This is a genomic window from Pseudomonas duriflava (assembly GCF_007830155.1).
In the GTDB taxonomy this organism is placed as follows: Bacteria; Pseudomonadota; Gammaproteobacteria; order Pseudomonadales; family Pseudomonadaceae; genus Chryseomonas; species Chryseomonas duriflava.
In genome coordinates this window covers 288,358-346,028 of sequence record NZ_VLKY01000003.1, presented here as the reverse complement: position 1 = coordinate 346,028, position 57,671 = coordinate 288,358, and the positions used below count along the sequence as shown (strand labels likewise).

At 57.4% G+C, this 57,671-nt stretch carries 51 protein-coding genes and 2 pseudogenes (2 of these 53 only partly in view); 30 read left to right on the top strand and 23 right to left on the bottom strand.

Going from position 1 to position 57,671, the window contains the following annotated elements; translation table 11 throughout:
• The 9 genes from aldA to IQ22_RS06015 form a co-directional block, all read right to left on the bottom strand.
• Window positions 1-165, bottom strand: partial view of an aldehyde dehydrogenase gene (gene aldA, locus IQ22_RS06055; RefSeq protein ID WP_145139565.1) — the 5' end (the start) only. 1,263 nt of this gene lie to the left of the window's left edge; only the first 165 of its 1,428 coding nucleotides appear in the window; the start codon lies at window positions 163-165; its stop codon lies off the left edge, out of view.
• A gap of 17 nt (window positions 166-182) precedes the next feature.
• Window positions 183-983 (bottom strand): HpcH/HpaI aldolase family protein, encoded by an 801-nt coding sequence (locus tag IQ22_RS06050; protein WP_145139563.1) that lies wholly within the window; start codon window positions 981-983, stop codon window positions 183-185.
• A 30-nt stretch (window positions 984-1,013) separates the two neighbouring features.
• Window positions 1,014-2,369, bottom strand: a complete 1,356-nt coding sequence (locus tag IQ22_RS06045; RefSeq protein WP_244308971.1) for an MFS transporter — start codon at window positions 2,367-2,369, stop codon at window positions 1,014-1,016.
• Between the two features lie 47 nt (window positions 2,370-2,416).
• Complete coding sequence (gene lra1, locus IQ22_RS06040; RefSeq protein WP_145139560.1) at window positions 2,417-3,187, bottom strand: L-rhamnose 1-dehydrogenase Lra1; 771 nt, start codon at window positions 3,185-3,187, stop codon at window positions 2,417-2,419.
• A 45-nt stretch (window positions 3,188-3,232) separates the two neighbouring features.
• Window positions 3,233-4,291: an L-rhamnose/proton symporter RhaT gene (gene rhaT / locus IQ22_RS06035; protein WP_145139557.1), complete on the bottom strand. Its 1,059-nt coding sequence runs from the start codon at window positions 4,289-4,291 to the stop codon at window positions 3,233-3,235.
• Complete coding sequence (gene rhaM / locus IQ22_RS06030; RefSeq protein WP_208733605.1) at window positions 4,291-4,617, bottom strand: L-rhamnose mutarotase; 327 nt, start codon at window positions 4,615-4,617, stop codon at window positions 4,291-4,293. Before rhaM ends, rhaT begins: the two co-directional genes overlap by 1 nt.
• A 51-nt stretch (window positions 4,618-4,668) precedes the next feature.
• Window positions 4,669-5,853, bottom strand: a complete 1,185-nt coding sequence (gene rhmD, locus IQ22_RS06025; protein ID WP_145139554.1) for an L-rhamnonate dehydratase — start codon at window positions 5,851-5,853, stop codon at window positions 4,669-4,671.
• Window positions 5,834-7,174, bottom strand: a complete 1,341-nt coding sequence (locus IQ22_RS06020; RefSeq protein ID WP_145139552.1) for an MFS transporter — start codon at window positions 7,172-7,174, stop codon at window positions 5,834-5,836. The genes rhmD and IQ22_RS06020 overlap by 20 nt, the downstream gene beginning before the upstream one ends.
• 312 nt (window positions 7,175-7,486) lie before the next feature.
• Window positions 7,487-8,407, bottom strand: a complete 921-nt coding sequence (locus tag IQ22_RS06015) for an amidohydrolase family protein (protein ID WP_145139549.1) — start codon at window positions 8,405-8,407, stop codon at window positions 7,487-7,489.
• A gap of 206 nt (window positions 8,408-8,613) precedes the next feature.
• Between IQ22_RS06015 and IQ22_RS06010 the strand changes: the two genes are divergently transcribed.
• The 3 genes and pseudogenes from IQ22_RS06010 (at window position 8,614) to ubiA (ending at window position 10,871) form a co-directional block, all read left to right on the top strand.
• Window positions 8,614-9,567, top strand: a complete 954-nt coding sequence (locus IQ22_RS06010; RefSeq protein WP_145139546.1) for a LysR family transcriptional regulator — start codon at window positions 8,614-8,616, stop codon at window positions 9,565-9,567.
• 68 nt (window positions 9,568-9,635) lie between these two features.
• Window positions 9,636-9,866, top strand: a pseudogene (locus IQ22_RS06005) (chorismate--pyruvate lyase family protein); the annotation flags it as partial.
• A gap of 57 nt (window positions 9,867-9,923) precedes the next feature.
• Window positions 9,924-10,871, top strand: coding sequence for a 4-hydroxybenzoate octaprenyltransferase (ubiA, locus tag IQ22_RS06000; protein WP_244308969.1), 948 nt, complete (start codon window positions 9,924-9,926; stop codon window positions 10,869-10,871).
• Window positions 10,872-10,986: 115 nt separating this feature from the next.
• Here the strand turns inward: ubiA and IQ22_RS23525 are convergent, their stop codons facing one another.
• Together IQ22_RS23525 and IQ22_RS05995 are read right to left on the bottom strand one after the other, a co-directional pair.
• The gene (locus tag IQ22_RS23525; protein ID WP_167654157.1) at window positions 10,987-11,268 is read right to left on the bottom strand and encodes a DUF2218 domain-containing protein; all 282 of its coding nucleotides are present in this window, start codon (window positions 11,266-11,268) and stop codon (window positions 10,987-10,989) included.
• Window positions 11,269-11,304: 36 nt separating this feature from the next.
• Window positions 11,305-12,180: pseudogene (locus IQ22_RS05995) on the bottom strand (DMT family transporter); the annotation flags it as partial.
• Between the two features lie 437 nt (window positions 12,181-12,617).
• Between IQ22_RS05995 and IQ22_RS05990 the strand changes: the two are divergent.
• The 11 genes from IQ22_RS05990 (at window position 12,618) to IQ22_RS05940 (ending at window position 22,548) form a co-directional block, all read left to right on the top strand.
• A complete protein-coding gene (locus IQ22_RS05990) occupies window positions 12,618-13,775 on the top strand; it encodes an ABC transporter substrate-binding protein (RefSeq protein WP_145139541.1) in 1,158 nt (385 codons plus the stop codon).
• Between the two features lie 2 nt (window positions 13,776-13,777).
• On the top strand, window positions 13,778-14,650 hold the full coding sequence (locus IQ22_RS05985) for a branched-chain amino acid ABC transporter permease (RefSeq protein ID WP_145139538.1): 873 nt from the start codon (window positions 13,778-13,780) through the stop codon (window positions 14,648-14,650).
• Between the two features lies 1 nt (window position 14,651).
• Complete coding sequence (locus IQ22_RS05980) at window positions 14,652-15,647, top strand: branched-chain amino acid ABC transporter permease (RefSeq protein ID WP_145139536.1); 996 nt, start codon at window positions 14,652-14,654, stop codon at window positions 15,645-15,647.
• Window positions 15,644-16,435 (top strand): ABC transporter ATP-binding protein, encoded by a 792-nt coding sequence (locus tag IQ22_RS05975; protein ID WP_145139533.1) that lies wholly within the window; start codon window positions 15,644-15,646, stop codon window positions 16,433-16,435. Before IQ22_RS05980 ends, IQ22_RS05975 begins: the two co-directional genes overlap by 4 nt.
• Window positions 16,432-17,154: an ABC transporter ATP-binding protein gene (locus tag IQ22_RS05970; protein WP_145139531.1), complete on the top strand. Its 723-nt coding sequence runs from the start codon at window positions 16,432-16,434 to the stop codon at window positions 17,152-17,154. Before IQ22_RS05975 ends, IQ22_RS05970 begins: the two co-directional genes overlap by 4 nt.
• Window positions 17,155-17,232: 78 nt before the next feature.
• Window positions 17,233-18,462, top strand: a complete 1,230-nt coding sequence (locus IQ22_RS05965; protein ID WP_145139528.1) for an FAD-dependent monooxygenase — start codon at window positions 17,233-17,235, stop codon at window positions 18,460-18,462.
• Between the two features lie 23 nt (window positions 18,463-18,485).
• Window positions 18,486-19,238 carry a maleate cis-trans isomerase family protein gene (locus IQ22_RS05960; RefSeq protein WP_145139525.1) on the top strand — a complete coding sequence of 251 codons (753 nt, stop codon included), beginning with the start codon at window positions 18,486-18,488 and terminating at the stop codon, window positions 19,236-19,238.
• 10 nt (window positions 19,239-19,248) lie between these two features.
• Window positions 19,249-20,055, top strand: a complete 807-nt coding sequence (locus IQ22_RS05955) for an alpha/beta hydrolase (RefSeq protein ID WP_145139522.1) — start codon at window positions 19,249-19,251, stop codon at window positions 20,053-20,055.
• A gap of 12 nt (window positions 20,056-20,067) precedes the next feature.
• A complete protein-coding gene (locus tag IQ22_RS05950) occupies window positions 20,068-21,111 on the top strand; it encodes a 2,5-dihydroxypyridine 5,6-dioxygenase NicX family protein (protein ID WP_145139519.1) in 1,044 nt (347 codons plus the stop codon).
• An 11-nt stretch (window positions 21,112-21,122) separates the two neighbouring features.
• Window positions 21,123-21,743: an N-carbamoylsarcosine amidohydrolase gene (locus IQ22_RS05945; protein WP_145139517.1), complete on the top strand. Its 621-nt coding sequence runs from the start codon at window positions 21,123-21,125 to the stop codon at window positions 21,741-21,743.
• Window positions 21,744-21,831: 88 nt separating this feature from the next.
• Complete coding sequence (locus tag IQ22_RS05940) at window positions 21,832-22,548, top strand: TetR/AcrR family transcriptional regulator (protein ID WP_145139514.1); 717 nt, start codon at window positions 21,832-21,834, stop codon at window positions 22,546-22,548.
• Here the strand turns inward: IQ22_RS05940 and IQ22_RS05935 are convergent.
• A complete protein-coding gene (locus IQ22_RS05935; protein WP_145139511.1) occupies window positions 22,545-23,519 on the bottom strand; it encodes a LysR family transcriptional regulator in 975 nt (324 codons plus the stop codon). The genes IQ22_RS05940 and IQ22_RS05935 overlap by 4 nt on opposite strands.
• Before the next feature lie 168 nt (window positions 23,520-23,687).
• On the opposite strand from IQ22_RS05935, the gene IQ22_RS05930 reads away from it, so the two are divergent.
• From IQ22_RS05930 to IQ22_RS05915, 4 genes are read left to right on the top strand one after another with little or no spacing between them, the layout of a single operon-like run.
• A complete protein-coding gene (locus IQ22_RS05930) occupies window positions 23,688-25,196 on the top strand; it encodes an efflux transporter outer membrane subunit (RefSeq protein WP_145139508.1) in 1,509 nt (502 codons plus the stop codon).
• Entirely contained in the window at window positions 25,193-27,379 is a 2,187-nt protein-coding gene (locus tag IQ22_RS05925) for an FUSC family protein (RefSeq protein ID WP_244308967.1), read from the top strand. Before IQ22_RS05930 ends, IQ22_RS05925 begins: the two co-directional genes overlap by 4 nt.
• Window positions 27,369-27,569 carry a DUF1656 domain-containing protein gene (locus IQ22_RS05920; RefSeq protein ID WP_145139504.1) on the top strand — a complete coding sequence of 67 codons (201 nt, stop codon included), beginning with the start codon at window positions 27,369-27,371 and terminating at the stop codon, window positions 27,567-27,569. Before IQ22_RS05925 ends, IQ22_RS05920 begins: the two co-directional genes overlap by 11 nt.
• A 13-nt stretch (window positions 27,570-27,582) precedes the next feature.
• Complete coding sequence (locus IQ22_RS05915; RefSeq protein WP_145139502.1) at window positions 27,583-28,482, top strand: efflux RND transporter periplasmic adaptor subunit; 900 nt, start codon at window positions 27,583-27,585, stop codon at window positions 28,480-28,482.
• A gap of 134 nt (window positions 28,483-28,616) precedes the next feature.
• Here IQ22_RS05915 and IQ22_RS05910 read toward each other — a convergent pair whose 3' ends face one another.
• The 7 genes from IQ22_RS05910 to bioB all read right to left on the bottom strand — a co-directional run bounded on the left by IQ22_RS05910 (window position 28,617) and on the right by bioB (window position 35,511).
• Window positions 28,617-30,422, bottom strand: a complete 1,806-nt coding sequence (locus tag IQ22_RS05910) for a phenylacyl-CoA dehydrogenase (RefSeq protein WP_145139499.1) — start codon at window positions 30,420-30,422, stop codon at window positions 28,617-28,619.
• Between the two features lie 203 nt (window positions 30,423-30,625).
• Window positions 30,626-30,910: a hypothetical protein gene (locus IQ22_RS05905; protein ID WP_145139496.1), complete on the bottom strand. Its 285-nt coding sequence runs from the start codon at window positions 30,908-30,910 to the stop codon at window positions 30,626-30,628.
• Between the two features lie 93 nt (window positions 30,911-31,003).
• Window positions 31,004-31,684 (bottom strand): dethiobiotin synthase, encoded by a 681-nt coding sequence (gene bioD / locus IQ22_RS05900; RefSeq protein ID WP_145139493.1) that lies wholly within the window; start codon window positions 31,682-31,684, stop codon window positions 31,004-31,006.
• Between the two features lie 5 nt (window positions 31,685-31,689).
• Window positions 31,690-32,505, bottom strand: coding sequence for a malonyl-ACP O-methyltransferase BioC (gene bioC, locus IQ22_RS05895; RefSeq protein ID WP_145139490.1), 816 nt, complete (start codon window positions 32,503-32,505; stop codon window positions 31,690-31,692).
• Window positions 32,498-33,223: an alpha/beta fold hydrolase gene (locus IQ22_RS05890; RefSeq protein WP_145139487.1), complete on the bottom strand. Its 726-nt coding sequence runs from the start codon at window positions 33,221-33,223 to the stop codon at window positions 32,498-32,500. The genes bioC and IQ22_RS05890 overlap by 8 nt, the downstream gene beginning before the upstream one ends.
• Window positions 33,216-34,391 (bottom strand): 8-amino-7-oxononanoate synthase, encoded by a 1,176-nt coding sequence (gene bioF, locus IQ22_RS05885; RefSeq protein ID WP_145139484.1) that lies wholly within the window; start codon window positions 34,389-34,391, stop codon window positions 33,216-33,218. The genes IQ22_RS05890 and bioF overlap by 8 nt, the downstream gene beginning before the upstream one ends.
• Window positions 34,392-34,461: 70 nt before the next feature.
• Window positions 34,462-35,511, bottom strand: a complete 1,050-nt coding sequence (gene bioB / locus IQ22_RS05880) for a biotin synthase BioB (RefSeq protein ID WP_145139481.1) — start codon at window positions 35,509-35,511, stop codon at window positions 34,462-34,464.
• A 288-nt stretch (window positions 35,512-35,799) separates the two neighbouring features.
• On the opposite strand from bioB, the gene IQ22_RS05875 reads away from it, so the two are divergent.
• The 8 genes from IQ22_RS05875 to IQ22_RS05840 all read left to right on the top strand — a co-directional run bounded on the left by IQ22_RS05875 (window position 35,800) and on the right by IQ22_RS05840 (window position 44,616).
• Complete coding sequence (locus tag IQ22_RS05875) at window positions 35,800-36,093, top strand: hypothetical protein (protein ID WP_145139479.1); 294 nt, start codon at window positions 35,800-35,802, stop codon at window positions 36,091-36,093.
• 105 nt (window positions 36,094-36,198) lie between these two features.
• Window positions 36,199-36,936 carry a ComFC family protein gene (locus tag IQ22_RS05870; RefSeq protein WP_145139476.1) on the top strand — a complete coding sequence of 246 codons (738 nt, stop codon included), beginning with the start codon at window positions 36,199-36,201 and terminating at the stop codon, window positions 36,934-36,936.
• Window positions 36,937-37,025: 89 nt separating this feature from the next.
• Window positions 37,026-37,772: a TOBE domain-containing protein gene (locus tag IQ22_RS05865; protein ID WP_145139472.1), complete on the top strand. Its 747-nt coding sequence runs from the start codon at window positions 37,026-37,028 to the stop codon at window positions 37,770-37,772.
• Window positions 37,773-37,785: 13 nt separating this feature from the next.
• A complete protein-coding gene (modA, locus tag IQ22_RS05860; RefSeq protein WP_145139469.1) occupies window positions 37,786-38,532 on the top strand; it encodes a molybdate ABC transporter substrate-binding protein in 747 nt (248 codons plus the stop codon).
• A complete protein-coding gene (gene modB / locus IQ22_RS05855) occupies window positions 38,519-39,223 on the top strand; it encodes a molybdate ABC transporter permease subunit (protein WP_145139466.1) in 705 nt (234 codons plus the stop codon). Before modA ends, modB begins: the two co-directional genes overlap by 14 nt.
• Before the next feature lie 264 nt (window positions 39,224-39,487).
• Complete coding sequence (locus tag IQ22_RS05850) at window positions 39,488-41,440, top strand: PhoX family protein (protein WP_145139463.1); 1,953 nt, start codon at window positions 39,488-39,490, stop codon at window positions 41,438-41,440.
• Window positions 41,441-41,581: 141 nt separating this feature from the next.
• Window positions 41,582-43,477, top strand: a complete 1,896-nt coding sequence (locus tag IQ22_RS05845) for a PhoX family protein (RefSeq protein WP_145139460.1) — start codon at window positions 41,582-41,584, stop codon at window positions 43,475-43,477.
• Between the two features lie 164 nt (window positions 43,478-43,641).
• Window positions 43,642-44,616, top strand: coding sequence for a serine/threonine protein kinase (locus tag IQ22_RS05840; RefSeq protein ID WP_145139457.1), 975 nt, complete (start codon window positions 43,642-43,644; stop codon window positions 44,614-44,616).
• A 56-nt stretch (window positions 44,617-44,672) separates the two neighbouring features.
• Here the strand turns inward: IQ22_RS05840 and IQ22_RS05835 are convergent, their stop codons facing one another.
• Window positions 44,673-46,700, bottom strand: coding sequence for a methyl-accepting chemotaxis protein (locus IQ22_RS05835; protein ID WP_145139455.1), 2,028 nt, complete (start codon window positions 46,698-46,700; stop codon window positions 44,673-44,675).
• A gap of 253 nt (window positions 46,701-46,953) precedes the next feature.
• Here IQ22_RS05835 and rarD point away from each other — a divergent pair, with 253 nt between their 5' ends.
• Complete coding sequence (rarD, locus tag IQ22_RS05830; protein ID WP_145139453.1) at window positions 46,954-47,859, top strand: EamA family transporter RarD; 906 nt, start codon at window positions 46,954-46,956, stop codon at window positions 47,857-47,859.
• Between the two features lie 67 nt (window positions 47,860-47,926).
• On the opposite strand, the gene pcsA is transcribed toward rarD, so the two are convergent.
• Entirely contained in the window at window positions 47,927-48,646 is a 720-nt protein-coding gene (pcsA, locus tag IQ22_RS05825; RefSeq protein ID WP_145139450.1) for a phosphatidylcholine synthase, read from the bottom strand.
• A gap of 248 nt (window positions 48,647-48,894) precedes the next feature.
• Window positions 48,895-49,440, bottom strand: a complete 546-nt coding sequence (locus IQ22_RS05820; RefSeq protein WP_145139448.1) for a glycine cleavage system transcriptional repressor — start codon at window positions 49,438-49,440, stop codon at window positions 48,895-48,897.
• 114 nt (window positions 49,441-49,554) lie between these two features.
• On the opposite strand from IQ22_RS05820, the gene IQ22_RS05815 reads away from it, so the two are divergent.
• The 3 genes from IQ22_RS05815 (at window position 49,555) to IQ22_RS05805 (ending at window position 56,422) form a co-directional block, all read left to right on the top strand.
• Complete coding sequence (locus IQ22_RS05815) at window positions 49,555-51,720, top strand: malate synthase G (RefSeq protein ID WP_145139445.1); 2,166 nt, start codon at window positions 49,555-49,557, stop codon at window positions 51,718-51,720.
• A 37-nt stretch (window positions 51,721-51,757) separates the two neighbouring features.
• Window positions 51,758-53,068 carry a PQQ-dependent sugar dehydrogenase gene (locus IQ22_RS05810; protein ID WP_145139442.1) on the top strand — a complete coding sequence of 437 codons (1,311 nt, stop codon included), beginning with the start codon at window positions 51,758-51,760 and terminating at the stop codon, window positions 53,066-53,068.
• 939 nt (window positions 53,069-54,007) lie between these two features.
• Window positions 54,008-56,422 (top strand): sensor domain-containing diguanylate cyclase, encoded by a 2,415-nt coding sequence (locus tag IQ22_RS05805; RefSeq protein ID WP_145139438.1) that lies wholly within the window; start codon window positions 54,008-54,010, stop codon window positions 56,420-56,422.
• Between the two features lie 179 nt (window positions 56,423-56,601).
• Here the strand turns inward: IQ22_RS05805 and IQ22_RS05800 are convergent, their stop codons facing one another.
• Window positions 56,602-57,671 carry the 3' end of a glucan 1,4-alpha-glucosidase gene (locus IQ22_RS05800; protein ID WP_145139433.1) on the bottom strand. Its footprint extends 1,420 nt past the window's final position, so the window shows 1,070 of its 2,490 coding nt (coding positions 1,421-2,490); its start codon lies beyond the right edge, outside the window; it ends in the stop codon at window positions 56,602-56,604.

Sequence of the window (57,671 nt, the reverse complement as noted above, 5' to 3'; positions counted from 1 at the left end):
GCCTTTTTGAGCGGCACGTGCAGCCTCGATGGCGCGGTTTACATCATCGCCATTGGACGCAGGCACGTCGGTCAGTCGCGCACCGGTGGCCGGGTTGAAAACGCCAAGGTGCTCGCTGCTGGGTTGAAACGCACCGTTGATAAAGTTCTGATACGGTTGGGTCATGGCCGATTCCTCTTGTTTTAATAGGTTCGCGAAGGCGCGCTGGCGGCCGGGCCTTCCTTGTAGCGACGCAGGTTATCCAGGGCTGCCTGACGCATCAGGCTGATGTCGATACCCACGGCAATGAACTGGCAGCCCCAGCCCTGGTAGCGGCGAGCGTCATCCTCTTGCGGAGCGAGAATGCCACTGACCTTGCCGGCAGCACGGGTGGCGTCGATAGCATGGCGAATCTTTGTCTGCACCTCAGGGTGGCGGGGATTTCCTGGATAGCCCAGGCCGGAGGAAAGGTCTGCTGGGCCAACAAAGACTGCATCGACGCCCTCTACCGCAGCGATGGCTTCTACGTTTTCAACGCCCCTGGCCGATTCTACCTGCACAATCAGGCACAACTCTTCATGCGCCGTTGCAAGGTAATCCGGTACACCGTCCCAACGGGTCGCGCGCGCCAGCCCGCCACCCACGCCACGAATACCATGAGGTGGGTAGCGCATGGCTCTGACCAGATCACGGGCCTGCTCGGCCGTTTCTACCATAGGCACCATCAGCGTCTGGGCGCCGATATCAAGCAGTTGCTTGATCAGCACACTGTCCCCCGTCACGGCTCGCACCACGGGCTGGGTGGCATAGGGCGCAACAGCCTGGAGCTGGGCCAGGATCGTCGGGATGGTATTGGGAGCATGCTCGCCATCAATCAATATCCAGTCATAGCCGAGGGTAGCAACGATTTCCGCCGCGTAGCCTGTGGCAAAACCGGCCCAGATACCATAGGTAGTCTGGTCTTTCTTGAGGGCTGCCTTGAAGGCGTTGTGAGGAATCTGCATAAGAAGTCCTATCGCATGGAAGTTAAAGGATCAGTGAGAAGCCAGATGGCCTCCTTTCTCAGGAAGCTTGAAGATAAAGAAGTAGCTAGCGGCGCCGAGTAACGCGACCAGAGCGGCGATAACCAAGGCAAGTGTGAAAGAGCCGGTCTGCTGCACAACCATGCCGGTCACGACAGGGGCAAAGGCTCCACCAAAGTAGCCGCCGAAATTTTGAATGCTGGCCAGCGAGGCGACCATGCGTGAAGGAACGGCCACACTAACCAGGGACCATGTGCCGGCCACTGCAACGTTCAGGCAGAACAACGCTGCACTAAACAAGGCCATCACTGGGACGACGCCTTGGGCATAGGCGCCAAGGACTGTGAAAAATCCTGCACCGATCAAGCCACCACAAATTGGCCATTTGCGGCTACGGCTGACGCTGGCACCACCACGAATCACCCGATCGACCAGCAGACCGCCGCTAATCACGCCTGCGGCACCGGCCAGGAAGGGAATACTGGCAACCCAGCCGGCGCTGGCCAGAGATAAATGATGCGTTCGCTCCAGATATGCAGGGAGCCAGGTTAGATACAACGACAGCATGTAGATAATACCGACGTAGCCAAACACGATGCCCCAGGTCACACGCAACCTGAATAGTCCACGCCACTCAGCAAAGGTCATGCGTCCGCCACTCTCGCCCTTGGCCATACCTTCATCCAGGTAGTGCTGCTCCTGGGCGGTAAGACTGACTTCATCCCGGTTGCGGTAAACGGCGTACCAGATGATCGCCACGCCCACGCCCATCACGCCCATGGCTATGAACATCGCCCGCCAGCCCAGGCCCAGAAGCAGCGCGGCGAGAATGGGCTGGGCAATAGCTGGTCCCAGTGAGGAAGCCATGTTGAAGATGCCAGAAGGCAGTCCTCGCTCCCTGATGTTGAACCACTCGCTGACAACCTTGGCCCCCGCAGGAAATTGCGGCGCCTCGCCGACACCCAAGCCGATACGCGCCAGGATCATGTGGTTGAGTGTACTGAAGACGCCAAGCAGCCCCTGGGCGATGGACCATAGGCAGATTCCCAGGCCCAGTGTTAGGCGCGCACCAAAACGATCAAGGATGCCGCCAATGGGCAATTGCGCCACGGCATACGCCCAGGAAAACACCGAGAGCAAAAGTCCCATTTCGGTAGGTGTGAAAGACAATTCTCGACTGATCGTCTGGTTGGCAATGGCCAAGGTGCTACGGTCGAGGTAGTTGACGAAACCCGCCAGCACCAACAGCGTCAGTGCTACACACTGAATGCGCTTGAGCCGTGCGCTTTTGACCGAGATGGCCGCTTCCCTTGTGGGAGCCGAATCCGCTGCTGTACCCACTGCTGCCTGCATGTTGTTGTTATTCATCAAGGCACTCCAAAGATCGAAGCGAAGCGGTACTCCGCCTGGAATGGCTATTGCAGATTCACGAACATCCCTCCATCTACCAGTAGGGATGCGCCGGTGACGTACTTGGCCATGTCCGAAGCCAAGAACACGACCGGGCCAGCTAGGTCGTCCGGCTCGCCCAGGCGCCCTAGAGGAGTACGCTTGATCATGTAGTCACGTTTGGCCTGATCGGCCAGGTCGTCCTTGTTGATGTCGGTCTCGATGGTGCCCGGCAATACGGCATTGCAGCGGATACCGTATGGGCCTAGAGCGATGGCGCAAGACTGCATGAGCGAGAGCAACCCGGCCTTGGTCGGCGTGTAGTGTGTTTGCATTGCTCCGCCCACCAGCGCGCTGATCGAGCTGACGGCAATGATCGAGCCGCCCCGCCCCTGCTCCTTCATCTGATTGGCTGCGGCCTGCACAGCGAAATAAGCACCATTGAGGTTGGTATCAACTGTCTTGTAGTAGACCTCGCGCGGCATATTGAGAAAGGCATGAAATGGACATATACCGGCGTTATTGACGAACACATCCACACTACCGAATGCCTCTACGGCTGCCTTAACCAGCTTATCGCCGGTATCCGGATCGGCAGCATCAGCCCCTACGTCCACTGCACGGCTACCGGCCTGCTCAATCGCCTGAATCAGCGAGGCCACGTGCTGCTTGCTGGACTCGCTACCACTATGTCCAATGATGACCTTGCCACTCTGGCGCGCACATTCCACTGCAATGGCACGGCCGATGCCGCGGGAGGCTCCGGTAATGATCACTGTCTTGTCTTTAAGCAGCATGAATGTCTCCTCTGATTATCGATAAACCCTAGTTCCGGTTGGTATTTACGCCAGGTAATTGCCATAACCCACCATGGCAATGGACGCCAGGATGACCACGATGCCCGCTAGCAGAATGCGCTTGTTGCGAGCCGAGGTGCCCTGCCACTCGCGGAAGTACAGCCCCCACAGGTTCGAGACAACGATGATGAAGGACATGTGCAGCACCCAGGAACTGGCATCATTGTTCAGCCGACTCTCGCCCATGCCATAGAAGAAAAACTGTAGAAACCAGATCGTGCCGGCACTGGCTGCCAACAGGTAATTACGCAGCAGCGGCGTACGCTGGTCTGTATAGTTGTGGAAGGACCGGTTCCGGCTGTTCAGCAGCAGGCACCAGATCGCATTGGTAGTCAGGCCGCCCCACATGATCAACATAAAGGTGATGTTGTTCTGGAACAGACTGTTACTCCCCTGAGCTACAGCCGCTTCCGCCAAGGGCTGACCGGCAGCGATGCCATAACTGAAACAGGCACTGAGCACACCGGAGATGATGGCAACGATCCAGCCTTTGGCCAGGGAGAACTCCGCCACGCTGGCCTGCTTGGTCGCCTCGGACACCTCATGTTCCTTGATCACACCTGCCCGTCCACAGATGACAATGCCCACAAGCGAAATGGCTACGCCCGCCAGCACCCAATGCCCGCCCGCGCTAGCGACCAACTCGGTAAACGAGCCATGGGTATCATCAGTAAAGAGGTCCTTGTAGAGCGCAGGCATCAACGCCCCGAGGGCAGAGGTCAGCCCCATGATGATGGACATGCCCAGCGACAGCCCCAGGTAGCGCATGGTCAGGCCAAAGGTGAGGCCGCCGATCCCCCACAGCACACCGAAGATATACGTCCAGAGCAATGTTGACGTATCAGCCTCGGCAATGATGCGCGTAAAGTCGGGGACAGTCAGTGCGGCCGCAACCAAAGGTACGAATAGCCAGGAGAACAGGCCGCCGATGACCCAATAACTCTCCCAGGCCCAGCCCTGCACCTTTTTGTAAGGGATGTAAAAGCTGCCGGAGGCAAAGCCGCCGATAAAATGCAGGAGCACTCCAAGCAGGATAACCTCCATCAGGCGTCTCCTGCTGTTAGAGCAAAGACAGGCTCCAGCGGTACGCTAACGGGCGATTCATCAGGATTTACGGCCATGATGTCTGCCATGTAATGCCACCAGCGCTTCATCACCGACAAACGAGGCAGCTCATCCAACAGATGTTCATCGTGGTGCGTCAGCACGGCGTAGAGTGCATGCGTTTCGGCATCCAGAAAGATGCGGTAATCCTGAACACCCGCAGCAAGCAGCGCGTCGACAAGCTCGGGCCAGATCTCGTCGTGCCGGCGCTTGTACTCCTCAGACTGGCCGGGATTTAAGGTCATGCGGAACGCTTTTGTTGGCATTATGGCGTTTCCTTGTCGGGCGGCGCGGTTCCTCCGCGCCGCGTTCCTTTATCAGTGATCGTACGGCCGATGCAGCTGGCACTCGGGGTTGAGGCGCACGCCAAAGCCGGGCTTGTCCAGCACGGACGCCTTCATACGGCCGTTGATGGGAATCGGCTCATCCAGGAGCTGCGGATTGAACATCGGTACGACCTGATCCGCCTTGGGTGCCATCATCAGGAATTCCGAGAACGGGCTGTTAGTGCGGGTAATGACAAAGTGATAGCTGTAGACAGAGGAGCCATGCGGCACGACCAGCGCGTTATGCGCATCGGCCAGCGCTGAAATCTTGATCAGCTCGGTAATACCGCCACACCAGCCCACGTCCGGCTGGATGATGTCGCAGCAGCCCATCTCCAGGAGCATACGAAAGCCCCAGCGGGTCGCCTCGTGTTCGCCGGTGGTCACCAGCATGCCGCTAGGTACTTGTTGTCGTAAGGCGGCGTAGCCCCAGTAATCATCTGGCGGCAGTGCTTCTTCGATCCATTTGAGACCGAATTCGCTCGCAGCATTGGCCAAGCGGGTCGCGTAGTTAAGGTCAAGGCTCATCCAGCAGTCGAACATCAGCCAGAAGTCGTCCCCTACCCGTTCACGCATGGTGGCCAGTGTCTCGATATTCTTGCGCAGCCCCTCCTCGCCCTCGGCTGGGCCATGTTGAAGCGCCAGCTTGCCGCCGATAAAGCCCATCTCCTTGGCCAGATCAGGCCGCGCGCCGGTGGCGTAGAACTGAAGTTCGTCCCGTACAGGCCCACCCAGAAGTTGATGAACCGGCTCCTGACGAACCTTGCCGAGCAGATCCCACAGGGCCAGGTCCACTCCGGAAATGGTGTTGAGCACGATACCCTTACGCCCGTAGTAGAGCGTGGCGTTGAACATCTGATCCCAGATCTTCTCGATGTCCGTTACCTTGGCGCCTTCGATGAAGCGGGCCAGGTGTTTTTCGACGATAAAAGCCCCCAACTCGCCGCCTGTGGTGACCGCAAAGCCTACTGTACCGTCACTGGCCTCCACCTCTACCACCAGCGTACCGAGCACGTTGATACCAAAGCTGCGACGGCTCTGCCGGTATTCCGGGTACTTCGCCATAGGCGTGGAAATGTGGTCATCGATCCAGTGGCCGTCACCTTGATCGTGGTAATCCGCACCGCCGCCTCGGAGGGTGAACGCACGGACGTGTTTAATGGTGGGCATGCTCATGGGCGTCTCCTGGCAACGTATCGAGAGGCGTAGCGGCGCGTGTGACAGGCGCCGAAGGACTGAATCGGTGAACAGCAAGAATCAGCAAACCGGCTAACAGGCTGGCACCGGCAAGGAAATACAGACCGGCAGCCGTCGAGTCGAAGGCCGTCTCGGCCCAGCGCTTAAGGTTGGGTGCCATAAAACCGCCCAAAGCGCCTACGGAGTTAATCAGGGCGATACTGCCAGCGGCTGCACTACCGGCAAGGTAGGCTGACGGGAAGGTCCAGAAGATTGGCTGGACAGCGATAAAACCGGAGGCTGCAAAGCACAAGGCAATCAGCGCCAGCATGGGTGAGCCAAAGGCTACCGAGGCAGCGATACCCAATCCTCCTACAGCAACCGTAAGCGCTGCGGTCACACGACGGTTGCCGGTGCGGTCGGAATAGGCCGGAATCAGGTAAGCCGCCGCCACTGCACACACCCAGGGAATCGCCGTCACAAGACCGACCATAAAGCCGACTTTCTGCCCTAGCAGCCCTGCAACCTGCGTAGGCAGGTAGAACACCACGCCATAGACGCTGGTCTGGATCAGCATATAGATCAGGCACAGGTACAGGACGCCGGGATGCGTCAGCACCTTGAGCAGGCTTTTACCATGAGCCATTTTCTCGCGGTCTTCCTGGTCGAGAGTGTCTTGCAGGGACTGCCGCTCTTCCTGAGTCAGCCATTTGGCATTTACCGGACGATTGTCCAAGTACCAGTAGGCCCAAACGCCTACCACAGCCGCGAGCAACCCCTCGACCAGAAACAGCCACTGCCACCCGTGTAGCCCGGCCATGCCGTCAAATTCAAGCAGCAGACCTGAAAGAGGGCTACCAAAGATGAACGCCAGCGGTGCGCCAAAATAAAAGAAGCCCATGGCCCTGGCGCGGGCCTGATGAGGAAACCAGTACGTCAGGTAGAGAATGACGCCTGGGAAGAATCCGGCCTCGGCCACGCCGAGTAAAAAGCGCAGCACATAAAAGGTCATTTCGTTGTGGGCAAACATCATCGCCGCCGAGATCAAGCCCCAGGTCACCATGATCCGGCACATCCACAACCGGGCACCGACCTTATACATGATCAGGTTGCTGGGCACTTCCAGAAAGGCGTAACCGAGAAAGAAAATCCCGGCGCCAAAGGCAAAGGCTGCATCGGAGATCCCGGTATCTGCCTGAAAGGCCGCCTTGGCAAAGCCCACGTTGGCACGGTCCAGGAACGCGAGCACATACATGAGCAACAGGAAAGGCAGGAGCCGCCATGAGACTTTCTTAATGATGTACGGAGATATGGTGTTCACGTCAGTTTCCTTTTGGAATTGTTGTCACTGCGTGGACATGCCGGTTTAAGGCCCGGCATGGAAAAGCTAACAGCCAAGCTCAGCCGGAAGTAGAAAAACATCGAAAGGGGGGTGATAGTGCGAGTGACCGACCAGAGCCCATTCGCAAGGCAACCTGCTGCATACGGTTCATATTGACCGTCCTGATTGTTGTTATTAGTAAAACCGAATCTAACCCCACTATCGATGCATCGCTAATCGAAATAAACTTACATGTGATACCTTTTTTGCATCAGACATTAATGTATCTTGAGAACAACAGGTTCAGGTTGTTCATGCCTGCTCCATCCGGCGCGGCACCCAGCGATAGGCCTGTTGTGAGGTGTGATGGAGCACCTTGGCCTGTGCCTTTAAGGACTTGGTTGCAAGATAGGCCCGGGTTAATGACAGCGTGTTCTCAAAAGAACCTAGCAACTCGCTGTTGGGCCAGTCGCTGCCGAATAAGATGCGGTCCTCCCCAAACAATTGCCAGAGGCGGTCAAGATGCTCCTGGTAGTACGCTACGTCGAAACACACCGCTGCGCCGTAGCGCTGGGGGATCTCGGACAGTTTCATATAGACCTGCTCGTGTGAAGCCAAGGACTCAAGTGCTTGCCAGTAAACATCATGTTGAAAAGTCTCGACCTGGGCATTCGGCAGGTGATCCACCACGACACGCAGCGTAGGCACTTTTTCGCCTACATGGCACAGCGCCTGAATCAAGGTAAAATCTGGATTAGCGCTATCGAGTACTCGGTTACTCTCCGCCAACAGTCTTAGCCCCGCTAGAAACCCGGAACGATTTAGGTCCTGGGCTAGATCTCTTCCCCATAGATTTCCATAGCGCACCCCCAGAAATAGTGGCTCGCGGGAAAGCAGATCCAGGTCACCGGCAAACGAGGTTTCGTCAGGCACAATGTTACCGACGAAACCCACCATGCCTTCGTGTGCCCGAACGGCTTCTAGCAGCCAGAAATTGTCTTGCCGCCAAGGACTCGCCTCGACCGCAATTGCGCCTACAATCGAAGAAGTTGCTGGCTGGGCAAAATAATCAGCCGGCAGCACGCGACGATAAATCGGATCGCTTTTTTCTGGCCAGGGGACACTCTCAGGGCGGGTAGGGTCGAACAGATGAATATGCGTATCAATAATGGGCCCGTCATACACCGCAGACACGTGTCCAGAAGCAGCACCCCGCAGGATAGAAAGCGGCATGGCAGCTATTCCTTACAAGCAGAGGGCGATGGTGCAAAAGGGTACATCTGAACAGCGGGCAGGACCGGAGCGGCATAAATGCATATTCATAAAAATTCCTTTTTATTATTGAAGTTTCTTCTTTAGCCGTTCCGCCGCACTATTACCAATAACAATTAGCTCAACAGCGATACCGGAGCCGCATCGGTTGCCGAGGAATAATAAGAATGCATGTCTCTACCACCGCCCGCGCTCTTTTCAATCGGCTGCGCTACAAGCACCTGCTCATGCTGGTTACGCTGGGCAACAGCCAGAACCTGCATCGGGCCGCGCAGGCCTTAAATATGTCTCAACCGGCTACGAGTAGGATGTTGCAGGAAATCGAAGAAGCCTTCGGCTGCGAACTGTTCGAACGGCAAAGTCGAGGGATGCGGCCCAACGCCTTGGGCGAAGAAGTCTTACAGTTTGCGCGTAAGGCATTGACCAATCTGGACCGCTGCGCAGAAGACATCACTGAGCGCCAGCAAGGCGGCTATGGCTATCTGTCTATCGGCACCATAATGGGAGCTGCGCCGGATCTGGTCGTGCAGTCCATTGCCGAGATGAAGCGCCAATATCCTCGCTTGCGCCTGCGTATCATGGGTGATACCAGCGATCAGCTTATCGAACTGCTAGACCAAGGCAGCATTGATCTGGCTGTGGCCCGCCGCAGTTTCGAGAGCGACCGCAGCCGCTATGTCTTTGAACCCTTGGGTAATGAACACCTAACTGTCGTGGTGCATGCTGGTCACGCGCTGAGCCAGCGCGACCGTATTGACCTTAGCGAATTGGTTAACGACTGGCCTTGGATCCTGCAACCCGCGTCGAGCCCAGCACGGGCTGCCTTAGAGAATTCTTTCGAACGGCTTTCATTACCTTCGCCGCGCGACATAATCGAATGCAGCTCGGTCTTTGCCATGCTGCAATTGGTACAAATGACGGATGCTATTCTGGTTTTATCGGAAACCGTACTGACCGACTACTTGAAAACCGATCTTGTCGTAGCGCTGCCCATCGAAATCGAGGAAGAAATGGCCCCTTATGGTGTTTTACTGCGCAAGAACGAGCCTCTTAGCCATGAACTCAAACTCTTTCTGGATTTGCTCCGCAACCGCGCCCGGCGGCTGAGCAGTATTACCTGAGCCGCTGCTTCCCGCCCGGCTGTTAAACTACCGACTTCTTCACCTATCGCCATACAGATGACTGTTTTCTGGCTAGCCTTGGCCAACGTCCCTTGGGTGCGTTGCTGTTCAGCGATAACAGCTTTATTCGCGGTCCTCTGGAAGCCACCCGTTATCCAGCCTACTGGCTGCCTGTTGCCGTCAGGGAGGAAAACCTTTGGGCGCGACGCTCCGTGTTCCGTCGTGATGGCTTGGCCGTCCTGGTTGCGGAAGTCTTTCTACCGGACCTCTGGCGGTTCGTGGAAAGTCAAAGGCTATAATCGAGGCTACCTGCCCTTTGACGGTGCAGCTTTCGTTCATTCCAACATGGCACTGCAATGAAAAAGAACCGCTCCCACACACCGTCCCGCCCTGCTACCGCTCCCCTGACGACACCAGCACCGCAGCGAATCATCGGGACCACCCGGCCGAGCGGTCGGATCAAGGATTTCGTCCAGCTGATGCGCCTGGACAAGCCCATTGGGATCTATCTGTTGCTCTGGCCTACTTTATGGGCCCTATGGATTGCTGGTGAAGGCAGGCCCAGCGTGAAGAACGTGGTTATCTTTGTGCTTGGCGTGGTACTCATGCGTTCCGCCGGCTGCGTCATCAACGATTTTGCCGACCGTCATTTCGACGGTCATGTGGACCGTACCAAGGCTCGTCCTCTGGCAACGGGCAAAGTTACGACCAAGGAAGCGCTAATTCTGTTTGCCGCCCTGGTAGGCCTGAGTTTTCTCTTGGTACTGCTGACCAATGCCACCACGGTCTGGCTGTCTTTCGGCGCGCTGGGAATCGCCGCGCTGTATCCGTTCATGAAGCGCTACACCTATTACCCGCAAGTTGTACTGGGTGCGGCATTTTCCTGGGGTATGCCGATGGCATTCACCGCGCAAACCGGCTCGCTGCCGGCAGAAGCCTGGCTGCTGTTCATTGCCAACGTAATCTGGACGGTGGGATACGACACTTATTACGCCATGGCCGACCGGGAAGACGATTTGAAAATCGGCGTAAAGTCGACAGCCATCCTCTTCGGCGATGCGGACCGGCTGATCATCGCGACGCTACAGGGCTTGACCCTGCTCTGCCTGCTTTTGGCCGGAGTGCGCTTTCACATGGGCGCGTGGTTTTATCTGGGACTGGTCGTGGCGCTAGGATGCTTTGTCTGGGAGTTCTGGAGTACCCGGGATCGGGAGCCGATGAAGTGTTTCAAAGCGTTCCTGCATAACCATTGGGCAGGGCTGGCGATCTGGATTGGGATTGTGGTGGATTATCTGGCGCGGTAAGCAGGGCTTCGCTCTCCTAACCTGATGCTCGCCACGTTTTACACGCCAGTGTGTTGCGCTCGAAAGGGCGCAACACACGACTAAGAACTAAACGCCTAAGCTCAATATACTTAGCTTATGGGCGAGTCCATTCGATCACCAACTCCTCTCCGCCCCCCATCCTGCGTAAATGCTCTGCCACTACACTCTCCATCCGTTCAAGATCCGCCTCTGGAAACTCGATCCGTGCCAGTAGCACGTCAGCCTGTGCTTCCAGGCGGCAGGTCCCGCTTGGAAAGTGGATAACTCCGTGCTGCTCGTCGAACTCAACCGTGAACTTATGCCCCCAATGCTTGCACAGCCGAGTGATGTAGCGGGTCGGGTTGGTCGTGGAAATGCGGGCTTCAGATAGGGCCATCGTCGTGCTCCTGGCAGGTTTTGAAGAGGAACGGTTACGGCGCTGTTGCCAGGCAACGGTCAGGCCGCTGAGGCTAATGATCGCCATACCGATGAGCGCGCCCACGTCGGGCACATGACCGAAAAACAGGAAACCCATGAAACCGGCGCAGATGATCTGCCCGTAACTGAACGGTGCCAACAGGGCGGGCGGTGCATAGCGGAAGGCCTGGGTCAGGAGAAGATGTCCGCTCATGCCGCAGGCCCCGAGTCCTATGAGCATCAAGGCATGCGTCCAGGTCGGCGGCTCCCAGAAAAACGGAAGCAACGCTGACATGATGAGACTGTTGACCAGCCCCGCGATAAAGTTACTGGTGGTTGGGCTGTCGGTCGTGGTCAGGATACGCGTCAGGATCTGATACAGACCAAACATCACTGCCGAGCCCAGCGGAAAAAAGATGGCTGGCGTAAATAGCGAACTGCCGGGACGGATGATAATCATGACGCCGAGAAAGCCGGTCATTACGGCAATCCATTGGGCACGCGTCACCCGCTCCTTGAGCAAGGGGACCGAAAGCGCCGTCACAATGAGGGGCGCCAGAAAGTTCACCGCCGTGGCTTCGGCCAGCGGCAGGTAGCGCAACCCCGTCGTGAAGAACAGACTCGTTCCGATCAGGCACAGGGCCCGCAGGATCTGCAACCCGGGCCGCTTGGTACGGATCACCCCAAGCCCCATGCGTGGACCGAAAACGCCCAGCATCAACACGGTATGCGATACATAGCGCGCCCAGACCACCATGACGATGGCATAGAACCCGGACAGGTATTTGGACAGCGTGTCATGGCTGGCGAACAGCAGGATAGCGATACAGATCAGCCCGATGCCTTTTAGCGGTTGATCTGCAAAACCCGACGTGGACGACTGAGAGCTCATTCATGGTCCTTAATACAATTCGGCAGCAGGCAAAGGAGCAATCGGCCCTACCCGCCCGTGCGGCTAGGGCAACCGAAAGTCGATAAATCTACGGTCGCACTGACTATAACGGATTAACCGAGAAAAGCTCATTTGGCGCAGTCTAGCGTAAAGACATACCTAAAGAGCGTTTCGTTATGCCCCGCCTCTGGGCATGCCTGAGTAGAAATGCCCCATTAACACACACTTCTATAGCCTTCTCATTAAGGATTTTCCCTCAAAAAACTGACTTATCCACGACTCATCTCGCTTGGCACAGTAGCTGCTTTAATTAATTTACTGATCGATTAATTAATAAGATCGGACTCGAACGAGGCTGCATGCCGCCGCCCTGCTTTAGCTGCCCTAGAAGACCTACCAATCGGTAGGGCTTATCCAGTGCTTTCAGGAGAAAAACAATGCGTGCGTTGACTTATGCTCAGCTAGTTGCAACGGCAGTATTCGGTTCAGCTTTGGCCTTGGCTGACGACACGATCAAGATCGGTGTCATTCAACCGCTGACGGGCTCAGTAGCCTATAACGGAGCAGCAGATATCAATGGTTCCAAACTGGCCGTAGAGGAGCGCAACAAGGCAGGCGGTGTACTGGGCAAGCCGATCGAACTCGTTATTGAGGATGGTCAGTGCAGTCCGGCCAACTCGGTTAACGCTGCGGAAAAACTGATCCAGAAAGATAAAGTGGTCGCCTTGTCCGGTGCATTCTGCAGTTCAGCCACTGCGGCCATTATGCCCGTTGCACAGAAATACAAACTACCGCTGCTGACCGGCGTGTCCTCCAAGGCTGACCTCACTGAAAAGAACAATCCCTACTTTTTTCGTTCAGCCGAGACCGACGCCTTACTCGCCCAGGCATTTGCCAAGATCCTGGCTGAAAATCTGAAACTCAAGAAAGTCGCCTATATCGGGGTAAACGATGACTGGGGCCGGGGCGGCGTCGAGGAATTCTCCAAGGACCTGTCCGCGCATGGTATCGAGACGGCCATGACGGAATATTTTGACCATGGCGCTACCGACTTTTACACCCTGCTGGCCAAGTTGCGGACTTCAGGTGCAGATGGAGTATTCATTGCTGCAGAGACTCAGGATGGCTCAATCCTGGTCAAACAGCTCAAGGAATTCGGCATTGACATGAAAGTGTTTGGGGTTGGCTCCTGGGCCACGGCGGACTTCATCAACTTGGTAGGTGATGCCGCTGAAGGCATCTACGCAGCCGTCCCATACGCGGCCACCTTGCCTGGCGAGCGCAACCAGACTTTTGTTCAAGCCTACCAGGCACAATACAAGCAGGCCCCCGACAAATACGCAGCGGCTGGCTATAACGCCACTAATATCCTGATGGATGCTATCCAGCGTGCCGGCTCGACCGATGCAGAGCAGATCCGCGAAGCTCTTAAGGCAACCAATTACCAGGCACCCAATGGCCACTACCAGTTCACAGCCAACGGCCAAGCCTATGGTTTTAACGCGGCGCTGGTACAGATTGAGAACAAACAGCCCAAAGTCATTGCTACCACTTCTGTCGAAGCCCCCATGGCGCTTGCCGCCAAAGGAGAGTGAGCATGGATCTGTTCCTGCAATTCCTCGCCAACGGCTTGGTGACGGGTACATTCTATGCATTATCCGCCCTGGGTCTCACGCTGATCTTTGGCCTTATGCGGGTCGTGAACTTCGCCCATGGTGAGTTCTATATGCTAGGTGGCGTACTGGGCTGGTTCGTCACCTCACACCTGGGTCTGGACTTCTTTTCCGGCCTGATCGTCGTGGCCGCAATTATGGCCGCATTCGGCTGGCTGGTGGATCGTGTCCTGATTGAGCGAGTCCGTGGACAAGGGGAAGAGCCTGGCATTCTGCTAACCATTGGCTTGTCGATTTTCCTGGCTAACTCCGCCCTGCTGTTAGCGGGTACTGCACCGCATAAGATCGAAGGGCCACTACCTAATGCACCCGTCTTTCTTGGACCCGTCGTGCTGACTGAGATGAGAATTTTCGCCGTGGCGGTGTGTGCGGCACTGATCCTGGGCGCCCACTTGCTAATCAAGAAGACCAAACTGGGGCGCGCCATGCGCGCAACGTTTCAGGACCCAATGGCCGCACAGTTGGCGGGTATCAAGACAGCCCGCGTCTATGCCAGCACATTTGCCCTGGGTTCGATATTAGCGGCATCTGCCGGGATGCTGCTGGGAGCGATCTATTCAACCCAGGTCACGATCGGCGGCATCGTCAGCCTCAAGGCCTTCGTCGTGGTGATTCTAGGCGGCATGGGGAGCTTTGGTGGCGCGATCGTAGGCGGCTTGGTACTAGGCGTCGCGGAGGCCTTGTGGGGTGGCTACGTCTCTACCGGCATGGTGGACATTGTTGGCTTCATCATCGTGATCCTGACGCTGATCTTCAAACCCTACGGCCTGTTCTCGGCCCGCGCAGAGAGGGTGTGACATGAAACTTGAACGCAACACACTATTGATTCTAGCTGTCCTGGCCGTCCTGTTTCCAATGCTAGTGACCGACCAGTACATCCTGCATATTGGCATCATGGTGCTGTTCTATGCCGTATTGGCCAGCAGCCTGAACCTGATCGTCGGTTATGTTGGTGAGTTCTCCCTCGGCCATACGGCCTTTTTAGGACTGGGCGCTTACACAGCAGCAATTCTGGCAACCCGCTACGGGCTGCCAATGTGGGCGACCATACCGTTGGCGGGGGTCATTTCGGCCGCGCTGGGATCTGTGATAGGTGCGATTACGCTGCGCCTGCAGGGTCCCTACTTCGTCATCATCACGCTGGCCTTCGCTGAGGTACTGCGCATCATTGCCAATAACTGGATTGGAGTAACCAATGGCCCTATGGGCATTGCCGGTATTCCCCAACCTGAGATCCTGTCCACAACATCGACGTTATTTGCCAAGCGCCTCTACTTCTACATTGCCCTGGCGATTGCTGCCGTGGCGTTGTACCTGGCCTACCGCTTCGTCTATTCCAGCACCGGGCGCGCCGCGGTAACCGTCCGAGAGAACCGTTATGTCGCTCAGTCAGTCGGCATCCAGCCATTTGCCTACGCGATGCAGGCTTTTGTACTAGGAGCCTTTCTTGCAGGGCTCGCTGGCGGTTTCTACGCGCACTACATTTCCTTCGTAGGCGCTGATGTGTTCCGCTTCAGCTTTATGGCCACCATGATCATCATGGTGCTGATCGGAGGCAAAGGCACATTGCTCGGCCCGCTGGCGGGCGCGCTGCTGGTCACGCTCATGGAGGAATACCTGCGCGAAGCGCAGGAACTAAGAATGTCGATCTTCGGCTTGATCGTGATGCTTGTGGTGCTGTTCCTGCCCAAGGGCCTAATGGGCTTCCTGACCCTGCGCCGCGAACGCCATGCCGGTAACGCCGAGCTCACAGGCAACGCTCAACGTATCCAACCCCAAGGAGGCGCTATATGAGCAGCGTGCAGCCCTTCCCCTCTCCTCTGCTCTCCGCTCATGGGTTGGAAAAGACCTTTGGTGGGCTCAAAGCCGTTCAAGACATCAATTTTGAAGTGAAAGCAGGCGAAATAGTGGGCTTGATTGGTCCCAACGGTGCCGGCAAGACCACCTGCTTCAACCTGATCACGGGGTTTTACACACCATCCGCCGGACGTGTGATGTTCAAGGGAGAGGACATTACCGGGAAGAAACCCTACGCCATTGCCCAAAGAGGCCTGGTACGCAGTTTTCAGAAGACCAACGTGCTCAAGTCGCTGACGGTTTTTGAAAATGTACTGGCCGGACATTACCTGAGCGCCAGACAGTCGCTTCTGGACACCTTTTTTCCACGCCCTCATGTTCGCCTAGCTGAACAGGCAGCTCGTGACAGTGCCGCACAGATCGTCGAGATCATGGGATTATCCAAGCGCCTCAACACACCCGCTCATGTGCTGTCATGTGGTGAGTTGCGACTCCTGGAGGTGGGTGTTGCGCTTGCCGCCAAGCCCACTCTTTTAATGTTGGACGAGCCTGCCGCAGGGCTTAACAGTCAGGAAGCTCTGGCCTTTGGCGAAACACTAAGACGTCTGCGTGACACGCAAGTGCAGTCAATCATCATTGTCGAGCACAACATGGGGCTGGTAATGGGTATTTGTGATCGCCTGGTGGTGATGAACTTCGGCCAGAAACTTGCCGAAGGCACGCCCGTCCAGGTGCAAAACAATCCACAGGTCGTCGAGGCCTATCTGGGGAAGGCACGCGCATGAATCACATCAATCCTCTGCTACACATCCGCGATCTGCATGTTGCCTATGGCAAAGCGGCCGCCCTTCACGGCATCGATCTAGACATTGCCCTAGGTGAAATTGTCGCCTTGATCGGTGCCAACGGTGCCGGCAAGAGCACTACGCTGCGAGCGATTTCCGGCCTGCTTAAGCCTACTTCCGGCTCAATTACCTGGGAGGGCAAGAACATTACCGGCTGGAGCGCAGACCTGGTTGTGGCCCAGGGCATTGCTCATTGTCCCGAGGAGCGCCACATCTGGCCAGCCATGACCGTCAAGGAAAACCTCATGCTGGGTGGCTTCCTATGCCGTTCCCATGTCGAGGTCGAGGACCGTATCGGCATGGCCTTTCACCGCTTCCCACGCCTTCGTGAACGACAGAAACAACTTGCTGGCACGTTGAGCGGCGGTGAACAGCAGATGCTGGCTATTGCCCGTGCGCTGATGTCCGAGCCACGTCTGCTGCTGTTGGACGAACCCAGCCTGGGTCTGTCTCCCAAGATGGCCGATGAAGTCTTCGAGGTCGTCCGGGAGATCAACGCTCACGGTGTAACCGTCATGGTCGTCGAACAGAACGTTTATAACGCGTTGTCGGTTGCCTCGCGGGCCTATGTTGTCGAGACGGGCCGAATCACGACCAGTGACGATGCGGCCCGCTTGCTTAAAGATCCAGAGGTGCTCAACGCCTATCTAGGCGCCTGAGTCCTGCTCCATGACCCGGGAAGCCCCTAATGCTTTACACTCAAAATTAATTAACCAGTCATTTAATAAGGAAAAACCATGAGCCGTAAGCTGCGAGTAGGCATAGTAGGTGCTGGCATTGGCGGTGTAGCCTTGGCCTGCGCCCTTCAACGACAAGGCATCGAGTATCATCTTTTCGAACGTGCCAAAGCCTTTGGCGAGATTGGCGCAGGCGTACAGATGACGCCTAATGCCGTCAAGGTACTCAAGTCGCTGGGCCTTGGAAGCGACTTGCAGCGCATCGGCTTTCTGCCGGAAGCCATGGTCGGCCGTAATTGGGAGACCGCTACCGAGCTGTTTCGTACGCCTCTTAAAGAAAACTGCCCGAAGGTCTATGGTGCCGAGTTTTTCCATGTCCATCGGGCGGACCTTCACGCCATCCTCTCCCAAGACATTCCAGGCGAATGCGTAACCTTCGGTGTGCAGTGCACCGGCGTCACGCGTAATTCACATTCAGCCACAGCCACTTTTTCTGATGGCTCGGTCTTCGAGGCTGACCTCATCGTAGGTGCCGATGGTATCCATTCAGCGGTACGGGATGCGCTCTGGGGCACTGACAAGCCGCACTTCACTGGCCACATGTGTTGGCGCGCGCTGGTGCCGGTCGAACAGCATCCCCTCCCCTTTGTAAGCCCTGATACCTCATTCTGGATGGGCCCCAAGGCCCATGTAGTGACCTATTACGTGAAAGGCGGCAAGGCCGTAAACATTGTGGCGGTTGCCGAAACCGAAGAATGGGTCAAGGAGTCCTGGACGGAGCCCAGCTCCACCGAGGAGCTGGTACAGGCCTATACCGGTTGGCACACAGACCTGATCCAACTCTTCGAACGCACCGATCCAACCCAAACGTACAAGTGGGGCCTGTTCGATCATGACCCCATGTCGCGCTGGTCTGCAGGTCATGCCACGCTTTTGGGCGATGCCGCACATCCCATGCTGCCCTTCCTCTCCCAAGGTGCGGCCATGGCTATTGAAGACAGTTACGTACTGGCTCAGGCCCTCGTTTACTTTGGCGATGACGTACTGGCCGCGCTGGAGGCCTACGAGAATGAGCGCCGTCCACGCACCTCCCAGGTTCAACTGCAGGCCCGCGAGCGCGGCCGGACCTATCACCTCTCCTCCCCCGAGGAGTTGCGCAAGCGTGATCTGGCCTACCAGCAAGAGCAGGCCAAGAATCCCAACGCGGTCGGCATTCGGGCTGAGTGGATTTATGAGTACGACGCCACCACCTGCCGCCAACGTTTCGAAGCCGAGCCGGTAACGGTCTAAGCCAACGCACAAGGACAATAACTATGCAAATGCTGTATCGAATCGGACAAATCGTACCCAGCTCCAACACCACGATGGAAACCGAGATCCCGGCGATGCTTACTGCTCGCCAGTTGATCCGCCCCGAGCGCTTTACCTTCCACTCCAGCCGCATGCGCATGAAGCATGTGAAAAAGGAAGAACTGGCCGCCATGGACGCTCAGTCCGACCGTTGTGCCCTGGAGCTGTCCGATGCCCGTGTCGATGTGCTGGGCTATGCCTGCCTTGTGGCCATCATGAGCATGGGGCGGGGCTATCATCGCGAGTCCCAGGCGCGCCTGACCCAGGTCACCCGCGACAATGAGGCTGAAGCGCCAGTGATTACCAGTGCCGGCGCGCTTGTCGATGGGCTCAAGGTGCTGGGCACCAAGCGCATCGCACTGGTTGCGCCCTACATGAGGCCGCTGACCGAGCTGGTGGTCGATTACATCCAGCACGAGGGTATCGAGGTCAAGGTCTGGCATGCCCTGGAAATCCCCGACAACCTTGCCGTTGCCCGGCACGATCCGTCCAACCTGCCCAGCATCGTAGCGGATCTGGATCTCGATGGTGTCGACGCTATCGTGCTGTCGGCCTGCGTGCAGATGCCGTCGCTCTCTGCCGTGGCCACGGTCGAGGCGCAGACCGGCAAGCCTGTCATCACGGCAGCCATCGCCACCACGTACGCCATGCTCAAGGCCCTCGGCCTCGAGCCCATCGTGCCGGGAGCCGGTGCCCTGCTGTCCGGTGCCTATTAAGGGGGATGCGATGACTAACTATCTTTATGGCGCCAATGTTCAGGCCAACGGCATTCGCCAGCACTATCTGCGCTATGGTGGACAGGGCCTGCCCCTCATCCTGATCCCTGGGATTACCAGCCCGGCCGTGACCTGGGGCTTTGTAGCCGAGCGTCTGGGGCAGCACTTCGATGTGTATGTGTTAGATGTACGCGGCCGAGGTCTATCGGAAGCGTCCCCCACGCTGGACTACAGTCTCGATGCCCAGGCGGCCGATATCGCCGCCCTGGCCGATGTGCTGGGCCTTGCACACTACGCCGTGCTCGGGCATTCCATGGGCGGCCGTATCGCCATTCGCATGGCCCGCCGGTTCAAGCCCCAGGGCCTTGAGCGTCTGGTCATTGTCGACCCGCCGGTCTCCGGCCCAGGCCGTCGCCCCTATCCGAGCGGCCTGCCCTGGTATGTCGACTCCACTCGCCAGTCGCTTAGGGGCATGAGTGCGGAAGACATGCGTGCCTTTTGCCCCACCTGGACAGAAGAGCAGCTGCGCTTGCGGGCCGAATGGCTGCATACCTGCGATGAGCGCGCCATCGTGGCCAGCTACAACAGCTTTCATGAAGACGATATCCATCAGGACCTGCCGCATATCAGCCTCCCAACCCTGCTGATGGTAGCCGGGCGCGGCAATGTGCTCCTACCCGAAGACATCAAGGAAATCCAGGGCCTCATGCCGGACGTGACGGTAGCTCGGGTAGAAAACGCCGGACACATGATCCCTTGGGATGACGAGGAAGGCTTCTACCAGGCCTTTGGCTACTTTCTGGGTGCACCTGTTTAAGAGGACTGCGACATGGCTATCAGCGATATCGATCTGATCGACGCCTGGAAACAGGTGTTAACCCTTTCCAGGCTCAAGGCCGGTGACATTGTCACGGTGCTGACCAGCGACACCACTCATCCGCAAACCCTGCGTACCGCCCTGATCGCAGCGGCAGGTCTGGGTGCGCGGGTGAATCGGCTCGACCTGCCTCCGGTCAATGGCGAGAAAGCGCACAGCCGCGACAGCCTGGCCTATCTGGGTACCACGCCGCTCACTGGCAACCGTGCCGCTATCGCCGCGCTTAAGGAAAGCGACCTGGTGCTGGATCTGATGACCCTTCTGTTTTCACCCGAGCAGCACAAAATCCTGAGCTCGGGCACCAGGATCCTGCTGGCAGTCGAGCCCCCGGAAGTGCTGGCCCGCCTGGTGCCGACCGAGGCCGACCGAGCCCGCGTGTTTCGAGCCGCTGCCCAGCTCGAAGGAGCCCGGGAAATGCACGTTACCTCCCGGGCCGGTACGGACCTGCGCTGCCCGCTGGGGCAGTACCCGGCAATCAAGGAGTATGGCTTTGTCGACGAACCCGGTCGCTGGGACCACTGGCCAAGCGGCTTTATCCTGACCTGGCCCAACGAGGGGCAGGCCAACGGCCGTATCGTCCTGGACAAGGGCGATATCCTTCTGCCGCAGAAATGCTACGTAAACGAACCCATCACCCTGACGGTAAAGGAAGGCTATATCACCGCTATCGAAGGCGGACTCGATGCCGAGCTGCTTAAGGACTACATGGGCGAGTTCAACGACCCGGAAGCCTATGCGCTGTCACATATCGGCTGGGGTCTGCAGAAGCGGGCGCGCTGGTCAACCTTGTCGCTATATGACCGCGAATCCACTATCGGCATGGACGCCCGCGCCTTCGAGGGCAACTTCCTTTGCTCGATGGGTCCGAACAACGAGGCCGGAGGCGACCGCGTCACGGCATGCCACATCGATATTCCCATGCGCAACTGCACGGTCAGCCTGGACGGCAACGTGGCGGTACGTGAAGGAAAGGTCATCGACAACCCTGCCGAGTAAGGAACCAGACGATGCAACGCGACGAAGCGGTTTACCAGCGCCAGGGGTTTGGAGCTCAGCTGGGTATCCAAGGGCAGATCGGCTTGCTGATCATTGACTTCGTGAATGGCTTTGCCGACCCCAAGGTGTTTGGCGGCGGCAATATTCCCGAGGCGATTCAGGCCACCGTGCCAGTGCTGGCGGAGGCAAGAAGGCGCGGCTGGCCTGTAGCGCACAGCCGGATCGTGTTTGCCGATGACGGCAGCGACCATAATATCTTTACGCTCAAGATACCCAGCATGCTCAGCCTCAAGGAGCATGAGCATAACAGCGCCATTGTGCCGGAGCTGGAACCGGCCGAAGGCGAGCTGGTGGTACGCAAGACGGTACCGTCGGCCTTTTTCGGGACGGGACTTTCCGCCTGGCTGACTCAGCGCAGCGTGCAAACACTCCTGGTAGCCGGTGCCGTGACCAGCGGCTGCGTGCGGGCAAGTGTGGTGGATGCGATGTCCTATGGCTTTCGCCCGGTAGTGTTGGCCGACTGCGTAGGCGACCGCGCCCTGGCCCCGCACGAAGCAAACCTGTTCGACATGGGACAGAAGAATGCTGATGTGCGCACCTTCGCTGATTTGCTGAGTCAATTGAGCAGTTAGGTATAACCAAGCTGGCTCAGCGCCCGTTATCGGGCCAGCTTGGTTACACTGTAGTCATGTGAGTTGGCCCCAGCGGCTATGGAGCACAATGGATACTGTTAATGTCAGCGGCCGCCGTGGCGTAAGTGCCAAGCGCAGTCGAGTCGCGACCAAGAACAAACCGGGGCGCCCTGAAGGCTCCAGCAATGTACGTGATGAGATTCTCGACGCTGCTGAGCTCCTATTTGCCGACCTGGGCTATGCCGGTACGACCCTGCGGGAAATCGCCGATGCTGCTCAGGTAACCCAAGCGCTGATCAATTATTATTTCGGCTCGAAATACGGACTGTTCGAAGAGGTCTTTCTGCGTCGCGGGCGCAAGATTTCTGACGAGCGCCTTAGCCGGCTCGCAGAGTTAAAACGAGCAGGCTCTTTACAGGTCAGCGCGATAGTTCATGCATTCTTAACCCCTACTCTTGCACTGCGTAGCACAAAGGCAGGTCGTGCCTTCATCCGCTTGCAGGCACGTCTGCACACGGAGCCGCCAGAAATCTCCTACAAACTTAGGAACGAAGCCTACGACGTATCCACCAAGGCCTACGTCGAAGCTTTTCGGGTAGCGCTTCCTTATATCACCGAATGCGAAGCGTATTGGCGCGTGACTCTAATGGTTGGAGCCTACATGTACGCCTTTTCTGACACGCATCGCCTGGAGCAGCTTGCCGGTAATGTTTGCCACCCCGACGACTCTCAGGAGGTTCTGGAACAGATGGTTGCATTTGTTACTGCAGGAATGGAGGCACCTTCTCGCCAAAAGGTTTACTAAGCTGGCTGTAACTGCCGCACAGCACCGCAGGCGCTTCGCAGGCTCAAGGCACGCAGCTCCTGCTGCTCCTGCGCAAGAATGCCAGGCAGGCTTGCGCGCAGGTAGGCCACGAAGGTCTTGATCTTCGCGTCCAGGTACTGACGGGACGGATACAGGGCATAGACGTTCAGCTGCTGCAACTGGTACTGCGGCAATACGCGTACAAGGCTGCCATCACGCAACCCTTCGATCGCCGAATAAACCGGAAGAATACCGATGCCCAAGCCGGCCCGAATGGCTTCGGTCATGGCATCGCCTACGTTGACTTGGAAAGACGTGGTTCCAATGGTCACCATCTCCTGTCCATTGGGTCCGTCAAAGACCCACTTTTCCAGCGGCACAACCGGGCTGACCAGGCGCATGCAGTCGTGCTGAGCCAGTTCGGATGGCGTTCGCGGAGTGCCCTGGGCTTCAACATACGCTGGCGAGGCGCAAAGGATACTGTAGGTTTGCCCAATGTTCTGCGAGACAAAGCCGGAGTCCGGCAGCTCTGTTGCTACCACAATCGCCACGTCATAGCCTTCATCAAGCAGATCAGGCATGCGGTTGGCCATGGTCAGGTCGAAATTGACCTCACGGTACTGCTGTCGGTAACCGGCAATCGCCTTGATCATGTAGTGTTGGCCGATTCCCGTCATCGAGTGAATCCGTAGCTTGCCGGCCGGCCTGGCATGGGCATCGCTGGCCTCGGCTTCTGCCTCTTCCACATAGGCCAGGATCTGCTCGCAGCGCAATAAATAACGTTGACCGGCTTCGGTCAGAGCAATACGACGCGTGGTTCGGTGCAACAGCCGAGTCCGCAGATGCGCTTCCAGACTGGCAACTGCACGTGAGACATGGGCGGTAGTAGTGCCAAGTACATGGGCAGCTCCCGTGAAGCTGCCACTTTCAGCAACACAGGCAAAAACACGCATGTTGTGCAATGTATCCATGGTATCCCTCATTGGCAGTGCAGCAAGTTTGCCAGAAGCACAACAGACTCATTATTACAATTTATGAGATAAACAATCACAAACCAACCGTCTTATGTAGCAGAGGCGTCTTTCCTAGAATCTAGACACGTTTGAGCTCCCTCATTCCTGTATTTCTGGACGTCTCCTGTGTCATTTCTTTGTAAGAGTGCTCTGCTCGGTTTCGGCTTTTTTGTTTTAACGTCAACAATTTCAGGCTGTATCAGTACGCACGGCATCGCGCCGCAGACCCAGCCGACCGAAGCCAATACCCTATCGACCGACGAGGCTATTCGTGCAGCCACGCGCGAAGCGCACTGGCCAGCCAGCGAATGGTGGCGGGCCTATCAGGACCCGCAGCTGAACCAGTGGATTGCCGATTCGCTGACCGGCAACCCCTCTCTGGCCTCTGCCGCAGCACGGGTTCGCTCGGCCAAAGCCATGGCCGGGCTGGCCGAGTCGGCCGAGGCGCCGCATCTCAATGCCGATATCGCGCTACGCCGCTATGCCTGGCCGACGGACAGTTTCTATGGTCCCGGTGAACTGGCTGATCAGACCACCTGGAACAATAACGCCTCTCTTGGTTTCTCCTACAACCTCGACTTTTGGGGACGCGAGCGCGACGCCAGCGAGCGCGCCCTGGATCAGGCCCACCAGGCCGCGGCGGAAGAGCGTGTCGCCGTACTCGAGTTGACCAGCAACATCGTCCGTACCTATATCCAGCTGTCGTTGCAGTATGCACAACATGATATCGCTCAGGCGACTCTGGAGCAGCAGGAGCAAATCGCCCAATTGGCCCGCCGCCAGTTGGAAGGCGGAATCGGTACGCAATTCGAGGTCAGCCAGGCGGAAGCATTGCTGCCAGAAACACATCGCCAGATCGAGGCGCTAGACGAAGAAATCGCATTATTACGCAATCAATTGGCTGCCCTGGCCGGCCGCGGTCCGGGTGATGCTGCTCGGCTGGTACGTCCGCGGCTGCAATTGGGTGCCACTCCCACGCTGCCATCAAAACTTCCCCTGGAGCTGGTCGGTCATCGACCGGATATCGTTGCCAGCCGTTGGCGGATCGCGGCGGAAGCCAAGGGAGTGGACGTCGCACGGGCTGACTTTTATCCCAACATCGACCTGGCCGCTACGCTTGGGCAGTCGATGACGATGGGTACATTCAAGGAGCTATTTACCGCAGCGAAGACCGGCTACTCGTTTGGGCCGGCAATTTCGCTGCCCATTTTCGATGGAGGTGAACGCCGTGCGCACTTGGGCATTGCCTCGGCCCGCTATGACGCCGCCATCGCCCACTATGATCAGACGCTGGTCAGCGCCTTGAAGGACATCTCGGATCACCTGATCCGCCTCGACTCGGCCAACAAGCAGGCCACCCTGGCGCACGAATCGGTCGAGGCGGCACAGCGCACTTATACCATCGCCCGCCAGGCCTTCGAGCGCGGCCTGACCGACTACCTGCACGTACTGGATGCCCAGACCCGTCTCTTTGCCCAACAGCGTGTGGAACAGCAGGTACAGGCCTTGCGCCTGAGTGCCCAGGCCGGCCTGATCGCCTCGCTGGGCGGTGGCGTGATCACACCGGAAGACGGCCCGGAAGAGAAAGAGCTAAAGCCGGTGCGCGTTGAAATCGCCGGGAAGAAGAACTCATGAAAAATACGTCAGCCGTGCCAGCCCTTGCGCTCCGCCAAGCCCTAAATGCGTGGGCGCGCAGTAATGGTGTCATGTGGATTTATCTCTTCAAGGTGCTGCTTGCTGCCGGTCTGACACTCTGGCTAGCCATGCGCTTCCAGTTGCCGCACCCTAGCTCGGCGGTGATTACGGTCTTTATTGTGATGCAGCCGCAAAGCGGACAGGTTTTCGCCAAGAGCGTATACCGTCTCCTTGGCACGGTGATCGGCCTGGCCGTCATGCTGACGCTGGTCGCCCTGTTCGCCCAGGCACGCGTACTTTTCATGGTTAGCATCGCGATCTGGATCGGCCTGTGCACGGCTGGCGCCATGCATTTTCGCGACCTGCGCAGCTACGGGTGCGTGTTATCCGGCTATACCGTGGCGTTAATCGGCCTGCCGGCCGTAATGCAGGCGGACACGGCATTCATGTCCGCCGTCCTGCGGGTATTGGCAATCTCGTTGGGTATCGTGTGCAGTGCTGCCGTGTCGGCCGCCGTTTTTCCGCAAACGTCGAGCGCGGCGCTGAGCAATGCACTCTACAACCGCTTCGGCACCTTTGCCGGTTTCGTTGCAGACTCTCTGCGCGGCATCCTTGAGCGGACCGTGATGGAAGCGACGGGAGTTCGCTATGCTGCGGAAGCCGTGGGACTGGAAAGCCTGCGTAGCGTGACCGCCTTTGAAGACCCACACATGCGCATGCGCAGCGGCCGCTTGATGCGCCTGAACAGTGAATTCATGGCCCTTACGACGCGTTTTCATGCCTTGAACCGTCTACTGGTCCGTCTACGTCAACGCCAGGCCAAGGCAGTGCTGGACGCCTTCGATAGCATTCAGGCCGAGTTGATCGAAGTGCTCGACAGCCGCCGGGGCAAACCGCTGACCGAACAGGACGCCGCGGTACTGTCTGAACGCCTGGATATCCTGCGGGAAAGCGTTCGCGCCCGTATTCGTACAGCGCGTCACGCCCTCTATGAGCAGGCACCGGCCATAATCGACCGACGCGACTTCGAAACAGCCGCTGAACTGCTCTATCGCTTCATTACAGAACTGCACAACTATACCCAGACCCATGCCTCACTGGCCGCTCCCCACCATGAGCGCGAGCAGTGGAACGAGCGCTTCAAGGCCAAGGCCAATACCATGGCTTCGGCGGTAGCCGGGATTCGTTCCGGCGTGCTCATCCTGGCACTCAGCGTCTTCTGGATCTTGACGGCCTGGCCCAGCGGAAACATGTTCACGCTCAACGCGGCGGCCGTCTCTGCACTGGCCGCCACTACGCCACTGCCTCACCGTACGGCCCAGCAAATGGCCTTCGGCGCGCTGGTCGGGGTAACAGTGGGGTTCGTTTTCAATTTCTTTCTTTTCCCGCACCTGGACGGTTTCCCCTTGCTGTTCATGGTGCTGGGAACCTACTTTGCTCTTGGGGCCTACGTCAGCCTGCGCCCGGGCTGCATGGGTTATGGCCTGGGCAGTCTGGTGTTCTTCTGCTTCACCTCGATTCCGGACAACCCGCCAGTCTACGACCCCGGCACCTTCCTGAACACGGCTATTGCCGTGGTGCTGTCCATGTTCACGACAGCTGTGGTGTCGTCCATCATCCTCCCACCTAACAGTCCCTGGCTCTGGCGGCGTCTGGAGCGCGACCTCCGTAAACAGCTGGTCAATGTCATCGGCCACCCGTTGCCAGGACTGGCCAACCGCTTCGACAGCGCCTCCCGGGACCTGCTGAATCAGGCCTATGGTTTGGCTAACGGGAATCCCGCTGTTCAAAAAGAATTGATGGGCTGGACGTTTACCGTGCAGGAGATCGGACATGCCGTGATCGAGTTACGCCAGGAACAGGCACGCCTGCCTGATAGCGAACGTTATGCCGAAAACACGCCTTGGCAGCAGGCGACACGTGCCATGGGCCGAGCCCTGGCGCGGCTGTTCCTGAAACCGTCCAGCGGCAACCTGCAGCGCGCCTTGAACGCGGTGGATAGCGCCATTGCCTGCGTTGAGGAAGCCCGTGAACCCGACACGCAACACTTCGAAGAGTCACCCCTGCGTCGTATCCAGAGTTTCTTGCACTTTATCCGCACGTCCCTGCTCGACCCGCACGGGCCCCTGGCCTCCTATGCGCCGAGCGAGACGGTTGCTACAGGACTGTCTCATGCCTCGTGAATTCGCCTTTCATGGCGTGTATCTGCCTACCGTCACCGTCTTGTTCGTCGTCGGACTGCTGGTGACCTGGGTCGTCGATCGCCTGTTCGCCAGTATCGGACTGTACCGTTTTACTTGGCACCCTTCCTTGTTCCGCCTGAGCCTGTTTGCCTGCATCTATGGCGGCCTGGCATTGACCGTTTACCGTTGAGAGCCCTGTTTCGATGATTCTGAAAAATATCTTTAGCGTATTGGCGACCCTGATCGTCGTTGTGGCCGCGCTGGTGATAGGCCGATTGCTCTGGGTGCATTACATGAACGACCCGTGGACCCGTGATGGCCGGGTTCGGGCGAATGTCATCAACATCGCTCCTGATGTGTCGGGCATCGTGGTTGACGTTCCGGTAAAAGATAACCAGCTGGTGAAGAAAGGCGACTTGATCCTTCAAATCGACCCGGAGCACTATAAAATCGCTGTTGATCAGGCCGAGGCGCTGGTCGCCTCGCGTAAGGCAACCCTGAATATGCGTCTGCAAAATGCCAAACGCCGAGCCGATATTGACAGCCTAGTTGTCTCCAAGGAGAGCCGCGAGGATGCCAGCAGTGTCGCTGCTGCGGCAGAAGCGGACTACAAGCAGGCCCTGGCCCAGCTTGAAGCAGCCAAACTTAATCTCAAGCGGACCCGCATTATCGCCCCGGTGGATGGCTACATTACCAATCTGTCGGTATTCAAGGGCGATTATGCTGCCGCCGGCTCGCCAAAGCTTGCCGTAATCGATAAGAATTCCTTCTGGGTTTACGGCTACTTTGAAGAAACCAAACTGCCGCATGTAAAGGTAGGCGCACCTGCGGAAATGCGCATGATGAGTGGCGTGGTACTCAAAGGCCATGTAGAGAGTATTTCCCGCGGCATCTACGACCGCGATAACCCACAGAGCCGTGAGCTAACCGCCGACGTAAACCCGACGTTTAATTGGGTCCGCCTCGCCCAGCGTGTGCCGGTGCGTATTGCCATCGATGAAGTGCCGGAGGGCATCGAGTTATCGGCCGGTACGACCTGTACCGTGGTGCTTGACGATGGGCGTGACCGAAGTGATCGCGACTGGTTGAGCTTTGCGCATTAAAACGAGCACCAGAGCCTCTGCAATGCCTATTGGTTAGTACACCCTACAGGTTGTCCAGCCGGGTCTTGCCACCCGTGTAACAAAAAGGGCTGCACCTAACGATGCAGCCCTTCTGTTTTATGGCCTTGGCGTAATCAATAGCCCAACGCAAAATCTTCTTCTGCTACATCCATCAGGCTACCGGCGCCGGCCAGCATGGCTTCGGCATGAGTCCGCGTACGAGGTAACAGACGCTGGTAGTAGAAGCGTGCCGTTTGCAGTTTGGCTCTGTAGAAGCCGGCTTCTTCCGTTCCGGCGGCCAGCTTCTCACTGGCCACACGCGCCATGTCGGCCCAGAAATAGGCCAGGCAGACATAGCCGGAATACATCAGGTAATCTACGGCCGCCGCGCCCACTTCCTCACGATCCTTCATCGCGGCCATGCCCACCTTGAGCGTAATATCGCCCCACTCCTTGTTCAATCTGGCCAGAGGCTCAACGAATTCCTTCAGCTCGGCATTGTCTTCCTGTGCCTGGCAAAACTTGTGAACGATTTTAGTGAAGCCCTTGAGCGACTCGCCCTGGGTCATCAGTACCTTGCGGCCTAATAGGTCAATGGCCTGAATTCCCGTGGTGCCCTCGTACATCATGGCAATGCGGCTGTCGCGCAGATTCTGCTCCATGCCCCACTCAGAGATGTAGCCGTGACCACCAAAGATCTGCATACCGTGGCTAGCTGCCTCGAAGCCCACTTCGGTCATGAAGGCTTTGGCAATCGGTGTGATAAAGGCAAGCAGCGCGTCGGCCTTTTTCTTTTCTTCCTCATCCTGACTGTACCGGACTACATCCACCAGCTTGGCGGCAAAGTAGATCATCGCGCGGTTACCTTCGGCGAACGCCTTCATGGTCAGCAGCATGCGACGCACATCCGGGTGAACAATAATCGGGTCGGCCGCTTTGTCCGGCGCCTTCGGGCCCGTCAGGGAGCGCATCTGCAAGCGCTCACGGGCATAGCGGATGCCGCCCTGGAACGCTACTTCAGCATGAGCCAGACCTTGCAGCGCTGTACCAATCCGTGCGGTGTTCATAAAGGTGAACATGCAGTTCAGGCCTTTGTTCGGCGGGCCGATCAGAAAGCCTTTAGCACCATCAAAATTCATCACGCAGGTCGCATTACCGTGGATACCCATCTTGTGTTCGATGGAGCCACAGGTCACACCGTTACGCTCGCCTATGCCCCCTTCAGCGCTGGGCAGGAATTTGGGCACGATAAACAGGGATATACCCTTGGTGCCCGCCGGAGCGTCAGGCAGACGAGCCAGCACAATGTGCACAATATTATCGGTCAGGTCATGCTCGCCGGCGGATATAAAGATTTTAGTGCCAGTAATGGCGTAACTGCCATCGACCTGCGGCTCGGCGCGGGTACGCAACATACCCAGGTCGGAACCACAGTGTGGCTCGGTCAGGCACATGGTGCCGGTCCACTCACCCGATACTAGCTTGTCGAGGTAGGTATGTTTTTGCTCGTCCGTACCGTGGGTTTCGATGGTGTTCATCGCCCCGTGGGATAAACCAGGGTACATGCCCCAAGCCCAGTTGGCCTGGCCGATCATTTCGGACAGGGCAATACCCAGCGATTCGGGCAACCCCTGGCCGCCATAAGAGGGGTCATGCGCCAGACTCGGCCAACCGCCCTCTACGAACTGCTGGTAGGCCTCCTTGAAGCCGGTCGGCGTCTTTACGCCCGACTCGCTCCACACGCAGCCTTCCTTGTCACCTACGCGGTTCAACGGCGCCAAGACTTGCTCGCAGAACTTGGCGCCTTCCTCAAGGATCGCCGACACCATGTCAGGCGTCGCGTCTTGGCATCCGGGCAAACTCTGGTAGTGCGCGTCATAACCCAGCAGTTCATCACGGACAAAGCGGATATCACGCAAGGGAGCCTTATAGTCAGGCATGACTGTTACCTCTGGATGCATTGTTATGAAGGCGCCACAGGAAAAGACCTGCCGACGTTAAAACAGTTGTTTGAAACTTATGTTTTCCTCCTATCCTTGTCAAGCCTGACCGACCGCGAGTGACGCGCGGATACAAAAACGCCGCGGGTGGTAAACCCGCGGCGCTGGAGAAGAGCCAAGGCCAATGAGACCAGCCTTAGCCATCAGGCATAGGTATTGATCAGCGTACCCAGGGTTTCATCGGCAGCCTGTATAAGCCGTGCACCGGCCAAGGCCTGGGTCTTGCCAGCTTCCAGACTCACTAGCTGAGCAGCCTTGTCGGCCGGATTTTCGGCTGAGCCTTCGACGCTGCGTACCTGATCAGTACGGGCTTGGCCATCGTTAGGTAAGGTATTGGCGGCAATAACGCTACCAGCTTGATCGACACGGGACTGACCAGCTTGGTAAGCGGCGAGCCCGTAACTGAAACTACTACTGGAAATGTTCATGATTCGCTCCCTTTGACTGCATGAGGCGTTTGATCATTGAACCAGATCTGGCTGGCAAACCCTACGATTAAAAAAGCATGAATGCCGCTTGGCTTAGACCAGAAGACTTTCCAGATGCAGGTGGGCTGCCACAAACGCAGGCAAAGGCTGCTCTAGGTGCGGGACAATACCCAGGCACGGCACGGATAACCGTTCCTTAAGTGTCGCCAGGTTATCGTCCAGCCGTGACGTGTGCGGGTCGACGATATTGGCGACCCACCCAGCAAGACGAAGACCATCGCGCTCGATCGCCTCGGCCGTCAGTACAGCGTGGTTAATGCATCCCAGACGCACGCCGACGACCAAAATGATAGGTAGCCCCGCTGCCAGAGCCACGTCCGACAGGCTCGCCGTACCAGCCAGCGGTACGCGCCAGCCGCCCGCGCCCTCGACAACAGTAAAGTCCGCCGCTCGGGCCTGCATGGCCTGAATCGGTGCGACCAAGGATTCGACCGTTAGCGCGATGCCTATTTCACGGGCCGCCAAATGGGGAGCAATAGCAGGCTCCAGGGCGATGGGGTTGACGTCTTCGTAACGCAACGGCAGCGAACACTCGCCCCAGAGCGCCAAGGCATCGCTGTTACGTAGTCCTTCCGGTGTTTGCTCGCAACCGGATGCCACAGGTTTGACCGCCGCGGTTGAATATCCAGCCTGGCGGGCAGCATGCAGCAGCCCGGCAGCAATGGTGGTCTTGCCGATTTCGGTGTCGGTACCGGTGATGAAATAAGCGGACATAGGGATCAGGATTCTTTCTGTAAAACGCCGTAGACCACCCGGTAGCTGGCAGGCAGACCTGCCGGCTCGCGAAGTCGTTCATAGGCAGCGGCCAGCGCACGCAGCCGCGCACGTCCGGTCAGGCCGCCGGGCCGTCCGGGGTTGACGTTATGGGCGCCCAGCGCCTTGAGCTCATGCGTCAGGCTGCGCACGTCCGGGAAATACAAGGTACGGGTTTCGGTATTCAGATGAAGCAACCGAAGCCCGCTTTCGCCACACTGCTGCTGATAATCATCAAACCGGCGGAAGCGGTTCACGTGAACAAACCCGTCTACCGCCTGCCAACTGTCCCGTAGCTCCTGCAACGTGCCTACACATAAGCTGGTGAACGCAAAGACTCCACCGGGCTTTAGGACGCGACGGGCTTCGGCCAGAACGGCAGCTAGATCACCACACCATTGAAGGGCAAGGCTGGTGAAAACGAGATCGCACATGCTGTTACGCAAAGGCAAGTGCTCGGCATCGCCAGCGATGAACTGAGTTGCCCCACCCAGCGGACGCGCATGGCGCAACATGCCTTCGGCCAGGTCAACAGCTACACCAGACGCATGGGGAAAACGCGCTGCCAAGGCCCGCGTAAAATAGCCCGTACCGCAGCCCAGATCGACCCAGCAAGCTGGCGCTTCATGTGGTAGACGGGCCAGCAGTGCCTCGCCAACCTCACGCTGCAGGCTGGCCACACCGTCGTAGCTGGCAGCCGCCCGGGAAAACGAAGCCGCTACCCGCCGCTTATCAGGCAAGCCGGCTTCCTCCTGGGGCGTTACCGGTAGAGCATCAGCCATCACGGCCCTCATAAATGAAACGGTTGATCACCGTTGCGAGTTCATCCGGACGTTCCAACGGCAGGCCATGGCTGGCCGGCTCGAAAACGTGAACGTTTACGTCTGGAACTTCTTCAAGCAGAGCATGTGCAGCCGCAACAGGCACCAGCGCATCGTTAGCCGCAAACAGATGCAGTTGCGGGCCGTTGTATGCCTTGAGGGCTTCGCGCGTGTCCAATTGAGCCAGCAGCTCTAACCCCGCCACGGCAACGTCACCGCTCGTTTCTGGCAGCGTCACTTGCAGCAGGCGGGTCAGGGTCTTGCGATCACGTGCGCCCTGACTAACCAAATGAGTGAAGCGCTTAAGAGTCAACTCGGCGTCGAGCGTGCAGGCTTCGTAGAAATCAGTGAAGACGGTACGCGACATCGCGCTTTGCCAGCCGTGCCGCGCAACAAAGCAGGGATTGCTGCCCAGCGTGATCAGGCCGAGGATACGATCGCTCCGGCGCTGAGTCAGCTCGCTGGCAATCATGCCACCCAGTGACCAGCCGCCCAGCCAGACCTTATCTGGCAGGCGGGCGTCAAGATCATCGAACCAGGCGGAGACATCGGCCAGCTCCGGCAAAGGCTCGATGTGTACATCCAGATAAGGTGCTATCTCAAGCAGCTCGTCACGCAGCGGCTCCAGAGGGGCCGTGCCCAGACCCCACCCGGGCAACAGCACTAAAGTGTCACGCATGTTCCGTTCCTTTCAATTCCGACCACGCTTCAGCAAGTGCAGCGAGCAGGCGGTCGACGTGCTGCTCGCTATGTGCGGCCGACAGAGTAACCCGCAACCGGGCACTATTGTTCGGAACGGTGGGCGGACGGATCGCGGTGACGAGAACTCCATGGCGTTTCAGGGCGGCGGAAAACGCCAGGGCGCGGTCACTGCTGCCGACGAGAATAGGCTGGATTGGCGTGAAACTGTCCATCAACGAAAGCCCCAAGGCTTGCGCACCAGAGCGGAATCGCTGAATCAGGGCATTCAAGTGGTCGCGCCGCCAGGACTCCGCTTCCAGCAGTTCCAGCGCCTTCAAGGTAGCGCAGGCCACGGCGGGCGGCTGGCTCGTTGTATAAATGTAAGGACGTGCGAATTGAATCAAGGTTTCGATGAGTTCATCGCTACCGGCCACAAACGCACCCGCGGTGCCGAAGGCTTTGCCCAAGGTACCGACCAGAACGGGAGCATCATCCAGACTCAAACCAAAATGCTCGGCCACACCGCCGCCCTTCAGGCCCAGCGGCCCGAAGCCATGGGCGTCGTCGACCATCAGCCAGGCGCCCTTGCTGCGTGCAACCTGGGCCAAGGCAGGTATATCGGCCAGATTGCCGTCCATGCTGAACACGCCGTCGGTCACAACCAGCGTATTGCCTTCAGCCTTGTCGAGGCGGCTGGCGAGACTAGCCGGATCATTATGCAGGTAGCGCGAGAAGCGCGCCCCGGACAGCAACCCAGCATCCAGCAAGGACGCATGATTGAGCCGGTCTTCCAATACGGTGTCGCCACGGCCGACCAACGCCGTCACGGCAGCGAGATTAGCCATATAACCGGTAGAAAACAGCAAGGCGCGCGGCCGGCCAGTAAAGGCGGCCAACGCCTCTTCCAAGGCATGATGCGGCCCGCTATGCCCGATCACCAGATGTGAGGCGCCACCGCCTACGCCCCAGCGCTTGGTCCCCGTCTGCAGGGCAGCGATCACCTCGGGATGATTTGCAAGGCCCAGGTAGTCGTTGTTGCAGAACGCCAACAGCGGCTGGCCATCAACGATCACCTCGGGTCCCTGAGGACCTTCCAGTAAGGGTCGTTGACGGTACAGGTGTGCAGCGCGGCGCTCGGCCAGGCGTGAGGAAAGATCGAATGGCATGATGAAAGGTCACCGATAATATGGATAGCCCATATCGGGCTATCCACTCTATTCAGCCAGCCATAAGTGCTTAGGCCGACGCCGCATCGTAGAACAAGGCGGAATTTTTCTGCTCAATCAAAGCCTGCTCGATGGCAGCCTGGTGAACTTCGTCGTCATGCTCTTCCCGCTCTTCCGGCTTGATGCCCAAGCGCTTGAACAGGAGCATGTCCTTTTCGGCCTGCGGGTTACCGGTGGTCAACAACTTCTCACCGTAGAAGATGGAGTTCGCGCCGGCAAAAAACGCCAGGGACTGCATCTGCTCGTTCATCTGCTCACGGCCAGCAGACAGCCGTACATGGGACTTAGGCATCATGATCCGCGCTACAGCCAGGGTACGGATGAAATCGAACGGGTCGACATCCTTCTCCTCGGCCAGCGGAGTGCCTTTCACCTTGACCAACATATTGATCGGGACGGATTCAGGATGCTCGGGCAGGTTGGCCAGTTGGATCAGAAGGCCTGCACGGTCGTCAACGGACTCGCCCATACCCAGGATGCCACCGGAGCAGATCTTCATGCCTGCGTCGCGCACATAAGACAATGTTTCCAGGCGATCCGCGTAGGTGCGCGTGGTAATGATATTGCCGTAGTACTCCGGCGAGGTGTCCAGGTTATGGTTGTAATAATCCAGACCGGCCTCGGCCAGAGCCTGAGTCTGCTCACGGTCGAGCTTGCCCAGCGTCATGCAGGTTTCCAGGCCCAGCGCCTTCACGCCCTTGACCATCTGCAGCACGTAAGGCATATCCTTGGCAGAAGGATGCTTCCACGCCGCGCCCATGCAGAAACGGGTCGAGCCGATGGCCTTGGCTTCTTCTGCCGCTTTGAGCACCTTCTCCACTTCCATCAGCTTTTCTTTGTCCAGCCCCGTGTTGTAGTGACCGGACTGCGGACAGTATTTGCAGTCCTCCGGGCAGGCACCGGTCTTGATGGAGAGCAGCGTGGAGACCTGTACACGGTTGGGGTCGAAGTGCTGACGGTGAACCGTCTGCGCCTGGAAAAGCAGGTCGTTGAACGGCAGCTCGAACAGAGCACGGACGTCGGCAAGGGTCCAGTCGTGACGCGTAGCGGTAGCGCTCATGGCTCAATCCTTCGGTATAAAAAGACGGCTGCTGGGCAGCACGGATAATTGCCGTCAACTTTATTCGATACCCAGGTTTACATCTGATCAATAAATATACAATTCCCTTAATTTTTCAATGCTTTTGACTAAAGGCTTTTCCTGGGACACCTGACTGCGGCTTATGGGTATCCCTCCAGGGAAACAAATATGTGAGCAGGATCGCCTGCCCAAGCGATAAGCAGCACGGCCGCGAACCCAGCTCTTTTTAAGCGCTCCAAGGGATTAAGTTATTACAAGGGAATACCTATGCGTACCGAAGGGTTTTTCGATTGGCTGGGCCAGGCGCTGGGAAGCGTCATCCGCTTCATCATTGATGTGTTCAGTGGCGTACTAGGCGGCATTGGCGATGCCGTTCATGATTTTCTTCAAGGCATGGCTCGCGCCATTGGTATGGACGATTCCTACATCAGTTTTGTTGTCTTGGTCGTCGGTCTGATCCTACTCTATGCGGCCGTACGGGCCTTTATGCGCCGCTCTATCGTGGGCGGGGTGATCTGGCTGGTGCTGGGCCTGATGGTCATGAGCTGGCTGATCCGCTGATCTTTTCGGGCGCGTCCGAGACGGCGCGCTCATCTTCGTCGGGGGGTACTTGAGCCGGGCTGTGTTCCCACGCACAGTATCGGCACTTATGGCAAGGATGCCCTCATGAATCGACTCGCTCCCTTTCTTTTATCCCTTCGCCCCGGTTGGTTACACATCCATTCAAGTTGCCTGTTCTGCGGGGGGCAGACCGCCTCTCGCCTATCGCTCTGCCATGGCTGCGAAACCGATCTACCCTGGTTGGGCTCACAGTGTTCGGTTTGTGCGATCCCCCTGGCTACGCAAGGGCTGGCCTGTGGGGCCTGTCTTAAAAAGCCGCCAGCGTTCGAGCGGGTCGAGGCACCGTGGCGGTATGGCTTTCCCTTGGATAGCGCCATCAACCGCTTCAAGCATCGTCGGCAGTGGCCTCTTGGAAGGCTACTGGCCGATTTGCAGGCAAGGCATTTGCTGCACGCCTTTGATGAAGGCGCACCCCGCCCCTCACTGCTGATTCCCGTTCCGTTAACTAAGAAACGGCAGCGTCAGCGAGGCTACAACCAGGCGGCTATGCTGGCCCACTGGATTGGCAAGCCGCTTGGCATTCCCATAGCCGACCAGGCGCTGCAGCGCACTCAGGACACACCCGCACAACAAGGGCTGGATGCAGCCCAACGCTGGCGCAACCTACGAGAGGCTTTTGAAGTGCATGATGCCAAGGTGATCCGTAACCGGCATATCGCTCTGGTGGATGACGTACTGACCACAGGTGCCACGGCCGAAGCCCTAGCGCGCCTGCTCCGTCGTGAGGGCGCACTACGGGTAGATGTTTATTGCCTAGCGCGAACGCCCCGGCCCGGCGATTAATCGGCTGTATTCAGTCCCGCTCCAGAGCCTTGCCAGCATCGCATCGGCACGCTTACACTGGCGCTATATACTTTTTTATATTCCGACTTATGCTCAGTCCTCTTGCTCAACACGTGACCCGCCGCCCGCAGCGTATTGCCCTATTGGCCCAGATTGCCGAGCAAGGTTCGATAACCCGTGCGGCAAAAGCGGCTGGGCTGAGCTACAAGGCTGCCTGGGATGCCATTGACGAGCTCAACAACCTGGCCGGCCAGCCATTGGTAGCACGTAGTGTCGGAGGCAAGGGTGGCGGCGGAGCCCGGTTAACCCTTGAAGGTGAGCGCCTGTTAACCCTTTATCGGCGGCTTGAAGCCTTGAGCGCCACAGTATTGGGCAGCGTTGGCCAAGCGGAAGATCTGGACCGGTTGAATCGCCTGATGCTGCAGACCAGTGCACGCAACCAACTGCATGGCGAAGTCGTCTCGATCACCCCTCAAGGCCATAACGATCTGATCGCCATTAATCTGCCCGGCCCCCTGCCCGTCCAGGCCCGTATTACCCATGAAAGCACTGAGCGCCTGAACCTGGCACCGGGCCGTAACGTCATCGTGCTCATCAAGGCGTCCTGGCTGACCCTTCATGAACAGGTGCCTGCCGCTACACCCAATGCCTTACGGGGGCGGGTCGATAGTGTCACGCCGGCCGAGGCTGGGCCTGCCGAGTTACGCCTGACCTTACCCAACGGGCAAACCTTATGCGTGCTGCTACCAGAAAACACACCCTTGAATCCCTTACCAGGCCAGGACCTGACCGCCTGCTTTGCCCCCGATCAGGTCTTGCTGGGCTCGCCTCTCTAACCAAGGACTTTTCGTGAAGAAACGACTCTGCTCCGCCATCCTTACCGCCTTTATTGCTTGCAGTAGTGTCCAGGCGGCCGAGCCTTTGCGTATTGCTGTTGCTGCCAATCTGCTGCCCGTCATGCAACAGATCAGCACGGAATACGAAAAGCAAACCGGAACAAAGGTCCAACTGGCCGGGGGGTCCAGCGGAGCATTTTTCGAACAGATCCAACGCGGCGCCCCTTTTGATCTCTTTTATTCGGCCGATGCGATCCGCCCCGACAAACTGGCGGCGGCCGGTAAAGGTGAGGCCAGTCGTACCTATGCCTGCGGACAGCTTGCGCTCTGGCAAACCAAGGGCGCACCCGACATCCATAACCTGCCGCTGAATCGGGTCGTCATGGCGAATCCGGAAACGGCCCCTTACGGCGCGGCGGCATTGCAGGCATTGGATCGAAGCGGTGAGTTGCCCATCGTAAAACCACGTCTGGCTTACGGCCAGGACATCGGCCAGACCTTTAACTTTATCAAGGCGGGCAGCGCACAGGGCGGCTTCGTGGCGCTGAGCCAGCTGAAAGCCGGACAAATTCCTGAGACGCAATACATTATCCTCGACGCTACGCTCTACGATCCCCTCGTGCAAAAGCGTGTCATCTTGGCTCAAGGTGATCAACGTCCTGCTGCTGAGCGCTTCGCCGCGTTCTTCGATACGCAAAAGGACACGTTGCACAAGGCCGGTTATTCGCTACCCAGTGAGTCTGGCTGTGCTGCTGAGTGAAGGCGATTGGCAGGCTCTGGTCCTGACGCTCAAGCTTGCCGCGCTGTCCACGGCGCTGCTGACTCTGATCGGCCTTCCGCTGGCGGCTTGGCGAGTCCGTAAACAAACTCGCCTACGTCAGGCACTAGATGCCGTGATTGCTCTGCCTCTGGTGTTGCCGCCTACGGTGCTGGGTTTTTATTTGCTGGTGATCTTTGCACCCGACTCACTTCTAGGCCAGGGTTGGACGTCCCTGTTCGGGCATCCTTTGCCGTTCAGTTTTGCAGGCTTGGTCATGGGCTCTTGCATCTACTCCCTGCCGTTCGTAGTACAACCGCTAACCGTAGCCTTTCGCGAGATCGATCCGCGCCTGCTGGAAGCGGCCGCCACGCTAGGCTGCGGTCGATTGGAGCGGTTCTACCGCGTAACGCTTCCCTTGCTACGCCGCGGCCTGCTGGTAGCCGCCAGCCTGGCATTTGCCCATACGCTAGGTGAGTTTGGTGTAGTGCTGATGCTTGGCGGCAGCATCCCAGGGCAAACACAGGTGGTCTCTATCGCCATCTTCCAGCACGTCGAAGCGCTGCGCTATGCCGATGCACACCGACTGGCCGGCTTTCTGCTGGTCCTATCGTTCCTGGTTCTCTTGTTCGTTTATGGTCAGGGCGGCAATCGCCCTTATTCAGCGCTGAGAATAAGCGGCGCAAGACCTTAAGCACTTAATATTACCGTTTGATGAAACTACCCACCTCAAAAGCCTGGAAATGTGAGGCGCCTTGCAAAGCGTTTCGGTCAGACGGATGACACGCTGACTGAAACGCTGACGTCATAAAGCCACATTACCTTCTCTGGCGAACCGTCCTAGCAGCCACAGAACCTTTCGGTCATCTATTCCGTCGAGCCGGCCAGCCCACCGCCTTACAAGGATGGCCCGCGATATCGACAAGGTTTTGTGCTGCCCATCCGTAAGGAGCGCCTGATGAGCCTGAATAACGAAAACAACCAGAACGTCGACTTGCTCGATGATAATGTCCCTACCGATTTCGAGCGTATCGCCAGTCTGAAGCGTCGTAGCTTCATCGGGGCCGGTGCCCTGTGCGGTGCAGCCCTGTTCCTGGGCGGCAACTTGCTATCAAGCAATGTACTGGCTAACGAAGTATCTCAGGCCGCACGTGGCAAAGGCCGCAACGGCTCGACCGGCAGCCTGCTGGGCTTCCGAAACGTGGCCGCCTCCACGGCCGACAAGGTGGTCGTCCCGCCGGGTTATGACGTCGATGTGTTGATCCGCTGGGGTGATCCCCTGTTCAATGGCGTGCCGGAATTCAAGCACGACGGCACCAACACGGCTGAAGATCAGGAGCGCCAGTTCGGGGACAATACCGATGGTATGAGTTTCTTCCCGTTCTATAACAAGTTTGGCCGTATCGATCCTGATCGTGCCCTGATGGCGATCAATAATGAATACACCAATTATAAGTACCTTTTCCCAGACGGCCGCACGCCGCAGTCGGCTGATGACGTGCGCAAGGCCCTGGCGGCCGAGGGCGTAACGGTCATCGAGGTTCGTCGACGCAAGGGCCGCTGGGTATTCAAGCGCGATTCTCGCTATAACCGTCGTGTACACGGTAACGTGCCCATGGCTATCCAGGGACCAGCCGCAGGCCACGCGTGGCTGCGCAGTAATGAACATCCAACCGGGAAAACTGCCCGCGGCACCTTCCAGAACTGCGCCAACGGCATGACGCCCTGGGGCACGTACCTGACCTGCGAAGAAAACTTCAATGGATGCTTTGGCAGTACCGATCCGAATATCACGCTAACAACCGCGCAGAAGCGCTATGGCTTGTCCGCCTCCAGCAGCAATAACTGGTTCCCGTACAACGAACGCTTCGACCTGTCAAAAGACCCTAATGAGGCCAACCATTTTGGCTGGGTTGTCGAGATCGATCCGTTCGACCCAACCTCCACGCCGGTCAAGCGCACCGCCCTGGGCCGCTTCAAGCATGAAAACGCTGCGGTCACCAGCACCCGCGACGGCCGTATTGTGGTTTACATGGGCGACGATGAGCGTGGCGAGTTCATCTATAAGTTCGTCAGCAGTCAGCGTTACAACCCGCATAATCCCAAGGCCAACCGCGATATTCTCGACGATGGCACGCTGTATGTCGCCAAGTTCGATGATGGCGACGGTGACGTGAACAACCCCAAGGGCAGCGGCCAGTGGATCGAGCTGACCCATGGCAAGAACGGCCTGACCGCCGCGAATGGCTTCAACAACCAGGCTGAAATACTGATTCATGCACGTCTGGCCGGCACCCAGGTGGGCGCTACTCGCATGGACCGTCCTGAGTGGATTGCAGTCAGCCCGATCAATGGTCAGGTGTTCTGTACATTGACCAACAATAGCAAGCGCGGCTCGGACGACATGCCGGTCAATGGCCCGAACCCGCGTGCCAACAACATCTACGGACAGATCCTGCGCTGGGAAGAGAAAGATCCCTCCGCAACAGCTTTTGAATGGGATCTGTTCCTGATGGCGGGCAACCCGGCCGTGCATCCGGAAGACCCGTACGACGGCTCCGAAAACATCAATGCCGACAACATGTTCAACAGCCCCGACGGCCTGGGCTTCGACGAGTCCGGTCGCCTGTGGATTGAAACCGACGGCGAGGACAGCAACGAAGGTGACTACGCCGGCATGGGTAATAACCAGATGTTGTGCGCTGATCCGAATACCGGAGAGGTACGTCGCTTCCTGGTCGGCCCGACCGGCTGTGAAGTCACCGGCCTGGCCTTTGCGCCAGACTACCGGACCATGTTCGTTGGTATTCAACACCCCACCGGCCAGTTCCCGGACTACCTGCCTAACGGCCGGCCGCGCTCCACGGTACTGGCAATTACCCGCAGGGATGGCGGCGTGATCGGCGCCTGATACACGAAAAGCCCAAGAAAGCCGGCGCTCGCGCCGGCTTTTTCATGTCTGCGACACGGTAATCAATGTACTGTCACACCCTTGCCACAACTTCGTCATAAAAGAAGATTAGCGTCGCGCCATCGCCTTGAGGAGACCTCTATGTCCTACGATACCCCGACCGATCTCGAACGCCTCGCTGGGCTGTCCCGCCGCCGTTTCATCGGAGCGGGCGCCCTCTGCGGCGCTGCCCTGTTCCTGGGCGGCAACCTATTGTCCCGCAGTGTACTCGCCGATAGCGTAGCGCGAGCCTCCGGTAGCACCTTGCTGGGTTTCGATAGTATTCCGACCTCCACCGCGGATACGGTCATCGTTCCACCGGGCTATCGGGCTTCAGTTCTCATCAGCTGGGGCGAGCCGCTGTTCTCTGACGTACCGGCCTTCAAGCACGACGGCACCAATACGGCTGAAGATCAGGAGCGCCAGTTCGGCGACAACAATGACGGCATGAGCTTTTTCCCCTTCCCGAACGATCCGGATCGGGCACTCATGGCGATCAATAATGAATACACCAACTACCGCTACCTTCTGCCCCATGGCAAAGCCCCCCAGTCTGCCGATGACGTTCGCAAGGCGCTGGCGGCTGAAGGTGTTTCGGTTATCGAGGTGCGCCGCGTCGATGGACAATGGCATTTTGCGCGCGACTCCGAATACAACCGTCGTATCCACGGCAACGCCCCGATCCGGATCAGTGGTCCGGCTGCAGGACACGACTTGCTCAAGACCGAGGCAGACGCTACCGGCACCCAGGTATTGGGCACTTTCCAGAATTGCGCCAATGGCAAGACGCCCTGGGGCACCTACCTGACCTGCGAAGAAAACTTCACCGACTGCTTTGGCAGTACAGATGCCGCCATCACCTTTAATGCTGCCCAGAAACGCTATGGCGTAACCGTAGAAAGCAAGGGCAATAACTGGCATCTGCACAATGCGCGTTTCGACATAGCCAAGACTCCCAACGAGTTGAACCGCCATGGCTGGGTTGTTGAGATCGATCCGTTCGATCCAGCCTCCACCCCGGTCAAGCGCACTGCCCTGGGCCGCTTCAAACATGAAAATGCTGCCCTCGCAACCACGCGGGACGGCCGCGTAGTGGTGTACATGGGCGATGACGAGCGCGGCGAGTTCATCTATAAGTTCATCACCCGTGACCGCTTCAATGCTGCCACCCCCAAAGCCAATCGGGACCTGCTCGATCACGGCACGCTGTACGTTGCAAAATTCGACGAGGGCGATGGCAACGCTAACCATCCCAAAGGCCGCGGCCAATGGATTGAGCTGACCCACGGAAAAAATGGGTTGACCACCGAGAACGGCTTCAATAGCCAAGCCGATATTTTAATCCATGCCCGATTGGCTGGTACGAAAGTAGGCGCGACGCGAATGGACCGGCCGGAATGGATTGCGGTTAGCCCCAAGGATGGTCAGGTCTACTGCACCCTGACCAACAACAGCAAGCGCGGCGGCGAAGGCCAGCCCGTAGGCGGCCCTAACCCGCGCGCCAACAACCTCTACGGCCAGATCCTGCGCTGGCGCGAGCACGGCGACGATGGGCTGGCGACTACCTTCGACTGGGACCTGTTCCTGATGGCTGGCAACCCGGCCGTGCATCCGGAAGACCCGTACGACGGCTCCGAAAATATCAATGCCAACAATATGTTCAACAGCCCTGACGGCCTGGGCTTCGATGACGCGGGCCGGCTGTGGGTACTAACCGACGGCGACGACAGTAACAAGGGTGAATACGCCGGCATGGGCAACAACCAGATGCTCTGCGCCAATCCGGACACCGGGGAGATCCGTCGGTTCATGGTCGGCCCAGTTGGCTGCGAAGTCACCGGCATCACCTTTTCGCCTGATCAGCGTAGCCTGTTCGTCAATATCCAGCACCCTGGCGAAGAAGGCGGCTCGACATTCCCTGAGCACCGTCCCGACGGCCGGCCACGGTCCTCGGTCATGGTCATTACCCGTGACGATGGCGGCATAATAGGTGCCTGACCCCACAACCGGTTCGGGCCTTTTGCCGGCCCGAACCGTCTCGATGCTACGTCATTCCTGCCCTGCGGCATCGCACCTTCGCCACGGATTCGAATCCAACCTGTTAGCATTCCTTTTCCGAAACGGCACTATGCCGCTTCTAAAGGCGTTGTTGGAGGATATCCATGTCACACCCGTTCGATATACTAAGCCCCGATCTGGTGATCGACGCCGTGGAAAGCCTCGGCTATCTCAGCGATGCGCGCATCCTAGCCCTCAACAGTTATGAAAATCGGGTTTATCAGGTTGGTATCGAGGGTGAGCAGCCCTTAATTGCCAAGTTCTACCGCCCCGGCCGCTGGAGCGAGGCAGCCATTCGCGAGGAGCATACGTTCTCGTATGAGCTGGTCGAGCATGAGGTCCCGCTTGTCGCGCCTTTGAAGCGGGACGGCGAAACCCTGTTCGAACATGGAGGTTTTCGTTTCGCCCTTTTCCCTCGGCGAGGCGGTCGTGCTCCGGAGCCCGGCAATCTGGATCAGCTTTATCGGTTGGGCCAACTGCTTGGACGTTTGCACGCTATCGGCGCCTCTCGACCGTTTCAACATCGCGAAAGACTTGATGTTCAGAACTTTGGGCATGCATCGCTGGATACCCTGCTCAGCGGCGGCTTTATTCCTAAAAGCCTGCTTCCTGCCTACGAGTCGGTAGCCCGGGATCTGCTCAAACGCCTCGATACACTGTTCGAATCGACGCCTTACACCGCCATTCGTGTGCATGGTGACTGCCATCCCGGCAACCTACTCTACCGTGACGAAACGTTTCACATGGTGGACCTCGACGATTGTCGTACCGCACCGGCTGTTCAGGATCTGTGGATGATGCTGGCCGGGGATCGTCAGGAGCGCTTGTCGCAATTGTCCGAACTGATGGATGGTTATCAACAATTCCATGATTTCGCACCGCGCGAACTGGCCTTGATTGAAGGTCTGCGCTCGCTGCGCCTGCTGCACTACAGTGCCTGGCTTGCTCGTCGTTGGGATGACCCGGCATTTCCCAAGAGCTTTTCCTGGTTCGGTACCGAGCGGTATTGGGGGGATCAGATTCTGATGTTGCGTGAGCAGTTGTCTGCCCTACAGGAGGAGCCGCTTCGGCTGTTCTGAGCTGCCTTAAACCATCGAGGCTACCCAGGCGAGCCGGGCAGCCTCGATGATCAGGCTCAATGACCGTTACGGGTCAATCCAATTAGTGTATCCGCTATACCTTTAGTACGGTGCGAGGTGGTTTCCGTAACGCTGCTGGACCCCTCCAGCTTGCCCAACAGAGCAGTCAGTTCATTGACATCCTTGGACTGCACTTCGACCTGCTGCGCGACCTGCCGAATCTCCTCGGCCAGTTTGTCGATATCCGTTCCGATCTCACCGGCATTTTGTTGAGTCTTCTCCGCCAGCTTGCGCACTTCATCCGCTACCACGGCAAATCCGCGTCCTTGCTCACCGGCACGGGCCGCCTCAATCGCAGCGTTAAGCGCCAGCAGGTTGGTTTGTCCGGCAATCTGCTGAATCATCTGTACGATGGACTGAATCTTCAGGCTTGACTGCGCCAAGTCATTTGCACTGCGCACTACATTCTCGGCCTGGTTAGACAAACTCTTGACCGTACCGCCAGCCTGATCAATGACGTCGCCCTGCTGAGTAATGGTCGCGCTGAGGTCATCCATCGACAGATGCAGCTCACCGGCATAGTGATTCAGCTGTTCAGCCATCTGGCCCTGCTGCTGATTCGCTTGCAGCAGCACGGCGCCTAAATCCTCAAGCCCACGGAACACCGGCTTGATGTGATCATCCAGACCACTACTGTCGACGTTACGGGAGAAGTTCTTACGTTTGAATTCATCGATCTGCTTAACCACTACCTGACTCAAACCGGCCAGCTTCTTGATCTGCCGACGCAGGAAGAAAGCCTTGAACTCACCATAGTATGCAGTGAAGTTATCAATGTACTCGTCACGGAACGGTTCACCTTCCGGCGTGCGGAAGAAAAATACAGCGGTCAGGGTCTGGTTCAGGTTAAGCCCCAGGATCTCACCAAAGGTAGAGAAGCCTACTACCGGAATATCACCAAACGCCTCGTTCATGCGGTGCAAGTCGCTGCCATTGTTCAGGCGACGCAGGATACAGTCGTTGAGCAATCCCCCGATTGGCTTGCCGGACTTGCCCTGCATGAAACGCTGCAGATCTCTGCGGGTAGCCTCGAGTATAGGCGTCCGCTTGACCATCACGAGCTCTTCGCCTGGCGCCACGTCGCAGAACAGGTGGATACGTTCTTTCTCGTAATCGATCTGGGCGATTGAACGTACAAACAGCTCCTCACCGACTCGAATCGCGAAGGAATAATTGTCCAGACGCTTTTCCAAGTCCCTGGGCTCGCAATTCAAAGACTCACACAGAGCGGCGACCATTGAGCAGATATTGCCCCTGGAATCGATCACCTGGCTGATGTAACGCTCCTCTAAAGAGGCTGTAAGCACATTCATGCTGACCGAGGTTGGCTCGAAGTTCTGACTTTTGAACACACCGAAACGGGCGTTGCGAGCACACTTTAAGAAAACGATCTGTGCATGATTTTCATAGCTACGCTTGCCGTCGTGAATCACGGTTTTCACGAAATCGGTTTTGCCACCGGCAGAACCGCCAACAAACAAGCAAGGGAACCGACCCGATTCGTACAGCGCCTCCATGAAGAAGGATTCCGACGCTGACAGGCCGTCAAACGTGACATAGGCCAGGGTGTCGCGGTGATCAATCGGCGTGTTTACGCGGAGACGCTTGATAGATTCGATCAGCTTGGCAATGCGCTGCTGCATCGGCATACGCTGACCGCGGGCACGAATATCCTGACTTTCCAGCGGGACGTAAACGGTTTCGGCTGAGGCAATCACGCTCGCGTCAAATAGTTGCAAAACAACACGGTCCCACTGGTTACCTGTAGAACAATAAAGCTGATCGTTCTGACTGCACAGCTCACCAGAAGTCGTGCATAGCGTAATGGCTGCGCGAGGGAAGCGCTCAGCCACGGCACGGGCCACTTTGTCCATATCAATGTGGGGCGATACGAAACCGGCAATATAGGTAGGCTCGAAGCGAAGCTCCCGCAGCTTCTGCTGAAGCTGACTAGAGGAACTGAGCACGCTGATAACGCCACCCGACTGAACGTTGGAGGGCTTGAAACGGGAAAACAGATTCATCGTAAGAGCTACCTGATACAACAAAGGTTGGCCAGACGGACGAGCCCAAACGTGGTGCTGAGGGAAGCAGCCATAAATTTGGACTGCCATCCCTGCAGCAATAAGTATTTAGAGACTGAACAGGATTTCGACGCATTCAGGATTAACTAAAGACCGTCGATCATTTGACCTGCTCTTATGAGCAAGCGATTGTTACAGGATTTTTCCCGGATTCGCGTTATGCTTTACGCTTTTCCAACGCCAGATATACGTTATGTCCTCTTCCCCCCGCCAGGGTTACATCTTAGGCCTTTCCGCCTATGTGCTCTGGGGTCTGTTCCCCCTGTATTTCAAACTGCTTGCCACCCTGCCCGCCCTCGAAATTCTGGTTCAGCGAATCGTCTGGTCTGCACTGGCTGGCACCTTAATGCTCACATTCTGGAAACATCCTGGCTGGTGGGCGAACCTGCGTGCCCATCCACGCCACATCGCGCAATTGGGTTTGACGGGATTGCTGGTCGGCGGCAACTGGTTGATCTACATCTGGGCGGTCAACAACGGCCACATGCTGGAAGCAAGCCTTGGGTATTACATTAATCCCCTGATCAATGTACTGCTGGGTCTCGTTCTGCTGGGAGAACGGCTGCGGCCGTTACAATGGCTGGCCGTGGCTATTGCAGCCATCGGTGTGGTTCAGCAGGTCTGGACGCTGGGGCAGTTGCCCTGGGTTTCCCTGGCCTTGGCATTCAGTTTCGCCTTTTACGGACTGCTGCGTAAACGTACTCCTGTGGCTGCTCTGCCGGGCATGGTCGTGGAGACCTGGTTACTTCTACCACTGGCGATCATCGCGCTGCCGCTGCTGACACAGGCAGTTAGCCTGGAAAGTGCCGTATGGTCGTCACCGCTGGCTCTGCTCCTGGTCCTATCAGGGCCGGTAACCCTGATTCCTCTCTTGTGCTTCAATGCCGCCGCGCGCAAGTTGCCCTATTCGACGATTGGGTTTCTGCAATACATCGCACCAACGCTGGTTCTGCTGCTCGCCGTGTTCGTATTTCATGAGCCCTTCCCTCAAGAGCGTTTGCTGGCCTTTTTATGTATTTGGGTAGCCCTGTTGATCTTTAGCGTGGATATTGCACTGTCGCTGCGGCGCTCCGGAGCACGCTTTTCCGTTACTCGTTGAAGGGCATAGCCGAATACAGCGTATAAAAAAAGGGCCTGCTAGCAGGCCCTTTTTTGTACACGTTGGTTCAGGCACGAAGTCGGTCGAACCATTCGAGCGAGGTCCGCCAAACGCAGATGCCTACAAAATAGACGGAGGTGGCGAACCAGATACTCATCACAATGCCTTTATGGAAAGGATGCTCCAGAATCAGCAGCATGCTGCATAGCATCCAGGCAAAGGTAACCGCGATGTTCAGCGGCATAAACTTACGCACACGGAAAGGATGCAGAAACTTCATTCGGGTCAGCGTCAGCGCGGCCAGTACCACCACGAGGACCAAACTGGCCCAAGGCGCCGGGGACAGGATATACAGGTACAGCGCGACCACATTCCATGCGGCTGGAAAGCCGACAAAGTAGTTGTCGCTGCTTTTCATGTTCACGTTGCAAAAGCAGAACAGCGAGGACACCAGAATCAACGAAACGGTGGCCAGGGCCGTGTAGTCCGGCAACGGAATGTACTTGTACATAAACAGCGCAGGAATGAAGACATAGGTCAGGTAGTCGATTGCCAGGTCCAGGACCGAGCCATCAAAGTGCGGCAGCACGGACTTGGTATTGACCTTACGCGCTAGCGTGCCGTCCAGGCCATCCACCAGCAAGGCAAGGCCAAGCCACAACAAGCAGCTTTTGGGTTGGTTATCGAACAAAGCCAGGGTGGCCAGTAAAGCAAGCACAACGCCCGTGGCGGTGACACCATGGGCGCCCCAGGCTTTGATCTTGGCTGAGGGTATCGTCACTATCACAGCGAATCTCTCGAAGGAGTGGGCACGAAGAAGAAAAGAAATCCAGCGGGAAAAACACCGCGCCGGTCAGGATGAAACAGGACGCCCCTGATCCGGTTCTCAGGGAGAATCGCATTTCCGGGGTCTCTCGTCCACCTCACTCACTCGCTTCGAGACATTGCTAACAGGACAGTCGTCGGGTTTTTGTTGATGAAAGTCCCGCCCCTGACCTGCCAGAGCCTTCCGCCGGAAAATAGCAGCCCCTCACGTTATAACGAAGATCCGTCGGCCTCCGCATGGTTATCCCGATAGACGTTAAGTTCGACCATGAGTTCGTCGGCCAGGGTTTCCAGGCTCTGACGCAAGGTTTCCAGCTCAAGGGTCGCGGGCAAGGCCAGCAGAGCCGTAGCATGAAATAGCTGCTCGCTACTCATCGGAGCGGTGCGCACATCAGTACTCAACCGCTCGACATTCACGCCCAATTGGCTGAGTTGCCGGGTGATATCCCGCACGATACCGGGACGATCGTTACCCACAAGCTCCAGCTGGATAAGCTGTACGACTCCAGCTGCCTCCAGCTGACTTTCCGCTACCAAGACGCGCAGCCCTGCAACATCCAGCGAGCGCAGCCCTTCCATCAATAAGGCACGCTGCTCCTCAGCCACGCTAACCGTCAGGATGCCTGCGAACTGGCCCGCCATACGCGACATGCGGCTTTCCAGCCAGTTGCCACCATGGGCAGCCACGCAATCGGCCAAACGGCCAACGAGCCCAGGCTGGTCCGGTGCGATGATGGTCAATACCAGTACGTCCATTGCTGATGTCCTCAAGGCAGATAGGTTTCAGCGTAGAACACTTGGCCGGTTGTCGCAGTCTCAACAGTGAAACACCTTTGTATCGATGTACTGCCCAGCCACGCGAGGCACGCGATGACCCAAAGAACGCAGGTGGGCGGCCTGAGGGTCGCGACAGTCTTGTATGACTTCATTGAAAGCCAAGCCCTGCTAGGCACCGGGCTGGATTCTGATCATTTCTGGAGCGGTCTTGAAACCCTTCTCGACGAGCAGGTTCCTGCCACACGCGCCCTGCTCGCCCAGCGAGCTGCACTGCAAATTCAGCTCGACGCCTGGCACCGCGAACGCTTCGGGCTTCCTCACGAGCCAGCGGCCTACGCCTCTTTTTTACGAGAGATTGGTTATCTGCACCCTGATCCGGGTGATGTCAAAATCACCACCGGACCGCTTGACGCAGAAGTCTCCCAGCTGGCCGGCCCGCAGCTGATCGCTCCCGCAACCGATGCCCAGCGTGTGCTCGAAGCCGTCAATGCCCGCTGGGGCTCGCTGTATGAGGCCCTGTACGAGACCGATGCCATCCCGGAAGACAGTACTGTTGAAATTTCAGCGGACTACAACCCGATCCGCGGCGAAAAAGTAGTCGCCTATGGCCGAGGCATCCTGGACATCGCCATACCGTTGGCCGACGGCTCGCACGGTAATGTCGAAATATATTGCATCCGGCACGGTGAGCTTTGGACGCGCCTGAACACAGGCCATTCGGTAGGCCTCGCCAATCCGGACGCCTTTGTAGGCTATCGTGGCGAGGCGGCTGACCCTGAAGCATTACTGCTCAGGCACCATGGCCTGCATTTAGAAATCCAGATCGACCGTACCCACCCCATCGGCCAGAACGATCCGGCGGGTATCAGCGACATTCTTCTGGAAGCGGCCCCGACGGCCCTGTTTGACCTTGAAGATTCGGTAGCTGCGGTGGATGCCAAGGACAAGGTACAGGCCTATCTGCATTGGCTGGGCCTGATGAAAGGCACGCTGACGGCCAAGAAGGTTCAGAATGGCCGCACCACTCCTTACGGTATGAAGCCGGACCGTCATTACCTAGCGGCAAAGGGCGGCAACCATGCTTTGCCCGGCCGGTCGCTAGTGCTTCTACGCACCACAGGCCTGCTGATGACAACAGACATGATCCTCGACCGCCACGGCAACGAGGTTCCTGAAAGTATTCTGGATGTTGTTTTCAGCAGTTTGTGCGCCCTGCACGACTTGAATTCATGTCCTCCTTTACGAACAGCCTCGGTATACCTCGTTATGCCCAAGCTGCACGGGCCGGAAGAAGCGGCTTTTGCCAACGCATTGTTCGATCAGGTTGAGGATCTTCTCAAAATACCGCGCCATACACTGAAGCTGGGCCTGATGAATGAAGAGCGCCGAACCAGCATTAACCTCAAGGCCTGTCTCGCCGCGGTGAAAGCTCGGGTCTTTTTGGTTGCTACAGACAGAACCGATCGCCTGGGGGATGAGCTCCATACGGTGCGGGAAGCGGGCCTGCTGTTGCGCAAGGGCATCCTGAAGCATGCCCGCTGGCTGAAAGCCTACGAGGAGCACAATGTGGCGGTAAGTCTTGCCTGTGGCTTTTCGGGACGCGCGCAAATCAGCGGAGACCTCTGGGCTCTGCCCGACCTTATGGCCTCCCTGCTGGAGCACAATATAGTACATCCACAAAGCGGCACCACCAGCGCTGGAGTGTCTTCGCCTCGGGCCGCCACGCTGCATGCACTGCACTATCACCAAGTCAGCGTAGCGGACCGCCACCACGAACTGGCCACACGGCAGCCTCCTGCTCTGGATGAGTTGCTTACTCTGCCGGTGGCCGATCCTACCGCCCTGACCGCCGAAGAGATCCAGGAGGAACTGGACAGCAATGCCCAATGCATTCTGGGCTATGGGGTCCGCTGGATTGATCAGGGCATCGGCTGGTCCAGGGTACCGGATCTTGATGAGGTAATAGTTCAGGAAGACCGTGCGACCCTAAGGGTTTCTGTCCAGCTTCTGGCCAACTGGCTGCGCCAGGGTATCGTGAGACGGGAACAAATTGTCGAAGCGTTCCGTCGGATGGCCTTGGTAGTGGATCAGCAGAACGTCCATACCCCTCATTACCATCCCATGGAGGTCGATTTCGCCAGTAGTCTTGCGTTCCAGACGGCACTGAACCTGATCTTCGACGGCGCGAAGCTGCCCAACGGCTATACCGAGCCGATCCTGTATCGCAGGCGGCGCGAGGCCAAAGCGCACTGGCAATGATCGGACATTAACAGTCTTCACATAAAAAGGCGTCACGATGACCATCGCACGTTCCCTTTCAGTACTCGCGTTTGCCATAGCCCTGGCGGGGTGCGGCGAGTCCTCCAAGCTTCCACCAGAAGCCAGCTACGGACCTTCCCCCCAGTTGCCCGAACCCAAGGGCAGCCTGATTCCCCTGGTGAGCGTTGCCACGGCCATTGGTTGGCCGGACGGTGCCAAGCCCGTGACAGCGCAGGGCTTGCAGGTTAACGCTTTTGCTTCCGGCCTCGATCATCCTCGCTGGCTCTATGTGCTGCCCAACGGGGACGTTCTGGTCGCCGAGTCCAACAAGCCCACCCAGGAGCCGGCCGGCTTCGACATTCGCAAGCGGGTCCAGGGCATGATGATGAGTAAGGCCGGGGCCGGTGTACCCAGCGCCAATCGCATCACTCTCTTGCGTGATGCAGACCACGATGGCGTGGCCGAAACAAAGACAACTTTTCTCGAAGGGCTGCATTCGCCTTTTGGTATGACCCTGGTGGGTAATGATTTCTATGTAGCCAATGCCAATGCACTGGTGCGTTTCCCTTACAAGGCAGGCGAGACCAGCATCAAGGCCTCAGGTACCAAAGTGGTCGACCTGCCTGCCGGCATCAATCACCACTGGACGAAGAACGTGATCGCCAGTCAGGACGGCAGCAAGCTGTACATCACGGTTGGCTCCAACAGTAACGTGGGCGAGAACGGCATGGACATCGAGGAAGGTCGCGCCGCTATTTGGGAATTGGACCGTGCCACAAACAAGATGCGCCTGTACGCCACCGGCCTGCGCAACCCCAACGGCATGGATTGGGAGCCACAAACCGGCACGCTCTGGACCACCGTCAACGAGCGTGACGAGATCGGCAGCGATCTGGTTCCCGATTACGCCACCTCAGTACAGGACGGCGGCTTTTACGGCTGGCCTTACAGCTATTACGGCCAGCATGTGGACGAGCGCGTAAAACCACAGAGGCCCGACCTGGTAGCCAAGGCCATCGTGCCCGACTATGCCCTCGGTGCCCACACCGCCTCGCTGGGCCTGGCCTTCTCCAAAAGCGACGCACTACCGGAACAGTACCGCTACGGCCTGTTTATTGGCCAGCACGGCTCCTGGAACCGCAAGCCCAAGAGCGGTTACAAGGTTGTGTTCATTCCGTTCAAGGATGGCAAGCCCAACGGTCCGCCTCAGGATGTGCTGACTAGCTTCCTTAATCAGAAGGAAGAGGCGCAAGGCCGACCGGTGGGTGTACTCAATGACAAGCAGGGCAACCTGCTGGTAGCGGATGACGTGGGCAACGTGATCTGGCGTGTGACGGCTGCGCAGTAAGCCGTTCAGTCGGGTTGGGGCGAGCAACTGATACCTGATCTGACTGAGCTATGAATGTTTAGCGTTCAACCGGTATGCCTGTTACCGCGAGTCCATTCCAAGAGCCTCTTCTGTATGACCGGCGTGTAACGGCCATACAGAAGAGGCTCCGCCCTGTTTCTGCTGCACGCAAGTCACATCCGACACTGGTCCGCAGACCGGTCCGCTGGCTTATTACCCAGCCGGTGCAAGGTCAGGTCCGTAAGCCCATATCCCCTTTAGAAATGTAGAACGATTACGTTTTAACGTAAATCAAAGTTCATCTTTTACTAAAACACATATCAAATACCGAATAGGTATTTTGTAGATCCTCTTTTACTACTAATAAATACGTTAATTAGTAGCTACCCTCGCTTTTATATAAACAAACCACCAAAAGATTATTTATTGACGCCAATCATTTGAGCAGACGATCTAACCGTACGCTACTCTCGCCCCTTCTATATCCAAGCCTGACTTTTCAAGCCATCGGCCTATTCATGGCTAGGGTTATGGCTACCATTTAATTGAATATTTCCAGACGCTTCGATTAAGATTTGTAGGTTAAGCCACTAGATTTTGATCATGCTGCTTATTGGCAATCCTAATAATAAGCAGAACATATTCCTGCCATTGAAATTTTTTAACGCAGCGGGCGCTCAGTCATGAGACGCTCGGGCCATTATATTTTTGAAGACATGACAGCAGTAGAGTAATGGGCAACTCATACCATGAGCCTACATATGGGATAGGGCCATTTGCTCACGAGATAACTATTCGTCAGCCACGCGTTTTTATGGTGGCAAGGCCAAAGCGTCGCTTCAGCATGAGAGCAGGCTGATCTCATGGCTTCCGTATCGTACCGATCCGGTACTCGATGCCCATCAGTTGATAGAAACCACCCCATCCCTTGAGGGGCCCATGCTCAAATCGTTGTTTTCTTCGTGGCGGACTTCGCGCCCCCTGCTGTTAATCGCTGGCGTTATTGCAACAGGGATGGCCGTGACGGTATGGACGTGGCACAGCCTGCATGTCAACGAGCAGGAAGCCGCACGGATTCGCTTCGAACAAAACGTCTCGGATACGCTGCGTAGCCTTAATGAAGCCATGAGTCATTATGAGCGTTTGCTGCATGCGGGTAGCAGCCTCTTCGCCAGTTCGGGAGATGTGAGCCGTCAACAATGGCATGCCTTTGTGGAAAGCCTAAGGCTTGAAGATCTCTACCCCGGCGCGAAAGGTTTCGGCTATGCCCCCTTGGTCCAGGCCAGTGATCTGCCTGCGCATACTGCGGCGATACGAGCCGAGGGCTTTCCCCATTATGCCGTTACGTCGCTCGGCCACCAATCTGCCCTTACGCCCGTCCTTTACCTGGAACCCTTTATCGGGCAAAACCTTAAAGCTTTCGGCTTCGACATGTACTCGGAAGCTGTCCGCCGTGAAGCCATGAATAAAGCTCGGGATACAGGCCTACCCGTACTTTCGGGCAAGGTCACGCTGGTTCAGGAGGACCAGAATTCCCAGGCTGGCGCCTTGATGTTCCAGCCTGTTTATCGCCCAGGAGTCGAACATTTTACGCAGGCTCAACGTCGCGCTGCCCTTCAGGGATTCGTCTACCTGCCCTTCAGGATGAACGAACTGATCATGACAGTGCTGGATGAGCGGGTCATGGATATTGCCCTGGAGATATATGACGGCGAAACGACCGCTCCAAACGCCAGATTATTCGAGCATCTGACAGCCGTGCTTCAGAAGGCAACTGACTACACACCTGTCTTTGTAGAGCAGCGAACGCTACAGGTCGGCTCCCATTTGTGGACGCTGCGCCTCACCGCCTTGCCTGCCTTCGAGACAGCATCATCCTCCAGCCACCCTTCGAATACCCTTATCGCAGGTACGGCGCTTACCCTTTTGAGCAGCCTTTTCCTGGCCTCTCTGTTTACGACCCGGACCCGTGCAGAAGCCCTGGCCGCCAGCATGAGCAGCGCCTTTCGCGAGAGCGAGGCGCGAATACGTTCGATTGTCGAAGGTGCTGCCGAAGGCATACTCGTGACAGACAACACGCCTGAGTTAAACGTACTCAGCCTTAATCCAGCGACTGAACACATTCTTAGACTGTCCAGCGCCACAGCTATTGGTCAACCGCTGCTACGCCTGCTCAAACCACAGGATAGCCTCTCTGTAGAAGCGCGGCTGGCCGAGATCCGCAGCGGCTCGAAGAAAGTTGTGCGCTTCGATATACAGAGTCTGAACGCCCATGGCAGGCCGATTCCACTCAGCGTGTCCATCACCACAACGCAACAGGACGAAGCCCTGCGGCTTATTGTGATGATCAGCGACCTGACCGAGCTGCATCAGGCACAGCGGTCGGCACTGGAGGCAAGTACCCTTAGCGAGACGATATTCATACATGCTCCGTTCTGCATTCTCGCTACGGACCCTCATGGCACAATCACATCACTCAACCCAGCCGGTGAGCAGCTCTTGGGTTACTCGCGTCATGAGCTGATCGGCCAGCAGAACGCGACAGTTTTTCACGACGAAGCCGAATTAAACGAGCGAGCCGCACAGCTCAGCGAAAAACTCGGCCGCCCTGTGTCGGGCAACGAAGCCCTGTTTGTCCTGGCCCGCCAGAATATAGTAGAGGAGCGTGAATGGACTTACATGCGCAAAGACGGCTCGCGTATAGCCGTCAACCTGGCAATCAACGCCTTGCGAGAGGCCGACGGGAAGGTCAACGGCTATATCGGCATCGCCTATGACATCACCGAGCGCAAGCGTAACGAAGACAACATTCGTCATCTGGCCCTGCACGATCCGCTGACCGGCTTACCCAACCGCAACCTGATGATCGACCGGATGGCCATGTCGATTGAGCGCGCTAAACGTAACAACGACATGATTGGCGTTATGGTGCTTGATCTGGACGGCTTCAAGGATATCAACGACACGCTTGGCCATGACGTAGGTGATAAAGTGCTCAAGCATATTGCCCAACGACTCAAGCAGTCCGTTCGCCAGTCCGACACGGTAATCCGAACGGGTGGAGACGAGTTCGTGATTCTGCTGGGAGAGTTGCGTCAGGTCGAGGACACAGCCAATGTGGCGAACAAAGTACTCAAATCGGTAGATACCGACCTCATCATCGACTCGCACCGCCTCAAGCTGTCCACCAGCATCGGCATAGCGCTCTACCCCAAGCACGGCCGGGATCTGGATACCTTGATCAAGAGCGCTGATATGGCCATGTATGAAGTCAAGAAGCGCGGGAAGAACAGCTATCAACTGGCGTTGACAGCCTCCCGCCCAGCAGCAGCCTTACAGGACAGACTACTCTGACGGCCCTTGCCGCTTGGCAGGTTACCGATAACCGGATCAGCCACTGAAGAGTTGCCTATGGGACACCTTACAGGGCCATACCAGGTATGTGCTGCCGATCCGTTACCTTCTGAACAAACGCTTCTATAGGATCTGAAATGACGGGATTGCTATTGACCGCTCTCCCGTCACCCTTCAAGTCAGCGCTTTAACGCGTCCGAAACGACTGGATAATTATCCCAGACCTTTTGATCGCTCAGCGAACGCACCAGCTTGACGTACTCGGCATGAGACCACGCCAGTGGCGTTGCCGAATCGGTGCCTTCACCCTTGGTATACCCATGCCGTTCGTTGTGACCTACGCCGTCCCAAACCTGCTCTGGCAGCATCAGGCCCTCATTGGCAAATAACTCCATGCCTTTGACATAGGTGTCTCTGATCTTTGCCGCCTGCTCAGCATTGAGCCCTTGGCCGCCTGACGACTGCGCTTTAGCCAGGGCCAACTCATAGTGCCCCCGCTCACCCGTGAAGATTGGCCAGACTCGGCCACGCAGGCCGGAGTTCATGACCGGCTCCTCGGTTGCAGGGAAGTTGATGCCGCTGGACTCGCTTTCGCCATAGCCGTCATTGCCGTAGCGCCGCCACCCAGGGAATTCACCTGGGACGCCCGGGTAGGTAAAGGTGTATTTAACCTTTAGATTTTCGGGTAATGATGGGCTATCGAGTTCTTCCAGGCTGCCGACAATATGTTCATCGGTAGCGGGGCGAACGCCGTATCGCACCAGTTCCAGGAAACCGGCATCAAGCACATGGGTCTCCGGCAGGCCGGGACGGCTGTTGTTATCCAGCAAGGGCGCCTTGTCATTGGGGTTGTCGTTTTGCGTAATGCGCAGGTAGTACTGCTTGTCGCCAAACTCGCCGCTTTTCGTAAACATTTGCTGCTCGACTTGGGCCGAATAGCGCTTCGCCGTGTCCAGAAAGGTTTGAGCTGAGGAAGCATCATTAACGTGCTTGGCCAACTCGGAGGCAGTGACCAGGCCTGCGATGACAGCTGCCGTGGTTGAAGGCGAGTAGCCCCACTGCTCCTCCCAACGGTCCTGCTGGGTTTGTGGCGGCTTGACTGTCCAGTCGTTCCAGCCAATCTTCACCTGCCCGCCCTGGGTTAGAAATTCGGCGGCGGGCTTGAGCATATCGCGATACCACTGTGTGATCTCGGCATCGCTCAATACGCCAGCCTTCCACAGTTTGTAGCCCAGCATGATCGGCATGG

Bases quoted from the DNA above. Each gene is read 5' to 3' on its own strand.
- IQ22_RS05905 (WP_145139496.1), bottom strand. From the start codon at position 30,910: ATGAACATTTCCAGTAGTAGTTTCAGTTACGGGCTCGCCGCTTACCAA.
- IQ22_RS05845 (WP_145139460.1), top strand. From the start codon at position 41,582: ATGTCCTACGATACCCCGACCGATCTCGAACGCCTCGCTGGGCTGTCC.
- IQ22_RS05835 (WP_145139455.1), bottom strand. From the start codon at position 46,700: ATGAATCTGTTTTCCCGTTTCAAGCCCTCCAACGTTCAGTCGGGTGGC.
- IQ22_RS05960 (WP_145139525.1), top strand. From the start codon at position 18,486: ATGCAAATGCTGTATCGAATCGGACAAATCGTACCCAGCTCCAACACC.
- IQ22_RS05805 (WP_145139438.1), top strand. From the start codon at position 54,008: ATGCTCAAATCGTTGTTTTCTTCGTGGCGGACTTCGCGCCCCCTGCTG.
- IQ22_RS05915 (WP_145139502.1), top strand. From the start codon at position 27,583: ATGATTCTGAAAAATATCTTTAGCGTATTGGCGACCCTGATCGTCGTT.
- IQ22_RS05920 (WP_145139504.1), top strand. From the start codon at position 27,369: ATGCCTCGTGAATTCGCCTTTCATGGCGTGTATCTGCCTACCGTCACC.
- bioD (WP_145139493.1), bottom strand. From the start codon at position 31,684: ATGTCCGCTTATTTCATCACCGGTACCGACACCGAAATCGGCAAGACC.
- IQ22_RS05950 (WP_145139519.1), top strand. From the start codon at position 20,068: ATGGCTATCAGCGATATCGATCTGATCGACGCCTGGAAACAGGTGTTA.
- bioF (WP_145139484.1), bottom strand. From the start codon at position 34,391: ATGCCATTCGATCTTTCCTCACGCCTGGCCGAGCGCCGCGCTGCACAC.
- IQ22_RS05965 (WP_145139528.1), top strand. From the start codon at position 17,233: ATGAGCCGTAAGCTGCGAGTAGGCATAGTAGGTGCTGGCATTGGCGGT.
- IQ22_RS05890 (WP_145139487.1), bottom strand. From the start codon at position 33,223: ATGCGTGACACTTTAGTGCTGTTGCCCGGGTGGGGTCTGGGCACGGCC.
- rhaT (WP_145139557.1), bottom strand. From the start codon at position 4,291: ATGGAGGTTATCCTGCTTGGAGTGCTCCTGCATTTTATCGGCGGCTTT.
- IQ22_RS05910 (WP_145139499.1), bottom strand. From the start codon at position 30,422: ATGCCTGACTATAAGGCTCCCTTGCGTGATATCCGCTTTGTCCGTGAT.
- rarD (WP_145139453.1), top strand. From the start codon at position 46,954: ATGTCCTCTTCCCCCCGCCAGGGTTACATCTTAGGCCTTTCCGCCTAT.
- ubiA (WP_244308969.1), top strand. From the start codon at position 9,924: ATGAAAAAGAACCGCTCCCACACACCGTCCCGCCCTGCTACCGCTCCC.
- IQ22_RS05955 (WP_145139522.1), top strand. From the start codon at position 19,249: ATGACTAACTATCTTTATGGCGCCAATGTTCAGGCCAACGGCATTCGC.
- IQ22_RS05840 (WP_145139457.1), top strand. From the start codon at position 43,642: ATGTCACACCCGTTCGATATACTAAGCCCCGATCTGGTGATCGACGCC.
- IQ22_RS05985 (WP_145139538.1), top strand. From the start codon at position 13,778: ATGGATCTGTTCCTGCAATTCCTCGCCAACGGCTTGGTGACGGGTACA.
- IQ22_RS05980 (WP_145139536.1), top strand. From the start codon at position 14,652: ATGAAACTTGAACGCAACACACTATTGATTCTAGCTGTCCTGGCCGTC.
- IQ22_RS05810 (WP_145139442.1), top strand. From the start codon at position 51,758: ATGACCATCGCACGTTCCCTTTCAGTACTCGCGTTTGCCATAGCCCTG.
- IQ22_RS05815 (WP_145139445.1), top strand. From the start codon at position 49,555: ATGACCCAAAGAACGCAGGTGGGCGGCCTGAGGGTCGCGACAGTCTTG.
- IQ22_RS23525 (WP_167654157.1), bottom strand. From the start codon at position 11,268: ATGGCCCTATCTGAAGCCCGCATTTCCACGACCAACCCGACCCGCTAC.
- IQ22_RS05970 (WP_145139531.1), top strand. From the start codon at position 16,432: ATGAATCACATCAATCCTCTGCTACACATCCGCGATCTGCATGTTGCC.
- IQ22_RS05945 (WP_145139517.1), top strand. From the start codon at position 21,123: ATGCAACGCGACGAAGCGGTTTACCAGCGCCAGGGGTTTGGAGCTCAG.
- IQ22_RS06010 (WP_145139546.1), top strand. From the start codon at position 8,614: ATGCATGTCTCTACCACCGCCCGCGCTCTTTTCAATCGGCTGCGCTAC.
- IQ22_RS05940 (WP_145139514.1), top strand. From the start codon at position 21,832: ATGGATACTGTTAATGTCAGCGGCCGCCGTGGCGTAAGTGCCAAGCGC.
- lra1 (WP_145139560.1), bottom strand. From the start codon at position 3,187: ATGCTGCTTAAAGACAAGACAGTGATCATTACCGGAGCCTCCCGCGGC.
- IQ22_RS05850 (WP_145139463.1), top strand. From the start codon at position 39,488: ATGAGCCTGAATAACGAAAACAACCAGAACGTCGACTTGCTCGATGAT.
- IQ22_RS06050 (WP_145139563.1), bottom strand. From the start codon at position 983: ATGCAGATTCCTCACAACGCCTTCAAGGCAGCCCTCAAGAAAGACCAG.
- bioC (WP_145139490.1), bottom strand. From the start codon at position 32,505: ATGGCTGATGCTCTACCGGTAACGCCCCAGGAGGAAGCCGGCTTGCCT.
- rhaM (WP_208733605.1), bottom strand. From the start codon at position 4,617: ATGCCAACAAAAGCGTTCCGCATGACCTTAAATCCCGGCCAGTCTGAG.
- IQ22_RS05975 (WP_145139533.1), top strand. From the start codon at position 15,644: ATGAGCAGCGTGCAGCCCTTCCCCTCTCCTCTGCTCTCCGCTCATGGG.
- IQ22_RS05990 (WP_145139541.1), top strand. From the start codon at position 12,618: ATGCGTGCGTTGACTTATGCTCAGCTAGTTGCAACGGCAGTATTCGGT.
- rhmD (WP_145139554.1), bottom strand. From the start codon at position 5,853: ATGAGCATGCCCACCATTAAACACGTCCGTGCGTTCACCCTCCGAGGC.
- IQ22_RS05865 (WP_145139472.1), top strand. From the start codon at position 37,026: ATGCTCAGTCCTCTTGCTCAACACGTGACCCGCCGCCCGCAGCGTATT.
- IQ22_RS05935 (WP_145139511.1), bottom strand. From the start codon at position 23,519: ATGGATACATTGCACAACATGCGTGTTTTTGCCTGTGTTGCTGAAAGT.
- IQ22_RS05925 (WP_244308967.1), top strand. From the start codon at position 25,193: ATGAAAAATACGTCAGCCGTGCCAGCCCTTGCGCTCCGCCAAGCCCTA.
- IQ22_RS05870 (WP_145139476.1), top strand. From the start codon at position 36,199: ATGAATCGACTCGCTCCCTTTCTTTTATCCCTTCGCCCCGGTTGGTTA.
- IQ22_RS05875 (WP_145139479.1), top strand. From the start codon at position 35,800: ATGCGTACCGAAGGGTTTTTCGATTGGCTGGGCCAGGCGCTGGGAAGC.
- IQ22_RS05820 (WP_145139448.1), bottom strand. From the start codon at position 49,440: ATGGACGTACTGGTATTGACCATCATCGCACCGGACCAGCCTGGGCTC.
- IQ22_RS06015 (WP_145139549.1), bottom strand. From the start codon at position 8,407: ATGCCGCTTTCTATCCTGCGGGGTGCTGCTTCTGGACACGTGTCTGCG.
- IQ22_RS06045 (WP_244308971.1), bottom strand. From the start codon at position 2,369: ATGAATAACAACAACATGCAGGCAGCAGTGGGTACAGCAGCGGATTCG.
- bioB (WP_145139481.1), bottom strand. From the start codon at position 35,511: ATGAGCGCTACCGCTACGCGTCACGACTGGACCCTTGCCGACGTCCGT.